Consider the following 46,726-nt stretch of genomic DNA (forward strand, 5'->3'; position numbering starts at 1 on the left):
GGTTACGACGTTCGTTTCGATGATTGAATGTGTCGATTTAAAGACGCTTACGATTGAAAGGCCAAATACGGCTTAGGAAAGAGTAACAACAGTACGCTAGAATAAAGGCCGAATCGTTAAATCGATTCGGCCTTTTTGCGTTTTATTCGTTCCATTTCTATTCTTTATCTTCTTTTCTATCCCTTCTGACGTAAATGATAAATTGATATTTTTCGATTAAATATTAGTACTTTATCGCTATTTTTATTTGCAGTAATAAGTTTGGATAAACTTGTGAGAGTTTTATGAGAATTCAATGAAGTTGCTGATAGATTTGATCGTCATTCTTAGAGTCAACAACACCACAGTTCGTTCTGGCAAAGGTAACGGTATATCGCTGTTATTCGTTTTGTTGGCAACGATAGGACTCGATAAAGGATGGAATCAAAATGAATAAACGTACTCAAATCAGCTTAGTGATCAGCTCGGCTATGTTGGCCTTCGGAGCGGCTCAAGTTCAGGCTGCTGAGCTTGAAGTCACTGTCACTAATGCAACGAAAGGGATCTACTTTACGCCTATCTTAGCGGCGGCTCATGACTCAAGCTTGTTCATGTTTAGAACGGGTGAAACGGCTTCTTCGGAACTAGAGTCCATGGCCGAAGGTGGCGATATTTCAGGTTTATCTGGTGTCATTGCCAACGCGGGAGGCGTGGTGGTTGAGAACCCAGCGGCCGGCATCCTCAACCCAGGCGTCGCAACTACGTTTGATATCAGTACTGGTGATTTAGAGTACCTATCATTGGGTGCAATGTTGCTGCCGACAAACGACGGCTTTGTTGGTCTAGATAGCTGGAAGATCCCAACTCAAGCGGGCACCTACAAAGCGACTCTAAATGGTTATGACGCAGGCACAGAAGCCAATGATGAGCTGGCGGGCAGTATGCCGAACCCTCCATTCATTACCTTTGGCGCTGGTGGCACAGGTGTAGAAACGGCAGTATCAAACGCTAAGGTTCATATTCATCCAGGTAACATTGGTGATGGTGATGCGGCGGGCGGCATCAGTGACCTCGATAGCAGTAGCCATCGATGGTTAAACCCTGTTGCAACTATCACCATTGTTGTGAAGTAAGGGGGATGTATGAAAGCTAGAATTCTATTTATCGCTGCATCAGTAGCTGTGTTAGCGGGTTGTCCGGACGATGACGACGATTACTATCGCTATGATGTGAGTGTTACTAACCTCACCCCCAATCAACCAATGTCACCACTCGCGGTGTTGACTCACAATACGAATTTTGATCTGTTTGAAGTTGGGCAAAGTGCCTCTGTCGATCTGGAATACTTGGCGGAAGGGGGTAGTAATGCACAATTGCTTGCGCTCAGTGACAGTGACGCCAATGTTTATCAAGGCATCTCAGGCAATGGACTGATTCTTTCAGGTGAGCAAGACACGGTGTCGATTCGTGTCGACCCAAATCAAGAAGGGTATATCTCAGTTGCTTCCATGTTGGTGAACACCAATGATGCGTTTGTCGGCGAATCCGGATTATCGCTCAAGTCATTAGCGGTGGGTGATACCTTTACCATGAACATGAATGTTTGGGATTCGGGAACTGAGCTGAACGATGAGCTTGCTGCAACCATTCCGGGACCAGCAGGCGGTGGTGAAGGTTTTAATACCACACGAGACGACACCGATATAGTGAGTTTTCACTCTGGCGTAATCAGCCAAGATGATGGCCTTACGACTTCTACTTTAAGTGCAAATCATCGTTTCCTTAACCCCGGTGCAAGAATCACCATTACTCGAACTCAGTAACAGGTTGAAAGCACGATGAAAGAATTCCTGCTCTGTTCCGGTCAATTGAAAGGTGGGCGGACTCAGAATAGAGCAGGGATCATGAATAGTGCTGCGGTAAATTTGATGGCAAACATATTGTTGGTTGAAGACGATGATGACTTGGCTGAACTGGTGCAGATGCATCTTCAGGTACAAGGCGATGAATCATTCTTAAACTAAATTCTTCTAGTTCATGGCGAGGCATGGTGATTAAGCAATTTAAGGTGTAGTCGCGTTGCATGGTGTTCTCTTGGATCTGCAAAAAGGTCGGACAGTTTAATGGAGAAGCGAGTTTAGAAAAAGCAGATTTTAGATAAGCCTGCGTTGGCAGGCTTATCTGTGTACTACAAGCCCTAAAATCGATGCTTAGGGGAACTGTATTTAGGTTTGAACGCAGTATCAGGCTTTGCTATGGCTTGGCGGTTGGTACTGCATCGACTGGTCGTTTCTCATGAATATGTTGCTCGCGACCAAACTGCCGATGCAAATAGAACCAAGGGCGAGCCAAGTCATCGCATCAGGAATCTCGTTGAATAGTGGGATCGCCAACAAGGTCGCCACTGCGGGTGTTGCACTGCCAAAAGCGGCAGAGCGTTCAGCCCCTAAGGAATTAACCGCATAAAGGTAAGTGAACGCAGCGATTAAACCCGCCCCAACGCCTTGCACTGTTGAATGAACGGCAAGCTCCGTGAAGGGCCAATTAGCGATTGGTGTGTCCATTAGGTGGCTTGGGAGGGTTCCAGTCAGGATTAGGACGAGTAAAAGCAAAGTAGAACAGAGAGAAATAAAACCGGCACTGACTAACGCATTAAGATTAGCGACACGGGCTGAGATGGTGAACATCGCCCACATTAAGCTTCCGCATAAAAACAACAAATGACCTTTGGTGTATTCGAAGTTGAAGCTGCTTAAGCTACTCCCTAAAAACAACAGTATGCCGAGCAAAACCAAACCTAAACCAACAACACGATGTCGGCTGAGTGGCTGCTTAAAAAAGAGTACCGCAATTCCTGTAACGAACAGAGGAAGCGTGCCCGGAACAAGAGCACTGCCATGAGATACCGGAACAAACTGCATGGCCGTTCCGGCAACAAGCAGATAAGGTAATCCGCTACCTACGAACATACCCGTTAGATACCGTTTAGGGACGACGGCAATTGCGCTGCGTGCTTTCCACATCAAAGGCAATAACACCAAAGCCGGTATGAGAAATCTTGTGAGAGCGATATCGGCAGGTGTTAAATCTGAATTTGCGCCGCCTTTAAGAGAAAGAAAAAAGCTCGCCCAAATGAGTAGGGTGACAGTAATAGATAAGTAGCCAAGATTCATAATATAGAAGGAGAGTGGGTGATGACTCATTATGGAACAGTTGGTGTGCCACAGGTTGGCAAGTTTTGGCTAAACTTGAACTATCGTTGATGATTTCTGCTAATATTCACCAAATAATTAACGGATTTAACTAATGTTTGGCATTTACTATGGATAGAATTGATAGGCATCTTCTCGAACTGCTACAAAAAGATGGCAGGTTAACCACGGCTGAACTTGCTGATGAAGTGGGTTTATCACCTTCGCCTTGTGCAAGACGAGTCAAAAGGCTAGAAGAAAAGGGCATTATTGACGGTTATCGTGTGAGCTTGTCACGAGAACAAGTCGGCATCGCAATGAGTGTGTTTGTTGAGGTGAGCCTAAACAACCACCAAGAAGTGTCGATAGATAAGTTTGAGGCGGCTGTTGTAGAGATGGAAGAGGTGATCAGTTGCCACGTTGTATCTGGGGCTTATGACTATTTGCTAGAAGTGGTTAGCCCGAACTTGATGGCCTACGAGGCATTTACAAGAAAACTTCAAAGGCTCTCTAACGTGAAAGATATTCATACCCACCTTGCGATAAGACAAGTAAAAGGCAATGCACCACTGCCAATTTATACCGATTAAGCCAAACTCTGAGCAGTAACACGAAGGCAGAATGAGCTGAAAACGAAATGGTTTACTCCTGAAGTAGAAGCGCGGTCAATATCAAAAATCATCCATTAAGTGTCAGGCTTCAGGCAATAAAAAACGGAGCACCTCGTGAAAGGTACTCCGTATATGATAGGTGCAAAACTTAGTGATACTTAAAGTTAGAGATTGAACAATCCCCAGTTTGTGCATTAATTCTGAATGAAAAAGCATGTGAATGATAATCCACGCCGTCATTCCAAATTGTCTCTCCAAATATCTTACATAGCTCTAGCTCACTTACTGAACCGAACTCTTCCATGTGTTTAGCTACAGATAAAAGTTTACCTCTTATCTCTGCAGTCCATTCCGTGTTACTCAAGCAGTTGAAAGCCATAGTCTTTTGCATATTACCTAGCCAAAATGTTTCTTGTTATTAAGTTATATGAAGATTCATGATAACAATTTTCTGGCGTTTGTAAATCTATTTTGTGATGAATATCTCACATACTCGCTTGCATTGGTCGGAAATTGAACTTCATTGTTGATAGATAGCACATTACTTTTACAACCTATTGATAAAGCTTTGATTAACGAGTTCTTAGAATATTATGAATGGGATTGAGCATATTTATCGGAAAAGTCCAGTCGAACGAGTGAGAGAATCTAATGGTGATTTCAGTTTGATGCATCGTTTGCTGGTTGGTTTATGTGGCGCGCTTCATCAATCATCGTCGCTTCTCTGCGGTATTTTGAAGACAGCTGACGGAATTTTTCACTGAGTGTATGGAGATCTCGGGAGAGTGATTGTGAGCTTTGGACGTGCACCTGCGCGCTTTCTGCCTGGCGTGGGAGTTTTGCTTTGGTGCAGTGTTTGGCGACGGCTTGCCATGAATACGCTAGAGAGTCAGCGCCTTCAAGTTCACTAGACACAAAATACGCCTGTTGTAGCAAAACCTCGGAGACGTCATACGCGGTATTCATATGACTATTGAGCTGCACATTAAACCTTTCTTCGTACTTTGCCCAAAGCTCAATGATCTGCTTTTCATTAAAGTGTTTAGATAACAATGTCTGTGACTCATAGGTTGAAAGAACTTGGTTGAACTCTTTGGTGTACTGACTATAGCGACCTTCAAAAGAGAGCTGACGATCCAACAGTGTTTGCCAGTTTTCACGGTCACAATGATTCGCTAGAGCGACATTGGCACTCAAAGTTACGCTTACAATGATAACTTTCCCCCAAAAACTCATGACTTTCCTCTACTTACCGTGCGCTCTATTGAGAGTATAGATGAGCAGCAGCATGAGTTGATGTACACTTGAGACATACCTATAACGGAAGAGCCGGCGTTAGAAGCTACCGAGCAATCTGAATCTGACCTTGTACCCATCATGGATCTTCAGCCTGAACCCGAGCAGACGGAATTTTACGTTTTGGAGAGAAAGCTTGAAGTGGTCGAGCAACCTGAAATTGATGGCTTGATAACAGATTACCTCTATAAAGGGGAAAAGGTGGTGGTACTCGAGAAACAAGGCGAATGGGCACGTATCTCAGACTATATAGTCCTTAAAGAAGGCGGCCCACAGACGGCGGAATGGGTCTCTATGTCAGGCTTATCGAATGATGAAGTCATTATTTCGGAAAAAGAAAGCAAAGAGATATTGGATTCCTATTTGGTTAAGTCTGATGACCTCAAGATCCATCAAGAAAAATTCCGTAATTCGGTGGCTAAACTGATCTCTGAGGGGGAGTGTGCCCCAAGTGATTTTGAAGAATTAGGCGGATGGGTGAAATCTGTTAAGTACAGTCACAGAGATGTCTATTTTATTTATTGTGGTGGGTTGTCCCTTGAAAACAAAATTTATCTTGATGTAAATACAAATGAAATATTTACGAAGTAAGATCCCACGCTCTATTTATTAATGCTATTTACTTAAGCCCACTCATAGATTGAGTGGGCTTTTTTTGTCTATTCATAATGCTCATCTTCCCCATTTAGAACGTTAATTATATTGAAGCTTATATAGAATTATTAGGAACCATTTAATAATAGCTAATAAGAATTTTGCTATTATTCTCGTGATCAATCATTTCAAACTCCCACATTGCATTATTCTTGAAACAAGCTGAGAGATATAGATTTATCTCGTATTTACAAAGGCTTACCTGCTTGGTGATAAAAGTAAAATTAAATAAACCTTATTAATATCAGAGCCTTGTGTTGGTTTACATATTCGTAACATTTCATTGGTTTTGGGATGCAAGTCTAGTTTTTAATCATAATACGAAAATATTTTATATTTGTAATAATAATTTTTGATTTTGAGTTGTAGGGTTTAATTAAAGAAAAACGTAAAGTTTAATTATCAACTAAGACATTATCTTATTAACATCATTGTTATTTAATTGCTTGTAAGGGATGGAACCATTAATGAAAAAGCTTGCTTTAATTACAGGGTCAAAAGGCGGTATCGGCTCAGCAATTTCCTCTAAATTAGTTGCAGACGGCTATCGTGTTATCGCGACTTATTTTACTGGAAATTACCAATGTGCCTTGGATTGGTTTAACGAAAAACAATTCACCGAAGATCAAGTGAGATTGTTTGAATTAGATGTTACCAATACTGCGGAATGTGCGCTGAGCTTAAGCAAGTTGTTAGAAGAAGAAGGCACGGTGGATGTACTAGTCAATAACGCAGGTATTACACGTGATAGCGTCTTTAAAAAGATGGATGCCGAAGCGTGGAAAGACGTGATTGAAACAAACCTAAACAGTCTGTTCAACGTGACTCAACCTTTGTTCGCTCCTATGTGTGAGAAAGGTAACTGCCGTGTCATCAACATCTCTTCCGTCAATGGTCTTAAAGGTCAATTTGGACAGACTAACTACTCAGCAGCGAAAGCTGGAATGATTGGTTTTTCTAAAGCTTTGGCTGCAGAAGGCGCTCGTAGCGGCGTAACCGTGAACGTGATTGCCCCTGGCTACACAGCAACTCCTATGGTTGAGCAAATGAAGCCTGAAGTACTGGATTCAATCAAGAACCAAATTCCGATGAAACGCTTAGCAACACCTGTTGAAATTGCAGACGCAGTGGGCTTTTTAGCGAGTGAATCTGGCGCGTACATTACAGGCGAAACATTGTCTGTGAATGGCGGCTTGTACATGCAGTAATTGGCGAAACTGAAGGGGTTGGAATGATGGAAAAAGTATTTATTGTTGCGGCTAAGCGCACTCCTATTGGTGCATTTACCGGGTCGCTAAAAAACGTATCTGCGGGTGAACTGGCTGGCGTTGCGATCAAAGGTGCACTTGAGTCTGTCGATCTTTCGTTAGATGCGATTGATGAAGTAATCGTCGGCAACGTGATTTCGGCAGGTCAAGGCATGGGGGTTGCTCGTCAGGCTTCCATCTATGCAGGGCTTCCTGAGGAAACACCAGCATACGGCGTGAACATGATTTGCGGCAGCGGAATGAAATCAGTGATGGACGCAGCGGCGCACATCAAAGCACAAGATGCTGAAGTGGTTATTGCTGCTGGCGTTGAAGTGATGTCACAAATTCCTTTTGTGGTACCAGCGAGCGTTCGTAATGGTCACAAAATGGGTGACATCTCAATGAAAGACTTACTGGTTGGTGATGGCTTAACCGATGCGTTTAATCACTACCACATGGGCATGACCGCTGAAAATATCGCGAACACGTTGAATATTTCGCGCCTAGCTCAAGATAACTATGCCTTAGAAAGCCAACAAAAAGCCGTTGCTGCGATTGAGGCGGGTAAGTTTAACGAGCAAATCGTGCCTGTAGAAGTTAAGCAGCGCAGACAAACCGTCACTTTTGATACCGATGAGTATCCGAAGTCAGACGCGACATTCGAAGGTCTGCAAAAGCTTCGTCCAGCTTTTGACCGTGAAGGGTCTGTTACGGCAGGTAACGCTTCGGGCATCAATGATGGCGCGAGTGCAATCATCTTAGCCTCAGAGAGTGCAGTAGCGAAATACGGACTGACACCACTGGTAGAGCTAACGAGCTACGCACAGTCTGGATTAGATCCAAAGATTATGGGTTTAGGCCCAGTAGAAGCCGTTTCTAAAACGCTTGATAAGGCGAATCTCACTCTAGAAGAAGTAGATTTGTTTGAATTGAATGAAGCGTTTGCAGCACAAGCTCTTGGCGTAATGTACCAATTGTCAGAGCAGCATGACTTACCGCTTGATGAGTTCAAGCCAAAGGTCAATGTGAATGGTGGTGCAATCGCGCTTGGCCATCCTTTAGGTGCTTCAGGCAATCGAATTATTGTTTCACTCATCCATGAAATGCTTGAACAGAAAACGACTTATGGCGTTGCTTCACTCTGTGTGGGTGGGGGAATGGGAACCGCTGTTTTGCTAAAAGGTATTGAAGGTTAGAGCCTGATATATCGGTAGCAAGCTTAAATATCGGATCAGCTTTTCAAAGCATCGCGAGTTAATCGATGAGCGTTGGCTGAAACGATAGTGACACAAATTTATTAAACTATGTATTCATCAGGAGTTACTTATGTACACGGATATTTTCAAAACAATTACTGACCAAACTGAAAAGCAATTTGAACCGTACTTAAAGTTCAACAAGTTGGTTGCAAAGAACGTCCAAACGATGACAGAACTGCAAATGAATGCAATGCAGACTTACACGAACATGGGTCTTGCGCAAATGAAAGCAGTGACTGAAATCAAAGACGTGACTAGCCTAACGGCGTTCAACAGCCAGCAACTAGCAGCGCTAACTCAATTGTCTCAACAGATGATGAGTGATAGCTCAAAAATGCAAGCTGCTGCAAAAGAGTTCAAAGAAGATGTTGAAACACTAACAACTGAAAACTTGAAAACAGTTACACCTGCATAAATAAAATCGCCATCGAGTCAGCACAGTGTTTACTGTGAGGCTCGGTGGCGATTTTCCGATTATTGGAGTCATGTTATGTTTCAACACTTCTTTTCGGACTACCTTGTTAAACTTCAACAAACAAACCAGCAATGGTGGGAAAACTTTGAACAAAACAAGGAAGCCGCGCAATCTCCCCTAAATCAAGCGATGCAAGAGTTGAATTTTGATGATGCGTCAAAAATCTTCGAGCAAGCCGCTAACCAACCCGCCGTTCTCCTTCAGTTACAATCCCAGTGGTGGGAACAGCAACTTAAGATTTGGCAAAATGCCGCACTGATGGGTAATACCGAAAGCGTCATTACTGAAGAGCGCAGTGATAAACGCTTTATTGATGAAGCGTGGAAAAATGACCCGTTTTACAGCTTTATCAAGCAGTCTTATTTGTTATTCAGCAAAAGCTATATAGACACCATTAATTCAATCGAAGGCATAGACGAGAAAACCAAGGAACGTGTGGCGTTCTTTTCACGTCAGGCTATCAATGCTCTTTCTCCTAATAACTTCATTGCGACTAACCCAGAGTTGATGAAGCTAACGCTTGAGCGCAATGGTGAGAACTTGCTAGATGGGCTAGAGCAGCTACAAGCTGACGTTGAAGCGAGCGCGGATATCCTCAAGATCCGTATGACCAACAATAATGCCTTCCGATTAGGTGTTGATGTTGCGAACACGGAAGGTGATGTCGTTTTTCAAAATGATCTGTTCGAGCTTATTCAATACTACCCAAAAACACCTCAGGTGAACGCCACGCCTTTGTTGATCGTTCCTCCATTCATCAATAAGTACTACATTCTCGACCTTCGTGAAAAGAACTCAATGGTTCGTTGGTTGCTTGAGCAAGGGCACAGCGTCTTCATGATGTCTTGGCGCAACCCAGGTGAAGCGCAAAAAGACTTAGAGTTCGGTGACTATGTCACGGAAGGCGTAGCGAAAGCCGTGACGGCAATTGAAGATATCACGGGTAAAGAGCAAATCAATGCTGCAGGTTACTGCATTGGTGGTACTGTTCTCGCTTCAACGGTCGCTTACTATGCTGCTAAAAGAATGAAGAAACGCATTAAAACTGCGACCTTTTTTACGACTCTATTAGACTTCTCTCAGCCGGGAGAGGTTGGCGCATATATCAATGAAACGATCATTAACGCCATTGAGAAACAGAACGATGCTAAAGGATTCATGGATGGTCGTTCATTAAGCGTGACATTCAGTTTGCTTCGTGAAAACAGCCTGTATTGGAACTACTACATTGATAACTACCTAAAAGGCAGCAGCCCAATGGAGTTTGATCTGTTGTACTGGAACAGTGACAGCACTAACGTTGCAGCTAAATGCCATAATTTCTTGCTGCGTGAGCTTTACCTTGAGAATAAACTTGTTCAAGACAAAGGCGTGAAAGTAGGCGGTGTCTGGATTGATCTCAATAAGATAAAAATACCAAGCTACTTCATTTCAGCGAAAGAAGATCATATCGCGCTTTGGCAGGGGACTTACCGTGGTGCCTTGAATACCGGTGGCAACAAGACGTTCGTGCTTGGTGAATCTGGTCATATCGCGGGTATTGTTAACCATCCAGATAAGAAGAAGTACGGGTTCTGGCTGAATGACAACCTAGACGACTCGGCGGATGAGTGGCTAACTAATGCGACTCATAATGAGGGGTCTTGGTGGACACACTGGAATCAGTGGCTACAAGGTTTTGAAACTGACGAAAAAATCGAACCTTTCAATCAAGGCTCAGAGCTTAATCCTGTGATTGGCAAAGCGCCAGGCAACTATGTAAAACAGGTGCTGCCGATTGTCGATCAAGAGCAGGTTGATAAAGAGACCGCAGAGAAAGAAGCGCCAGAAAACGAAGCTTAGGGCGTTAAGTCACATTCAATTATAAAGATACACAACGTCAGATAATAAAAAAGCCACTGAAATCAGTGGCTTTTTCGTATCAACTCATATCAGAATTATCTGGTAGAAGTTGATGGAATCTCGATTGTTAATCGATTTCTTTGTCTTTACCCATAGATAAAATCCAAAGAGATACGGCTGCAACACCTGCAAAGCCACCAAGAATGATAACTGGCATAGCGCTGTAACCTAGGATGTGCCAAATTACGCTTTCTAAAGTACTCATTCAAACGCTCCTTATTGCCAGCCTTCAACGCCGTGCATGTCTGGTAGTTTGTGTGCAATACCTTTGTGACAGTCTACACACGTTTTTTCACCAGAAGCTAGCGCAGTCGAGTGTTGTTTCGCACTACGGGGGCTCTGCTCTGAGAAGTCCATGTAATCGAACTGGTGACAGTTACGACACTCAAGTGAATCGTTCTTCTTCAATCGAGCCCATTCGCGTTCCGCTAGGTGAGCACGACGTGCTTTGAACTTTTCTTCAGTATTGATGGTTTTCGCAATAAAGTGTGCGTATAGCTCTTTAGATGCTTGAACCTTACGAACAATTTTATCTGTCCATTCATGAGGAACGTGACAGTCTGAACAGATAGCACGAACACCAGAACGGTTAGAGTAGTGAATTGTCTCTTGGATTTCAGCAACGATAGGTGCGTGACAGCCAGAACAGAATTCTTCCGTGTTGGTTGCCTCCATACCCGTGTTGAATGCACCCCAGAACAAAAGACCACCCGAGAAACCCAAGAACAAAACAACGCCTACGGCTGCTTTGCTTGGTGTCGCAAGTCTTTTCCAAAACGCTTTAAGTAATTTTATCATATATAGCCTCTCTTACAGTCCGGCTACGATTAACGCAGTGAATCTACAGGTTTGAACTCGTTCTCAACTAGTGGCTTAGCATTAGCTTGAGGTACGTGACACTGTAGACAGAAGTAACGACGAGGTGATACGTCTGCAAGTACCGCATCTTCACGGTTCATGTAGTGAGTTACACTCACTTTAGTAGCACCCATTTCTTTTGCGTTTTTCCAGCTGTGGCAAGAAAGACACTTGTTAGCGTTAAGAGAAACTTCATAGCTACGAATAGTATGAGGCACTAGAGGTGGTTGGTATACGTAGTCACTCTCAAGTACTTGGTCACGAGGGAACTTTTTGAAGTCATCTGCTGCGCGAGTTGCTTCAAGTTCACTTGCACCACGTAGAGATTCTACGCCACCAATGCCGCCTGGGTTATCCAGTTCAGCTTCAGCTTGAACTGCACCAGCTAGCAAAAGACCAGCTGATAGTAGGGCAGTAATCAGTTTTTTCATGGTTAATTTCTCCGCCTAAAGGCTAATTCTTTGAGTGGACTACTTCTTTCAAAAAGTAACGAAAAAAGCAGTCGCAATATTAAAAACGTCAGATCTACGAGCTAAGTGGTAAGAACATATTGTCCTTAAGCGACCTTAGTGATCTTAACTGGACACTTCTTGTAATCCGTCTGTTTAGACAGAGGATCCGTTGCATCCAAGATCAACTTGTTGATCAGAATTCTTGCATCAAAGAATGGTACGAATACCAAGCCTTGTGGTGGACGGTTACGACCACGAGTTTCAACACGAACGCGTACTTCACCACGTTTGTTTTCGATAAGAACTTCATCACCACGGCGAAGACCACGAGCTTTAGCATCAGCAGGGTGGATGTAACAAAGTGCATCCGGTACTGCTTTGTAAAGTTCTGGTACACGACGAGTCATAGTACCTGTGTGCCAGTGCTCAAGAACACGACCTGTACATAGCCACATATCGTATTCATCGTTTGGTACTTCAGGTGGCGCTTCGTATGGTGCATTGATGATCAGTGCTTTACCATCTGGTTTGCCGTAGAAGTCCCAATCAGAACCTTTCTTAGCATATGGATCTGAACCTTCTTTAAAGCGCCATAGTGTCTCTTTACCGTCAACAACAGGCCAACGTAGACCACGAACTTGGTGGTAGCGATCGTATGGTGCTAAATCGTGACCGTGGCCGCGACCAAAGGCTGCGTATTCTTCGAATAGACCTTTTTGAACGTAGAAACCTTGAGCTTGTGCATCGTCGTTAAGCTCTTGAGCTTCAGACAGTGGGAATGCATCAACGTTGCCGTTTTTGTAAAGCACGTCGTACATGGTTTTGCCACGGTACTCAGGCATTTTCGCAACCAGTTCTTCACCCCAAACTTCTTCAATAGTGAAGCGCTTAGAGAATTCCATGATTTGCCATAGGTCAGACTTAGCTTCACCTACAGTTTTCACTTGTTGGTACCATGCTTGTGTACGACGCTCTGCGTTACCGTAAGCGCCTTCTTTCTCAATCCACATTGCTGTTGGAAGGATGAGGTCAGCCGCTTGAGCTGTTGCCGTTGGGTACGGGTCAGAACATACAATGAAGTTATCTGGGTTACGGTAACCTGGCAGACGTTCAGTGTTGATGTTTGGACCCGCTTGCATGTTGTTGTTACACATTACCCAGTAAGCGTTGATTTTACCGTCTTTCAACATACGGTCTTGAAGAACAGCGTGAGCGCCGGGTACCGGTGGAATGGTGCCTTCTGGAAGTTTCCAGATATCTTCTGCAATTTTACGGTGTTTAGGGTTAGCAACCACCATATCGGCAGGTAAACGGTGAGCGAATGTACCAACTTCACGCGCTGTACCACACGCTGACGGTTGGCCAGTTAGTGAGAATGGGCTGTTACCTGGAGTAGAAATCTTACCTGTAAGAAGGTGGATGTTGTACACAAGGCTGTTCATCCATACGCCACGAGTATGTTGGTTCATACCCATAGTCCAAAGTGACATTACTTTGATGTTTGGATCGGCATATTGCTTAGCCAGCTTGATAAGGTCTTCTTGAGATACACCTGACATTTCAGACGCTTTCTCAACTGTGTATTCAGCAACAGACGCTTTGTAGTCTTCGAAAGAGATAGCAGTCATTTCGCCTGAGTTAGGGTTTGCGGCTGCTTTCTGTAGTGGATCATCGTCACGCAGACCGTAACCGATGTCTGTCGTTGCTTGCTTGAAGTTCGTGTGCTTGTTCACGAAGTCCCAGTTAACGGCATCGTTTTGAATGATGTAGTTAGCAATGAAGTTAGCAATTGCTAGATCTGATTGAGGTTCGAAGATGTAACCCGTGTCTGCAAGCTCGAAAGAACGGTGGTAGTAAGTAGACAGTACGTTTACTTTAACGTGTGGGTGGCTTAGACGACGGTCTGTAATACGAGTCCATAGTACTGGGTGCATTTCTGCCATGTTTGAACCCCACAGTACGAATGCGTCTGCGTGTTCAAAGTCATCGTAACAACCCATTGGCTCATCAATACCGAAAGTGCGCATGAAGCCTACTACAGCAGAAGCCATACAGTGACGAGCGTTTGGATCTATGTTGTTTGAACGGAAACCCGCTTTCATCATCTTAACGGCTGCGTAGCCTTCCATTACTGTCCATTGACCTGAACCGAACATACCAACACCTGTTGGACCGTTCTTCTTCAGTGAAGCTTTCCATTTCTCAGCCATCACGTCGAACGCTTTGTCCCAAGATACGGGTGCGAAATCACCATCTTTATGGAACTCACCATCTTTCATACGAAGAAGAGGTTGTTCTAGACGGTCTTTGCCGTACATGATTTTTGAAAGGAAGTAGCCTTTGATACAGTTAAGGCCTTTGTTTACAGGAGCTTCTGGATCGCCTTGAGTCGCAACCACTTTACCGTTTTGAGTACCTACTAGTACTGAACAGCCCGTACCACAAAAACGACAAGGCGCTTTATCCCACGTGATTTTTGTTTGATCAGAGCTAGCAATCAAGTTGGTTGCTGTTGCCGGTAGAGTTACACCTGCAACGGCTGCCGCTGATGCAGCTGCGTTTGCTTTCACAAACGCACGTCTTGTCATTTTCATACTTCACCCTCAAGTTGAGAATTGTTACTTCCAGTTTCTAAATCCGTTTCGTCGAGTCCAGTTTCGATTTGGTGATAAACCAAAGCTGTCCCCAAAACGTTCTTAATGTTGTTTATTGCTTCGATGGTGTCCGTTACAAAACCTTGGTTTTCAGTTTCTAGGACCACGATGATTTTGCCTTCAGGGCTATCTCCGTAGATTTCAGCGTTATCGAATTGATCGATCTCCGCTTTGATCTCATTTAGATGCTCAGGGCTCACATGCACGACTAAACTTGATATATGCACTTCATTTAGTGCCATAAATTGCTCTCGTTATTTTTGTTTTATGCATTACTCACAAGAATAGCCGAAGTAGGGCAAATTGCTACGCAGGCCCCACAACCGCTACACTCATCTAACTCGATTTTTGGTAGAGCAACACTGCCTGCTCTAAGTTCAAATTGAATGGCCATAGGTTCACACATGTCACCACAGCTTCGGCATTCAACATTTTGTTGCGCTAAACACTTATCAGAGATTTGTGCTTTTGCTTGCCAAGGCTCTCCTTGCTTTGGCTTAAAAATGGGTTCGGGACAAACATCTGCACATTGATAGCAGAACGTACACTCATCAATAGAGAAATCTACAGTGGGAAAACCACCATCGCCTACAATGATTATCTTAGTCTCACAACTCTCGATGCATTTACCGCAGCGAGTACAGTCATCTGTAAAGCTTTCTAGGCTGTCAATCCAAGGCAAACGAATCTGGCTTGAGTCAACTTTTCGTCTTGAAAAAAGACGGCGTTTTGATAGATCTACCACTAGATACCTATAGATGTTACTAAGATGTTGTAATCGTAGGTCATTATTCTATTAATATCTTGTAATGAGTCCTCACAAGTAGTGTAGTTTTAGAAACAATTGTATAAATACCCCCTAAGGGCTAATTGGGGGCATATATTGTCTTAGATCAATAAATTACGGAGCGAGTGATCACATATTGAATGGAGCTATGATTTTTGATGTGTGACAATACGATATCGCTGGCAAGTCATTTATCAATAGGAAGGCACTTTTGCTTATAAAACCGGTTTCATCTGTAACAAGTACGATAGCAAAATCTTTGCTCTCTATACTGCTGTTGTCGGTTGCTACGACTGGCTTTGCCATCTTTACTTTGGCTTCAAGTTTGAATGATGCGGAAGCGGTTAACGTGGCCGGTTCAATGCGAATGCAAAGCTACCGTTTAGCCCATGATATTCAAATAGAATCTGTCGATTATGAATCTCATATTCGTGAATTCGAAAGTTCTCTTTACTCGCCATCCATGACTAATTTGGTCAGTTGGAATGTTCCGACAGACATCACAGAAGATTACTATTTAATTATCGGCCGTTGGCATGAGCTAAAACAGGTCTTGAATAGCGAAGAGCGCGATCACTATCTCGTGTTGGTTAAAAACTTCGTGGCTGAAATCGATGGCTTCGTTTATAAGCTGCAAGAGTTCTCTGAAGACAAGTTAATAAAGTTATCGTGGGCTGGTGGTATCGGCCTTGGTGGGATTCTGGTCATATCTCTTTTTGTTGTTCACTTTGTACGTAAACAGGTTGTTAAACCGCTACATGCTCTTGTCGGTGCGAGCCAAAGAATCAAAAACAGCGACTTCGAGGTAGAACTCAAGGTGACCAGTAACAACGAAATGGGCATTTTGACCAAAACCTTCAACTCGATGGCCAAAGATTTAGGCGTGCTTTATCGAAACCTTGAAGATGTGGTGGATGCAAAGACGATTGAGCTGCAAAATGCGAACCAGTCGCTGCAGGCACTTTATAACTCGTCACAAGAGCTCACGGTGACGCGTATTGCTCCTGAAAACTTCCGAGCTATCTTGCAGCATCTCGTGAGCTTGGAAGGGATTGGATCACTGAGGCTCGAGATTGTCGATAACTCAGGCCGTTCATTGATTATGGATGAAGGTTACGATTCGAATTTAGACTACGAAAAGTTTGAGATGAAACTCGACGATAACGAACTTATTCTCGGCTATTTATACTGTTCATATCACCACGGGCACTCAACTAAAGCTCTGATCGAAAGCTTCATTCAACTGCTATCGAGAGCGATCTACTACAATCGTGCTCAAAAGAAAGCTGAACAGCTTATTATCATGGAAGAGCGTGCCACGATTGCACGTGAACTCCACGATTCATTGGCTCAATCACTGTCGTACTTGAAAATTCAAGTTACACTATTAAAGCGTGTGATTGGCAAACTGCCAGAGCAACAGCACCGAGAGCAATCTGAACAAATCGCGTCTGAGATCGGAAACGGCTTAGCCGACGCTTATACCCAGTTAAGAGAGCTACTCACCACATTTAGGTTGACCATTAAAGAGGGCAACTTTGGAGACGCCTTAAGTACCATGCTTGAGGCGCTCAGCGAGAGAACCGATGCGAAGATTAACCTCACTAATAATCTCTCATCGATCGAGCTTGATGCGCATAGTCAGGTTCACTTGCTTCAATTGATTCGTGAAGCAACAATAAATGCAATAAAACACGCCAATGCCGACTTGATAGATGTATGCTGTATCGATGAGGACGGTGAAGTATTAGTCGTGATAAAAGATAATGGAGATGGCTTTGACTCAAGTAGTTCCAAGGTGAACCACTACGGGATGAGCATTATGCAGGAGCGTGCGGCAAGACTGAATGGCGACTTGACGATTGAAGCGGCGCAAGGTGAAGGCTGTACAGTCATATTGAAATATAAAAGTTTGAAGGAAGTTAAAGTTGACGATTTGTAAAGTAATGCTGGTTGATGATCATCCATTGATGCGCAGAGGTATAAGCCAATTACTGAGCTTTGAAGACGAATTCGAAGTGATTGCAGAAGCAAGTAACGGCACTGAAGCGGTTGCTCTTGCTCATGAAGAAGAACCTGATTTGATCCTTTTGGATCTCAATATGAAGGGCATGTCTGGTTTAGATACCTTGAAAGCACTTCGCACTGACGGTTCTAGCGCAAACATTGTTATTCTAACGGTTTCTGATAGCCCTGCAGACATTGAAGCGATTGTAAAAGCAGGCGCTGATGGCTACTTGTTGAAAGACACTGAACCCGATGAGTTAATTGAACTGCTTAAGCAAGCACACAGCGGTGACAAGGCTTACAGCAGTGTGGTTGCTCGTTACCTAAATGATGCTGGAAGCCGCAATGATATCTTCGAACAACTGACTGAACGTGAAATGCAGATCCTTCAAGAAGTCGCGAAAGGTTACCGTAATAAGCAGATCGCCGATCACCTGTTTATTTCTGAATCGACAGTTAAGGTACATATGAAAAGCTTGTTGAAAAAGCTGCAAGTGCCTTCCCGTACCGCTGCAACGGTTCTGTATCTAGAACGCTATGGTGAAATGAAGTAGGGCTTGGTCCTTTGAGATAACACTATTTCAAGCCTGACTGTTTATACATTTTGTACATGTCTCGATAGTTTTAACGATGTTGAGAAAGTGACATTAAAAAAGGCGCTGAACTTATTAAGTTCAGCGCCTTTTTGTTTACGCATTTTATATTCAGTATTGGTGTTCGTTTGTTCTTCGTTCTTTGAGATTAGAAACTTAAGGCTTACGCCGACATTGGAACCAATACAAGCGTACCGAAGATAACCGTAATAAGACCACAGATTACGGGTACAGACGTACGTTTTACGACTTCAAATGGGCTGATTTTACCCATACCAGAAGTCGCTACGATTACGCCAGATACTGGTGAAATTGTACGACCTAGGTTCGATGCTTGAAGCATTGGGATGATTAGGAACGCTGGGTTCAAGCCCATTTTCGCCGCTAATGATGGAGCCAGTTCTACGAATGCATAGAAAGGTGCATTACCTGAACCTGTCGCAATTGCCGCAGCAACCGTTAGACCTGTGAGGATAAGCATCAATGCGATGCCGCCTGCGCCTGCAGATTCGGCAAGACCGATTAGGTTATCAATTGCACCGATAGACATTAGACCTTGAGCAAATACGCCCGCCGCAACCAACAGCATTACCACGCCTTTGAACGCGTCAGCCATGCCTTGGTAGCAAGAGTCTAGATCTTCTAGTGTTTTCTCGCCGTCAAACTTCTTAACAACGTAATCGATAACTGCGCCTACGAAGATAGAACCTACCACAATAGTGTAGATATCAAGTGAAAGCCCTGGAATCGTACGACCGTTGAATAGGAAAACGCCGATGATAGGTAGGAATGGAAGTGCAGCGTAGAAAGCCGGCGCCGTTGTTTCGATTTCAGAAACGTCTACTTTTTCCATTGGTGTGTTTTCTTTCTTATCTAGGTATTTGTTCCAGAAGAAAGCCGCACCCGCCATCACGATGATCGCACAGATAGAAACAGGCAGTACCGTTTGAACAGCAAACACATCAAGAGACATACCTGATTTTTCTGCTGCGATAACCACATCACCCGACGTTGGTGAAAGAATGATGGCTGCAGGTGATGCACAAACCGCCACCGCTGCTGGACGAGAAATACCCATTGCCGTCATCATTGGGAATAGGGTCGCCATCAATAGCACGCCAAGGCCTGTTGCAGAACTTACTGCTAGAGACATTAGACACGCTACGATGTAAGCCGCAACAAGAAGTACGTATGGAGATTTGATAGCAGCAAGCGGTTTAGAGAATTGTTTTACGACCACATTGTTTGCGCCGATATGCGTCATGTAAGAAGCAAAGCCACAAAGAAGCATGATTTGCATGCCTAGGCCGCCTCCACGGTACTGAAGCATGTACTTAACGAATTCTAGTGAGTCGGTAACCATGTTACCTGTTGAAGCGACCTTAGCGGGTAAGACTGTGTGACCTATAAGGCCAGTAATAAGAAGTAGGGCAAGGCCAGCTGTCAGTAATACACCTGCCGCTTTATAGCCTTTCACAATAAAGTAACCAACAGCGATAGTAATCACTAATCCGATCAAGAGCTCTAACATAGAAATCTCCACAAAGTTTAAAAAATATAAGAAAGTGTTTCAGAATATGACAATGAATGTACAGAAAACTGCACTGTGGCACGAGGCATAGTTGAGGTTGATATGATCTAAGACAAACATTTTTTCGATGTTAATTGTGGTTGTAAATCGTGATTAACTACTGTTGTTTAGATGTTAATAAACAAATTTTGCGGCTCGTTAGAATATAACTTGGATCACCTTTGGTTGTTCTAGTTGCATATGGAGGTTTCGTTTATAAATCGTGAGTGTTTTTTGTACTTTGGAAGGAAACGTGTAACGAAGTGGGTATTTATCGGGGTAAAGAGGTGAGAATCTTAGCTTTGAAGCCTACTTATGTTTAAAGATTACTTATGTTTAACGCCTACTTACTTCCCATAAGTAAGCGCTAAAACACAAGTTATAATAAGGCGATTCTTCAGCTTCTTCGTTTAACTCAGAACCTTCATTTAATACGACTTCGTCCTCGAGTACCACTTCTTCAACTTCTTCTGCGAATAGGGGCATAGAGAAAGCGATTAGAACTAAAGGTAGCTTTGGTAGGAATCGTGTGTATGAAATTGTATTTGCTAATGGGTGCGATGTTCGTGAGATAGTGTGTTTCGACATAATGGTTTTGTATATAAAGTGATTTAACACGACGAACTAAGTGTTAGTCTGATGAGTAGACAGTGATCGAATCGAACCGTTGGCATTGTCGGCGCAGGTTCCATCGCAATCGACTCCCAATTCATTTTTGGGGTCGGAATGGTATGCACGGATTGGATTAAGTGGAGGTGCTGATTGAATAAGCTCACTTCACTTACAGCGTCCTCAAGTTGTTTGGTATTCATCTACATTCCTGTCGACTGTTGTTCTTGTAATTTGGCGCTTAGTTTATGGTCAAAGCGCGCGAACAGTATTTAAATGAAGGTGAATGATCTTTCGTGAGGTTATTTGATATCGGTTTAGGAATATTTGGAGTGGTTGAAAGCAGTGTGATGAGTAGGGAATGCGCACCAATACAGAGAACAGGCGTCCTCTGTGTTGGCTATATGCGGTGCTAGATTCAGCCTGATCTTTGGCGTCTGGCGACCAAAGTGAATCGGTAATCGTTAGATGTGAAGTAGTTGCGGCTGTATTCAAATACTGTGTTGTTAGCTAGGTAACCACGAGTACGTTTTTCAATAATCGGTTGAGCAGGGTCAATACCTAACTGTTTAGCAACGTCTTCAGGCGGAAGAATCGGTACCAATTCCTGCTCACTTCGATCAATCACCATGCCTTTGGTGTTCTCAATAAAGTCGTATTTTGATGTCTGCATCACTTGATAGGTGAGATCTGGGAATAGAGCAACAGGTAACCAAGTTTCTTCAACCGTGATTGGATTGTTGTCTATGAAACGAACACGTTTTACGTAGAAAACCAATTCGCCTTCTTTGATATCTAAATGTTCAGACATCGCCAAAGAACACGGCTTCATTTCGAAGGCCAGAACTTCACTGTGTGTAACCACATCCAAATGCGCCCACTTTTCTTGAAAGCTCGACTGTTTGTAGATGTCGTAATTGATCTTGTTCTCTTTTACGTAAGTGCCGCTGCCTTGAACGCTTTCAAGCTCATCGTTTTCGATCAGTAGTTTCAGTGCTTGCCTAACCGTTACGCGGCTTACCGAGAATACTTCACGCAATTGCGCTTCCGTTGGGAGTGCTTCTCCAACTTTATATTCTCCAGAACTGATCTTTTCTCTTATTGCATCGGCGATTTGGCGATACATAGGGAGTCTTGCCATTTTTGCCTCATTTGTGCGCTAGGACAACTAGACTTTGATTAACAACCTGTACCTTAAATACGTAAATTTGCTCTATATAAGCTTTGCTTTAAAGGTTAGTGTGAGCATCGTATCGGCGTTTTGTAGTACATATAATACAAATTAAACGATACATAACAAGCTTTCTTAAAGGATTTACCAATATATTTTAAATACAAATTAAATGCAAATATGTATTGATGGATCGTGATCACGGATTAAATGTCTTGAGGTTGTATTATTCATCTCGTCGACAGGGACGACTGTCGTACTAATCCGTGACTATGGGACAAAGGTTATGAAACTTACTACTCTAACGAATAAGTCGCTCGTAAATCTGCAAACTACGTTTAGCAGTCGAGAAGAAGCGATTTACGCACTTGCTGACCAACTGAATCAGCAAGGCAAACTGCACAACAAACAAGAATATCTTGATGCAGTATTTGCTCGTGAAGAGCAAGGCCCGACAGCGCTTGGCGAAGGCCTAGCAGTACCGCACGGCAAGACTGACGCGGTTAAAGAAGCTGGTTTCGCTGTTGCAACATTGAAAGAAGACATGAAATGGAAAGGCCTAGATGAAGACGAAGATGTGAATCTTATCTTCCTAATTGCCATTCCAAATGCAGAAGCGGGTTCTACCCACATGCACCTGCTGACCGAACTGACAACCACATTGGTTGATGACGATGTTCGTGAAGCAGTATTAAAAGCAACAACCGCTGATGAAATCTTCGCGCTTCTTGATGGCGATAATCAGCAAGAAGAAAAACAAGACAACTTAGATATAAATGCGCCGACAATTGTATGTGTTACTGCTTGCCCTGCAGGCATTGCTCACACCTATATGGCTGCAGAATACCTTGAAAAAGCGGGCAAAAAGCTTGGCTACAAGGTTCATGTTGAAAAGCAGGGCGCAAATGGCATTGAAGATCGTTTGACGGCTGAGCAATTAAACAATGCTGTGGCGTGTGTTTTTGCTGCTGAAGTCGCGATTAAAGAAGTGGATCGTTTTAACGGAATCCCTCGTGTTGAAACGCCAGTTGCAGAACCGATTTAACACGGTGAACGCATTCTAAATGAAGCGATTGAAGAGTCGAAAAAAGGTAACGGTGCAGAGCGTACAGTGGCTACTGATGACAAACCGAAAAAACTGCCACTGAAAACTGAGCTTAAACAAGCGCTGCTTTCTGGTATTTCTTACGCAGTTCCTCTTATCGTTGCTGGTGGTACTGTTCTTGCGGTTGCTGTTCTTATTGCGCAAATTTTTGACCTGCAAGAGCTTTACGCAACAAAAGATTCTTGGCTGTGGATGTATCGTAAATTAGGTGGCGGCCTATTAGGTACATTAGTGGTGCCAGTACTGGCAGCTTACACTGCTTACTCATTAGCCGACAAACCGGCACTTGGTCCTGGTTTTGCTGCGGGTATTGCTGCAAACATCATTGGTTCAGGTTTCCTAGGCGGTGTTGTTGGTGGTTTGATTGCGGGTTACGTGATGCGCTGGGTGAAAGAGCATGTTCGCTTAGGCCCTGCATTTAACGGCTTCCTTACTTTCTACCTTTACCCGGTGATTGGTACTTTGGTAGCGGGTAGCTTGATGCTGTTTGTTATCGGTAAACCTGTTGCGTTCTTAAACCAAGGTTTAACGGACTGGTTGAACGGTATGTCAGGCACCAATGCGTTGTTATTGGGTGCAATTTTAGGTCTGTTTGTATCATTCGACCTAGGTGGTCCGGTAAACAAAGCTGCTTACGCATTCTGTTTAGGTGCAATGGCAAACGGTGTTTATGGTCCTTACGCAATCTTTGGCTCAGTAAAAATGGTATCGGCGTTCACGGTAACGGCTTCTACCATGATTGCTCCACGCTTATTCAAAGACTTTGAGATTGAAACCGGTAAATCTACATGGCTACTTGGTCTTGCGGGTATTACTGAAGGTGCAATCCCAATGGCGATTGAAGATCCAATCCGTGTAATCGGCTCATTCTTACTAGGCTCTGTAGTAACAGGTGCAATGGTGGGTGCGGCAGGTATTGGTCTATCCACTCCGGGCGCAGGTATCTTCTCTATTTTCTTGTTACACGATTCTGGTTTAGGCGCATTCTCTGCTGCTGCAATCTGGTTCGGTGCTGCGATTGTCGGCACAGTGATTTCAACCATTACTCTTCTGATGTGGCGTGGTCACGCGGTAAAAAAGGGTAAATTTGAAGCAAGTACTGCAACACAGAACTAACTGAATTTTGAGTTAGCTCCTAACTCACTGCGAAATCAATATATAAAAAATAACAAACAACTGGCTGCCCTAAATACCTGTGCTCCTAACGGTTTTATTCACACAGATTCTGGGCGTGGTTTTCTGCACCCTAAATTTAGTGGCAGCCAATTTTAACCCCTTGAAAAAATTTAATTTAGTCGTATTTGGGTTCGAACTTTAGTTTTACTCGAAGCGACACATTTAGGTAAATGATTATGACTACATCACGCGTACACATTACTCCTCACATGCACTGGGATCGTGAATGGTATTTCACAACAGAAGAGTCTCGTATTCTTCTTGTGAACAACATGGAAGAAATCATGAACCGTCTGGAGAGCGATCCAGAATACAAATACTACGTTCTAGATGGTCAAACCGCCGTTTTAGAAGACTACTTCGCAATCAAACCAGAAAACACAGAGCGCGTAAAAGCATTGGTTGAAGCGGGCAAGTTAATTATTGGCCCTTGGTATTCTCAAGCCGACACAATGCAAGTTTCTGGTGAGTCAATTGTACGCAACATGATGTATGGTATTCGTGACTGTATGAAGTTTGGCGATGCAATGAAGATTGGTTACCTACCAGATTCATTCAGCATGAGCTCACAGCTGCCAATGATCTACAACGGCTTCGACATCACGCGTGCAATGTTCTGGCGTGGTTGTTCAGAGCGTCATGGCACCAACAAAACAGAATTCTTATGGCAGTCTAATGACGGCAGTGAAGTAACGGCACAAGTGCTTCCGCTGGGTTACGCGATTGGTAAATACCTTCCACAAGACGAAGAAGGCTTGCGTGCTCGTTTAGATAAGTACTTCCCAGTGCTAGAAAAGCCATCGGTGACTAAAGATATCTTGCTACCGAACGGCCACGACCAAATGCCGATTCAAAAAGACATCTTTGAAGTAATGGACAAGCTTCGCGAAATCTACCCAGATCGTGAATTCTCAATGAGCCGTTACGAAGAAGTGTTCGAGAAAGTAGAAGCGGCGCGCGACCAACTCGACACAATCAAAGGCGAGTTCAACGACGGTAAATACATGCGTGTTCACCGTACGATCTCTTCTACGCGTATGGACATCAAACTGATCCACGCAGAAATCGAAAACAAGATTGTAAACATCTTAGAACCGCTAGCGTCTATCGCTTGGACATTAGGTTTTGAATACCACCACGGTTTGATTGAGAAAATGTGGAAAGAGAGCATGAAGAACCACGCTCATGACTCTATTGGTTGCTGTTGTTCAGACAAGGTACACGCTGAAATCTTAAACCGTTACATCCTTGCTGACGACCAACCTGATTCACTTCTACAAGCGTAAGATTGTTGACCACATGCCAGATCGCGAAGGTTGCGACAAACTGGCGATGTTCAACCTTTCTCCATACGAGCGTGAAGAAGTGGTTAACACCACTATCACTATCCGTGCTCAACAGTTCTCTATCTTTGATGAAAACGAAAACCTAGTTGAGTACTTCATCCAAGACAAGCGCCAAATTGACCCGGGTAAAGTAGACCGTCAAATCGTTCACTACGGTAACTACGACCCGTTCATGGAGTTTGATATTCAAATCAAACGCATTGTGCCAGCGATGGGCTTCACCACGTTACACATCCAAGGTAACGAGAAGGGTGCAGTAAAAGTTGCAGAACAAAAAGACTACTTACTAGAGAACGAGTACTACCGAATCAATGTAAACGACAACGGTACTCTGATTATTTTCGATAAAGAGACAGAGCAAGTATTCGACCAAGTACTTCGTTTGGAAGACGGTTCTGATGACGGTGATGAGTACGATTACTCTCCATCTCGTCAAGAATGGTTACTGTATTCAGACGAGTTCCCAGTCGAAACATCGATTGACCACCAAGGCTTCCAATCGGTAGCGAACATCGCTTTCCGAATGAACGTACCTGCAAACCTTGCAGAGCGTGAAGAACGCACGGGTCAAAACGGATTCGTTGAAGCGCAATGCCAAGTGGTATTGAAGCAAGGTTCTCGCCGCATTGAAGTACGTATGGAACTAGACAACCAAGCCGACGACCACCGTGTACGTGTCTTAGTACCAACGCCATTCGTTTCTGAAACTGTGGTTGCAGACAACCAGTTCGGTTGTATTACTCGACCAACCAATGACCCTGCTATGGCGGTTTGGGAAGAAGAGAAGTGGAAAGAAGCACCGGTTCCGGTTTACCAACTGATGAACTTCGCTGCATTAGAAAACGGCAAAGCGGGCATGGCGATTATGTCGAATGGTCTACGTGAATTTGAGGTGATTGCATCTCAAGGTGACGAAAACCGAGATACCTTCGCACTGACACTGTTCCGTGGTATCGGCGTGTTGGGTAAAGAAGAGCTATTGCTTCGCCCAGGCCGTCCATCAGGCATCAAGATTCCGACACCAGATTCGCAAGTGCGCGGTAAGTTAGTGTGTGAATTCACGTTGTGCGGTTTCTCTGGTAACCATATTGACGCGAACATCATGGCGCAAGCACGTGACAATGTCACTCAAATCGAATGCTACAACAAGATCCCTTACAACGCGATGAAGCTCAACGTGGGTGAGCAGAACCTACCTATGAGTTTTAGCCTTCTGTCTAAGCAACAATCAGGCGCGGTGTTGAGTGTGCTGAAGAAAGCGGAAGACGAAGATGGACTGATCATGCGTGTCTACAACCCGGCAGAATCGGGTTCAGTATCGGATTCAATCTCTTTTACTCAAGCGGTTTCAAGCTGGAAAGAGACAAGCATGGACGAGCGCGTACGCGAAGGTGATGTAGCATCTGAAGAGTTCGGCCAGATAGCACCTTGCCAAGCAAAAACATTCCAAATCAAATTCTAATTTCGATAACCCGCTCACCTTGGTGGGCGGGAATGGTGAACGACAATGAAAATTGTAATTGCCCCTGATTCATTTAAAGAATCACTCGACGCTCATCAAGTTGCGTCTTGCATTGAGCGTGGATTTGCCGATGTTTTCCCTTACGCAGAGTTTGTGAAAATGCCACTCGCCGATGGCGGAGAAGGCACGGTAGACGTGTTGCTAGAGGCGCTCAATGGTAAGAAGCAACTGCTGCACACGACGGATCCAATCGGGCGTGAATGTACGGCTTATTGGGCTTCGTTGGAACAGACTGTTGATGGCGCCAACGTAAAAACTGCCTTGGTGGAATTTGCTCAAGCATCGGGTTTAGACCTATTAACCGTAGAAGAAAGAGCACCGTTAACCGCATCTTCGTTTGGTACTGGGCTATTGATCAAAGATGCACTAGATCAAGGTGTTGAACAAATCATTATTGGTTTGGGCGGCAGCGCAACCAATGATGCAGGTGCTGGCATCTTACAAGCGTTGGGAGGCAAGTTATTAGACAAGCAAGGCAACGAGCTATCTGGTGGCGGCGCCGAATTAAGCCGGTTAGCAAGCATCGATCTTGAAGGACTGCACCCTAGATGCAAAGAAGTGACGTTCGTGGTCGCGTGTGATGTGAATAATCCATTATGTGGCGAAAGCGGAGCCAGTACTGTGTTTGGTCCGCAAAAAGGCGCATCAAAAGCTCAAGTTGAACAACTTGATACTGCGATCGGGCACTTTGCCGATATCGCTCAAGCACATACGGGTACTAATCATCGCGACACAGCTGGATTTGGTGCTGCTGGTGGTACACCTCTGGGGTTAAGTCTTGCATTCAATATCCAAATTAAAGCGGGTATTGAGATGGTATTAGATGCCTTGGATGCAGATAAGGTTCTTGAAGGTGCTTCACTGGTCGTGACCGGAGAGGGGTAGATGGACAACCAAACCCTGCAAGGTAAAACACCTTTCGGCATCGCTCAGCGAGCTCAAAAGTTGAGTATTCCAACCATTGGAATTGCGGGCTCTTTGGGGCAAGACGTTGAAAAACTTTACGGCTCAATGTCTAGCTTATTTGGAACCGTACGTTCACCTCAGTCTTTAGACCAAGTTTTATCAGAAGCGAATCAAAACCTGACTCGCACTGCCCGTAATATCGCCGCCACGCTCAAGCTTGGTAGCCAGATTTTTAATGAGAAGTAATTATGTCTCTATTTAAACTCGACAACGTTATTCAAAACTACGCATGGGGAAGCAAAGACTCCATTAACCAATTGTTTGGTATTGTGAACCCAAACCAGGAACCTCAAGCAGAAATTTGGATGGGTGCTCATCCAAATGGTTGTTCAAAGGTAGGCGATACCGGTGAATCGCTTTCTCACATGATTGATGAAAACAAAATCGATGTCTTAGGCGGATACACGGCGGCTCGTTTCGGTGAATTGCCTTTCTTGTTTAAGGTGTTGGCCGCTGAAACACCGTTATCGATTCAGGTTCACCCGAACAAGCGAAAATCAGAATTAGGTTTTGAGCGTGAGAATGCACTTGGTATCCCCTTGAATGCGTCTAATCGCAACTACAAAGATCCAAACCATAAACCTGAGTTGGTTTATGCGTTGACCTTCTACAAAGCGATGAATGGCTTTCGTCCAATCGACGACATTATTGCCTTGTTCGAAGAAGCGGATATTCCTTCGTTAGCGATTGAGCTTAATGTACTAAAAGCCAATGCCGACAGTGATTCTTTGAAGTCGTTCTTTAGCGCCATTATGTCTCTTGAAGGTGACCGCAAAGCGTCTGCGCTTAATGAGCTTTATGCTGCACATGCGCGACCAGCCAAAACGGTCATGGGGCGTGAAGCTCTTCAATACAGCATCGAATTCAAACAGCATTATCCAGGTGATATTGGCTTATTTGCGCCATTAATGCTTAACACGGTTGAGCTGGCGCCCGGTGAAGCGATGTTCCTGTTCGCAGAAACCCCACATGCTTATGTTCAAGGTACGGGTTTAGAGATTATGGCAAACTCAGACAATGTGCTGCGTGCCGGTCTCACTCCCAAATATATCGATGTCCCTGAGCTTATCGACAACACAATCTTTGAGCCGATTAAGCCAGAAGATATCCGCCTTAAGCCTGTATTGAAAGAGGGCAAGATGAGTTATCCGATTCCAGTGGATGACTTTGGCTTTGATATCTTGTCTGCGACTGATGAGAGCAAGTCACAGTATCTACGTAGCGCGGAGATCTTGTTCTGTGTGGAAGGAGAGGCGACCGTCACTTCAGAAGGGCGGTCAGTTTCTCTTAAGCCCGGAGAATCGGTCTTTGTAAGTAGTAATTCAAGTGTTTACCAATATCAAGGGAATGGCATTTTGGCTCGTGCTTTTAACTAGTGCCCCCGTGCTAGCGATCAGCAAAAGAAATGTCAGAGTGCCACTGTAAAGTGGTACTCAATATTGGATTGATGGTTGTTACCTATCTGTCTTTGACAGTCATGATTATTGACCATACCCGCTACTCTGGCGGTTTTTTTCATTATTAGAATGAGCAGATATAAGCTTGTAGAAAAGACAAACCCTGCGATCAGAGCAGGGCTTTTTATTGAATTAGTACTGAGTGACTGGTTAGGCAATGTGCGTCATTTTATTAAGCACAAAGGTTTCAATACAACCTTCAGTCGCAGCCATGTAGTCAGCGATGTGTTGGCTCGCTAAGTGTTTCTCTAGATGAACTTCAGACTCCCAGTTCTCATGAAAAACGAAGTGAGCAGGGTTACTGTTATCTTGGTGCAGATCGTAGTTAATACAGCCGTGTTCAACACGGGTTTTATCGATCAATTTAATCATCTCAGCTTTTACAAGCTCAGTTTTGTCTTCTTTAGAGACGATCGTTGCAATAATAGTCAGTTTGCTCATTTTCAATTCCTTCCTTTAAACTCGGTAAGTTTAAGTAATATAAGTATAAATTCAGAATGAAGAAAGAGTTCTGAAATCCAATAACTATGGTTCTTACCATCCACAATTCAAACTCGAGAGCATAGGGCCAGAGCCGAGTAGGTTATGCTTATTAAAAAAAGCCCTCATAGCAATATGAGGGCTTTTGAATAAGAATCAAACTGTGTTGTTACTGGGGTGTTAAGCGTACTGTTTTACCTTAAGCGTATTGCTCAACCGTCATTGCCCAATTTTTCTTCTGTTGTTCGAAATTCATTTTGATTTGCTGATAACGAACCTTAAGAACAGAGTGTTCGTACTTCTTCACAACGTCTTCGCGCTTGCTTTCAAGTAGCTGTTTTTTAACTTCGTAATATTCGTTCATGTTTGATACTAGAGCATCAAACTCTTGTTGAAGCTTCTCTGCGATTTGTTGCTTGTCGGCACGATGCATGATTTTTTGCTGGGTGCGTTTAAGTAACATTGACGCTTCAGCTTTCTCAATACGAGCTTGAGGGGTTTTCTTAAGCTTACTTGCCAGTCCCATCAACGAAGCACTCTTAATCAACCATTTTGTTGGATCGTATTGCCACCAGTAGATGCCGTTACGGTAGTCGTTCTCAAAGATGTGGTGGAAGTTGTGGTAGCCTTCGCCGAAAGTGAGTACTGCTAACACACCGTTATCACGCGCTGTGTTTTTGTCAGTAAAAGGTTGGCTACCCCAGATGTGAGCAAGAGAGTTAATAAAGAATGTTGTGTGGTGGTTAAGTACCAAACGAACTGCACCTACGATTAACAACATGCCAATCACGTCACCGTAAATCACGCCTAAAGCGATAGGAACACCGAAATTCATTAGTAATGCTAACAGAACATAGTGCTTGTGCTGCCACATAACAATCTTATCTTTTTTAAGGTCACGGCAGTTTTCGTAGTTTTCGTACATTGAGGTGCTGTAATTACGAATCATCCAGCCAATGTGTGAGTACCAAAATCCACGTTTTGCAGAGTATGGGTCTTTGTCGTTGTTATCGACATGCTTGTGGTGAACACGGTGATCAGAAGACCAGTGTAGCGCGCTGTTCTGCAGGGCAAATGCACCACCTAATGCAAACAGGAATCTTAGGCTTGAATGCGCTTCAAACGCTTTATGTGACCATAAGCGGTGATAACCTGTCGTGATTGAAAGGTTACAGAACGTAAAGCAGATTGCTAGCCATATCCAGTGCTCCATGCCATAGCCAAAAAAGTAGCCATAAACGGGAGCCGCTACAACAGCAAGCAGCATACTAAAAGAGAACACAAAAATATTGAGCCAGATTAATGGCGGCTTTTTTGTAGATTGTTTGTCGGCACTATTCATTAGCAAATTTCCATTGGGCTTACATCTGTGCGCTAGAATATCAGCGTACACGTGTAAGTCAATATTGAAAGTGTAAACGTGTATTAGTATGTTTTGCTTAAATATTGTATAAAGGTAGTGTGAAATGTAGTAGCAAGTCATAAATGGAAGTACTAAGGGCTAATAAATGGAAATTAAGGTAGCTGAATATAAAGATTATGAGCGGATTGCCCAATTACACGCGGATAGCTGGAAGCTATATTACCGTGGCATTCTTGCTGATGATTACCTAGAACATGATGTTTTGGAGGACAGATCTGTTATTTGGCAGACTCGTTTGATTAATCCTCCTTTCAACCAACATGTTTTATTGCTTGAGGAAGGCGGTTTACTGGTTGGTTTTGTCTGCGCGTTCGGTAATCACAACTTTGAGCGTGGTACGTTCATCGATGCGTTACATGTAGATAATAATTATCGTGGACGAGGTGTAGGCAAGCGTCTGTTGTCTGAATTGTCGAAGTGGTTGCAGCAATACTATTCGGACTCAGGGCTTTACCTAGAGGTGATGTCTGAGAACCACCAAGCGATTGCTTTTTATCAGGCGATTGGTGGCAAAGAAGAACTAGAGCAAGTTTGGAACGCACCATGTGGCAGCCAAGTGAATGAAAAAGTGATTTCTTGGAGCTCTCCCGTTGAACTTGAACAGAAAACAGCGAGCGTTGTGTATTCTTAGTCGATTCTTGTTGAATACTGTTTTTTTTGCTGAGTAGCAGGTTCTTAACGAAGCTATTTTAAAGCAGAAGAACAAAGACAAAAGCCCCGAGTATTAAGTTGCTCGGGGCTTTTTTGATTGAATTAGTGGTCGTTTTAATGATTCGCAAAGATGCGTGAAATATTGGGCGATTAATCACACCATGTGATCTTATTCCTACCGCCTTTTTTCGAAATGTAGAGTGCTTGGTCAGCGTCGTCGATAAGCTGCTCGACAGAACCAAGGGCTTGAGGGGCATGTTTCACACCGATTGAAATTGTTACTTCTAATCTAAGGCGAGTAGGGGATTCTAAAAGGGCATTAACCAGCGATTCAATTGAAGCCTCGGTTTCTCCTTGGACCAGCACCAAAAACTCTTCACCGCCGTATCGAAAGCAGTTACTGCTAGTCGGTAGTCGTTTTTGAATCTCATCGGCCAGTTCTTTAATCACCATGTCACCCATTTGATGGCCGTAGGTGTCGTTAATCGATTTGAAATGATCAATATCTATCATGAGCGATGTAATGGATCGCTGACGGTCTATGCTCGGTTCTATCACCTGATGAAGATAAAGGCGGTTGTAGCAGCCCGTTAGTGCGTCTTGATAGGAAAGGGCCTCGAACATATTAGATTGCTTGCGAAGCTGAATCGCTTGTTTGCGGAGTTGCTCGGATTGAGCGAAACGTTTGTGTACTTCCAGGTCACGTCTAACACAGGCCGCTGAGATTAGGATGTAAGCCGAGATATAAACGGAAATTGTTTCTATTTCATGCTCTGGCTCCGCTTCATAAAGCAGTGGCGCAAGGCCGATGAGATAAGCCAAAAAGATAAACGACAGCGTAGATATACTGTATCTGGCTGACAATCTTGAAAACGTACCAATGTAGATCATCACTAAAATGATGCCACCTTGGTAATCGAAGTTGTTCAGCTCGATGGCTAGTCGACCGACATAGACCAAGAAAAGTGAGCTAATTACAAGGAAGGCACTTTCTACGAGTTCCAAAACGTTGGGTTTGTTTGTAATACAGTATCTGGCGGCGGCCATCATCAATAAAAAAAGTATGACTCGGAAAATGATAGGCGTAATGCACTCGCTACCAAAGTGGATGTAGTCGGTGACGATAAAAGCACAGAATATTGAGATAGGGATGTAGATGAAATTTATGTACGGCAAATAAATTTCATTATCGAAATAGGTTTTAAATCTTTGATTCTTGAACCCAGAATAAGAGCGCATTGAGAAATTAGCCGAGATTGATACACAATAATTTGCGTAGTATGTCACAGTCTTTGGGATTGTAAACGACCATTTCTATAGATTTGTCAGTATGTTAGCTAGATCAACAAACGGTAGCGGGCAATATTCACGCTCTATTATCGATAGAGCGTGAATATCTAGAGGCTGGTGTAAGAGTGGTAAACAGAAATTAAAGCAGATTATAAAAACTAATCGCGATTAACGCTTGTTCTTCAGGTAACGCTTACGACGCTCTTCTTTTTTCTTAATCTGTTGTTCCGCTTTCAGCGCAGCCGCTTCTTCAACTTCGATCAGCTCTTGTGTGATCATTTCTGGCAACTCAAGCGTTACCTTACCTAAAGTGCCATTACGCAATTCGTGAAGCAGGATTTCTGAACATTTGTGAATGTCGATATGACCACCGGCACGAAGTGCACCACGCTTACGGCCAATCGCTTCCATCAGTTCGATGTCAGACTCAGGCAGCTCTTCAATTTGGTAGCGCTCTTGCAAAAGGTTAGGGTACTGTTTTGCTAGGTACTCTACTGTGTAAAATGCCACTTCATCGTATTCCATTGCCGTATCTTTTACAGCACCTGTTGCAGCCAAGCGGAAGCCACTGTGTGGGTTTTCTACTTTAGGCCAAAGGATTCCTGGAGTATCTGAAAGGATCACGCCATTTTGCAGATTGATACGTTGTTGGCGACGAGTTACCGCAGGTTGGTTACCAGTAACCGCAATCGTACGTCCAGCCAAGCAGTTGATGATGGTCGATTTACCCACGTTCGGGATGCCCATGATCATTGTACGAATGTTTTTGCCCATCTGTTCACGGTGCGGTGCCAGTTTACGTACCAGCTCCATAACGTGGTTAACTTCTTCTTTTACGCTAGTCGTAATCGCAATCGCTTTAACGCCTTGCTCCTTCTCGAAGTGCTCAATCCAACGTTGAGTCAGTTCAGGATCTGCAAGGTCACGCTTGTTCAGCACTTTTACACAAGGCTTATCGCCGCGCAGTGAAGAGATCATTGGGTTTTCACTACTGAACGGGATACGAGCGTCCAGTACTTCGATGATCACATCAACTTGTGGGATAACTTCTTCGATTTCTTTGCGGGCTTTATGCATGTGACCCGGAAACCATTGAATAGACATAGAGATAAACCTTGATAAATATATTTGCTGCACATTGTAAGGGTTCGTTAGGGCGTGTAAAGCGCTATGTTGCCCTAGATTAATCAGAGTGAAAGTCCTTACAGGCAATATTATTGCAGTGAGCGATTGTAAGGGGCGCATACGTAGAGATTTCAAATGCTGTAATCCATCTAGCAGGCATTTGATTTAACAGTTGATGATTTGAAATGGATTCGGCGAAAAGTCAGTTTTTGTGTGTCGCCAATTGTTGAAAGATAAAATACTATTGCATTGAGTGTTTTATCTCGAAGATCCGACTGGAGACATAATCCTATGGGGTTATGTCTGTGGTTGATTTGATTGAACGAGATTTTTCATCAACTGTTTACGTTCTGCTTGAGCGATATAAATGAATTGGTTGTTATAACTTCTGTCTGTATTGATATATTGTTCGAAATCCACAGGCACTCCCGCAACCGATAGTTCTATATGTAAGTGAGGACCAGTAGTTCGACCTGAATTTCCAGTGAGTCCAATGATTTGACCTTTAGTGATGAACTCTCCGGCCGAAACGTGTTTTTCTGAAAGGTGTAGGTAGCGAGCGTAGTTTCCATCAGCGTGTTTTATGGTTAGATAGTTACCAGCAAAACGGTTATACCGGGACTTCAAAACGATGCCATCTGACAATGAATGAACCTTTGTACCTATTGGTGTTGCGTAATCTGTTCCAAAGTGGGGGGCAATGCGGTTCGTTATTGGGTGTTTTCTGCTTAAATCGAACGGTGAACTTACGCGAAAATGCTGAGGAAGAGGGAATACATAGTCATTATTTAACTTATATCCATTCTCATTGTAAATATTATCATCAGCCCCTCTCATGGCAAAAAACTCTACGTCACTACCTAAATAGTAAAAAGCACTAACATATTCTGTATTAGAACCGTCATATTGTGTCCTTATTGAAAATTTATCACCATTATTAACCGATTTTATAATGTCAAAATTATCACCTAATAAATTCAACAAAGATTTTAATTCATCGTTTGTTAGACCTGAAGACAATATGGAACTGATAAAAGAGTATTTAACAACCCCTGAAACCATTTCAGATGTCGGAGCTGGGGTTGGAATATGAATGCTTTTGGGCTTGGCTATTTTAGGTGCCTGTTTTTTATCAGTATTTGAATGATTGTAGCTTAGCGATATGGCTGTTGAAACGATCAAAAAAACCATCAAAAGGCCAAAGGAAAGGGTACGGCGACTTAAATGGCTATTTATTTTCAAATACATAAATTATCAATAAAATTCGGTTAATGGATAAAAATAAAAATTAGATCATAATATTTATTTGTTTTTTTTGCATGTTATTTTAGTTCATTCCTTCGTAATGACTAGCTAAAGGTATAGGGTGTGTTTTTAGAGAGATAAAAAACAAACATTTCACCTTTTGATTTAGCTAAACTGTGCTTTATAAGTAGTTATTATGTCATGTTGAGAAAATCTTAGACGATAATATAATCGCGGAAAAATATACTCTGCCAGAAAACTATGTTCACTAAAAATACGTTGAAATCAACATTAGGTCTTATTGTTACGTCGCTTATCTTAAGCGCATGTGGCGGTGGGGAAGGCGGAGGTGATAACACCCCGCCAGCAAGGAATACCGGAAGCATCTCAGGTAACGTTTTTGACGCTCCTGTGAGCGGTGCGAAAATTGAGGTGTTTGAATACAAGGATGGAAACCTAGGTAGGAAGTTAGCAAGTACGACTTCCGATGCTTTTGGTGACTACAAGGTTGAATTTGAATCTTCATCGATGCCACTTTTCATCGTAGCTAAAGAAGGCAGTTATACCGATCCCTTAACGAAAAATACAGTGTCTGTCAGTAACGGCAAAACACTGCGTTTAGAAGCCATGCTCAATTACAAAGAAGGGCGTGATCAAAACTTAATGCTGACCCCTTTGACGAACATCGTTTCAGGCTTAACTCAATACAAAGTAGGCAGGGGAGTGTCAGACTCTACTGCTATATCGGAATCACTAAATAGCATTAACGATATGTATGGTTTCGATGTCAATGAAACTACTCCGATAGACATAACCAAAGGTGGTCAAAGTAGTTTTGCTACATCCGGTCACCAATATGGTGCTTTGTTAACCGCTTATTCTTCTTATTCGTACGACCTAATTCAAAAATACGGTGATACTCAGAGTAATATTTACACATCGATGCATTTGGCTGATATCCAATATCGAGATGTCATTGCCGATGGTCTTCTTGATGGGCTGGAAATAAGTACTGTGTCGGGAGGGGTAACCCCTTTAACCTTCGGTCAACAAAAAGTCTCTAGTGATATTTACACTCACGATTTGGCACAGCATGTTCTAATTGTCGTCAATGATCCTAACTTAAATATTTCAGGAACAGACGCAGACGACTATGTTGAGTTTAGCCGTAAGATTAATGACCAAGGCACCAATAGCGGTACTGGCGGTGTGATCCCACCTCGCGACGAAACCGAAATTGATACCGAAGCGCCTACAGTGTCTAGAACAGACAGTGATGTATTGGTAAGCCTCGATAAAGTGGATATTAAGCTCAATGATGAAATTGGTGTTCAAGGTGTCTCAGCGTACCTTGAATACCAACTGGACGGTGTCTGGTCTCTCGAGAGTCAGTGTGACGATGAACAAACTGCGGGTAGTGAGTTTTGTTTCTTGGAATTCGACGGCTTTGAATCTGGTCTTAGAGAAACAAGTATTAAAGTAAGTGTAGACACAAAAGCCATTGACGAGGTAGAAGTTGATTCGGATACGGGACTCTCAAATGTAACTGCGGCACGTTTGGTTTTTTATACGACTGACGTCTTAGGTAACGAATTAGTTCAAGGGCGAGATGTTGGCCATTATGTAAACTTTGAATGGGACAACAATGCGCCGGTAATTGAAGTAACCTCGGCTAGTTCTATAAACAACAGTGCAAAAGAGTATGTGCTTAAAGGCACTGTAAAAGAAGACTCGCAAGAGATTGATTCGGTAACGGTTTCATTTAAAGGCGGTTTAGATGATAGCGTTTCTTGTGGTCATATAACTTTAGAGTCAGGCAGTGCCTGTGAATTCAGTAAGGGATATTCAACCGATGAATTCGTATCGATAACAACATTTGAAATTAAAGCCACCGATAGCAACGGGAATATTGGTAAGGAAGTTCACGAAGTCGTTCGTGATGATCAAGCGCCGGCGCAAGTGATTAGCTACCCAGAGAATGCTCCAATGAATTATGTCAACGTTAGTGTTGATGGGGAACGCGTAACTAAAGAAGATGTTTATACGCAAGACACCTACACATCAGAAACGGTTCAATCCACTCGTGATTATTTGAAGATTGATTACATTTACGCGAGCAAGGGGATTTTAAACTCAATTCCCGATGTCGATTTTAGTGACTTTAATGTCAACGACCTCAAAGATAACAAAATTCCATATGTTCGTGTCAGAGTCTCAGATGGCAACGGGGATATGGGGTTAGGATCTAGTGCCGACAAACTTAAGCTAGTTGTTAAGTATTTAGTAAGCGCAAACAATGATAATAACTACGTGCTTCAGAAGGTAACCGATACCGTAGCCTCTGCCGCTAACATACCCCACGAAACTATCTCTGATACTGAAGGACACGTAAATGAGGTGATCTATTATGTTCCTTTTGTAAAAGAAATACTTGGTGACAACTTCGATTCGACGTCCGAGAACAGCAGTCAAAAACTAGTGATTCAAACTATTGACGAGTCTGAAAATGAAAGTGCTGAGCAAGAAGTTTATTTTCGTAGTAGCTTCGACTTGCCGACAATGACGATCGTTACTCCATTTATCGGGGCTAGTGTGCAATTGGAGGGATTAAACTCGAAGGGAGAGTTTACCTCGCTAGGAAGATGTACCACGATTCAGCACTTAGAAAGTGATGGAACAAATAAAGCACTCGATGTTGCTGGATGTGAAACAACAACTGATGTAGTTAACTACGACTTTATGCGAGTGCGGTTAATCGGTATTGATGGTAATACGCAACCGTATTACTACAAGTGGGAGAGTGATCCAGGTACACAATCAGAACAAGTGAACCTAAATAGCGCGAATATAGGTGCCTACTTTAAACTTAATGGTTCTAAGACTTTTTATATTACCGAGCTAGCAACATACCAAACCGGACTGTTTGACTCTCAATGGAATCAAGTTGAAGCTGGAAACAAGACTCCAGAGAATGCCGTACGAATTTTAGACGACGTACAATATGCTCTCGCTGGTGGAAGCGATTCATTCTTTGGTTTCGACCCAACGATCGTTTCGTATGCAACGAATGAAATATTGAAAGGTGCTATTCCGGAAAAACTGCCTAATAATTATATTCATCGGTTTTTAGTAGAAGCGATTTATGACATTACCCAAATAAACAATATGCTACTAAGTAACTCTGTTGATTTTGCTTCCGCTATCTATGATGACTTGCAGTACGATGGCCAAGCTAACGGTATTGGTAGTGGGGGTGAAAAAATAGTTCTAGATTCATATGAATTTAGCTCAAAGTCTTACCGTAATGACTTAGCGCAATCATACTATAACATTATGACTGAAAAGTATGGTGTAGCAGCTAACCTAGCTCAGCGATACGCCGATCAGATATCAATGGCGAACCCAAGCCTCGATGGCGAACAGATTATAGACGGTGATGGCGAAAGTATTGATAAATCACCGCCTCAACCTTCGCTAAGTATCGAAAATGGCCGAGAAACATGGGTTGGAAATAAACGGTACGTTGCTGGTGTTTTAGATTCACGGATTATTTTGGAAGATCCGTCTGGCATTGTTGTGGAAGAAGGCAACCAGCCATCTTTTGTTACTATGTGGTATGAGAAAACTGAACCGAATACGGGAACCCCACTTGACCTAAATATTCGAGAGTCAGATGGTGATAGTTATAAAAAGGAGTATTTATTTACCCTTAATACCGAGTCTTCAAATCTCACAGATATTGCCAAGTTTGAGCTTATAACGAGTGCAATGGATGAGCATGGAAATAGCTATGGTTACAATGGGGAGGATCCACATATAGAAACCTTATATGTGGATAATGATTATCCTTTAGCGACTTATATCCCCCCGAGAGATGGTAATGGTGACCCAATTGACGAAAATGTCTATTTGAATACTAATTATGTCCAAGAACTCACTTTCAAAATTGACGATATTGTAGGAGATAAATTGGACGAGCGAGGGTTAACTTTTTATAACCCGGCAACAGGTGCTACCAATGAATATGACGCTAACTCGCATTTTTCGAGCAATACAGAGGATGATTTTAAGGTAAAACTGTGCTCTGGAGACAAGTGTAGCAGCCAAGGTAATATAATTAGTCCAGAAGATGGTAATTGGGTGGTGTATGTTAATGCTGAAGACAATCTGTCTAATATAGTTAACCGCCAGACGACCAATGCCCCTCAATTTAGTGTATTACTTGATTCAAAAGGTCCGGTAGTAAACGGATCTAAAATTATTAACCACTTAGGTGGTAATACTAGCTGGGTACCTGATATTACTTGGAGCTTGAGTCCAGGGAGTTTGGTTGAAGTCGATATGAAGTCAGAGTCTGGCAGGCGTTTCACTTTGCAACATTACGAAACAGAACCTGAAGAGAGTACTGAGCCGTATCTATTAGGCATGCAGCCTAACGTAGAGGTGAGACTAGTTGCGGAGGCATTTAAATATAATGAGAAAAACTTCTTCTACGTAACAGCAACAGACAGTTCTTTTCCATCGGGAACACACAGTGGTGAATTTGAATTCTTGGTCGACAACAAGGGACCAGTAATTGAATTAGCTGACCCTTGGGTTTTAGACACTAATTCAGGTGAAAGCTATGTTCTTGGTACCGCATTTACTGTAAAGCTTACATCAGTATCTGACGACTCTGATGTATCTAAGGTTGAACTTTGGCAACAAGGTCAAAACGCTGCAATACGTTCAATTGACCCCAAAGATCCAACGCAGCCCTTTGATATCGAAATTACAGAAACACAAAGTGACGCTATCGTAATTGGCGAAGACAAAAAGGCGAACCTGTACCTTAAAGCTGTAGACGAATATGGATTTGAATCTAAAACAGAAATTAGAACTGTTCTGCTAGATCGTGAAGGGCCATCACTAAAGTTAAATGGGTTTGATCCGGAAAGTTTCTATCTTGGTAATTATGTATTCAACCTTTCTGCTCAAGACTTAAATGACAGGGGAACACCATCGTCAGAGGGTGTTAACAAAGAAACATTAGAGTATTGGACTTTCAAAGAAAACCCCTCTGATGCAAGCACCTTAGTTGGTGAAGATATGAAGATTCCTTTAGGAGGCGAAAGCGATGGCGATAGTGCGACTCGCACAATCAGATTAGGTGGTTCCGACATTAGAGGAAATACGACAACCGTAGATTATGCGGTTAAAGTTCAAAACTCAAAGCCCACTATTAACTCGGTTACTTTCACATATGAAGATGGCACGCCAGTTTCTTCTGGTGGCCAGATACAAATTACTCGTGTTGAACCTGTAATTATAAGTATTGATGCTGAAGATGAGAGCGGGATCCCGCTAGTTGAAGGTACTTATAAATATGGGGAACAAACCAACAATATCTCATTTTCTCAGAAAGGTGGCCTTTGGGAAGCTAGGTTGACAGAGGCAGATCTAACGGAAGATGGTGCCTATCAGTTGGAATTCAAAGTATATAATAACGTTCGCTATAGCTCTGAACAAGAAAGGCCTGTTTCCGAACGGTCAGAAAGTATCAATGTGCAACGTCAAGGTGTTGCTCTGTCAATCGTAAAACCGACTGACTTCCAAAGTCATATATCGGGAAGTACCCTTAATGTTGAATTTGGCCCTGCGGGTGAGGTAAAAGCAAAAACATTAGAATGTTGGGTTAGAGAGAATTACACCTCAGACGGTGTGCCGGAAGATGGTTCGAACAATGCTTATTCAGGTGTTATAACTAATCCTCAAGAAAATTATAAGTGTAGCATTACAACTGATGTGAATATGTCTGTTTCACCTGTGGTTTTGATAACGAAAACAGTAGGAACGAATGATACTGAAACAGTCAATAAATTCAGCTTTAATATGATGGATATCGATGCCCCTACGGTTGAACAAGACACATATCAATTTACTGGCAATGACGTTGGTTTGAACGCCGAAGGTAAGAAAGTTCTGAGCTTAACATTGAGCTTCAAAGACAATCTTTCTGGTGTGGATATTAGTGATGGTAACGAACCGTTATTGGTAAGAAACCGATTAAATGTGTCTTTTGAACCAAATAGTTGTAGCTCTAAATTGGGTATAACGACATGTACGTATAGAGAGTTGTATGCCGATATCCTCTCTCCGGGGGCGTTACAGCACTTATACACGATTAAGAACTTGTCTGATGTCGCCGGAAACTTAGGTTCGGATCATGCGTTAGAATTATTGCTTCCAGCCCAAGGCGATTTAGAAATCGCTATTACCAGCCCTGCTGAAGATACTATTATTCGAGGTGAGACCCTTGAAATGAAATTCAAGGTGAAGGTTGGACAAAATTCTGATCTTGAAAATGTCGTCGCAACTCTAGATGGTGCGTCATATAATTTGAATGATAACCCAGAGAATTTTGGCCCTTTCACTAAGTGTGAGGATGACTATTCTTGCTCGACGTTTACCGCGCCATTAGATGACAAACTAGATGGTCAATTTATCAAGCCTAAAATTCAAATTATTGATGTATGGGGAGAGTCTATAAGCGATGAAGTCAGCGTAATGGTCGATAATAGCCTACCAAATGTTGACGACACTGTATCCCTCAATGAATCTCCGGATGATTCTAGCTTAGTTAGATTTCAGTTTTCTGTGTGGGATGAAGGTAGCGGTATAGCAAAGGTTAAGTACACAATAGTTAATCCTAAATATGTATTTGATAAAGATGAAATTGGCGACAATTCACACCTTTATTTTGATCTTCCAAAAACTGAGTTAGAAGAGTTGAATTCGATACGAGTCAATGTCGAAGCAACTGACAATGTAGGTTGGACTCAAAATAAGACGATTGATATTGACATTAGGATACCAACTATTGATTTGGCTTTTGATGGAATAACGAGTTTACAAGGGGGTAAGCTTGCTTTTACTAATGATAGCCAAGCGTTCACCATTACCTCTGAAGAGGGAGAGGATGTAAAGGCTGCTTCCTATGCTATAGATTTGGTTCCAGTTTCAGGTAACACGATTAAGTTTTCTGGGAAAATAGCCTCTTCAACAGCTTCAGATACGATGACTTTTGATATCGATGCTCAAGCTGAGTATATGCAAAAAGTAACCGTAACCGATTCTATCGGGCGAGTTATTATTGACTTTAATGTGCTCAACAAGACTTACGATGCTGAAGGCATCGCATCCATTGTTGATTACCAAGCACCGGTCATTTCAAGTATCACCAGTACTCAGGATTCGATGATTCCAGAGGAAGGGCTATATTATTTGGATGTAAGAGCAGACGTCTTCGATAAAAATCTAAGCAGTGTTGGTTCTACTGCGGAAAACGGTACCGATGCCCCGGTAAACCCACAATCAATTGAAGAACCGACCAAAGACGGTGACCCTTACTTGATACGTTATCTTTTATCTCCTGGCGATTATCTAATAAATGTAACGGCAGACGATTTAGTTGAACACCAGACCGAGAAGTCACTAAATACAAAAGTTGAAGCAGCAAGTATTCCAGAGCTAACAATATCAACGGCAGCATCAATGCCTTTGGCTGGTGGCGTTGAAATTCCACTTTTGTTTACCTTCACTGAAGAGGTTAATCAATTTGAATTTTCAGATGTAGAGATTTAAGCAAGTGATGGCAATGATACAGGCGAGTTGAAGCAAGCATCATGGAGTACAACAGACAATATAACTTGGTCGGTCAATTACATAACGCCTGAAAAACAGAACAAAAACATAACCATACGAGTCGGTGATAATAGTTACGAAAGCGTAAATACTATCCCCGGTACAGGGGGTAGTTTGGTTTTGGGGATTGAGGGTGTGTTACCAACCCTGTCTAGCGTGACATTTGATCCAATGCATCAGCAAGTAGGCAAAGATGTACAAGTAGCCCTTGAATTTGATAAGGAATTACAAGAAGTAACGGCCATGCTTGGTGGTAATCAAATCAAATCAACTCACTAACTGCTACGGCTGATAAGAAAGTTTGGAAGGGTAACGTTCGAGTGCCTGATACTAATGAATTAACAGTGGCTTTGATTACAGAGCAATACAAAGACCTAGTGGGTAATGTGGGCACGCAAGACAGCACACACTCGCTGCCTATCACGCCAACGTTGGACATCACACCGGTGGGCAGTGTGGACGGCAGCAATGCCGCGAACTTGGCCTTCTCAGGCACCTCGACCCGTTTTGATGGTCAAGAGCTTCGCCTGGCAGTGAAAGCGCAAGACAATGAGACGGTATTGAAAAATGGCGTTACGACCGTAGCAAGCGGTGGGGCTTGGAGCAGTACGGTGGACATCAGCGATCAACCGAACGGCAGCTACACCGTTATTGTGACGGGCACCAACGCTGCAGGCGTGCAAGTAAGCGAAAGCGCAAGCTTTACGCTCGCGCAAGCGGTACCGACGTTAACGAGCGTGACGTTTAACCCAAAACACCAAGCGATAGGTCAGAGCGTATCGGTCAGTCTTAAGTTCGATAAAGCGCTGCAAGCGGCCAGTGCCGAGTTAGGTGGTACGGTCATCTCGCTGACGCAGAGTGCGGACGCCAGCGTGTGGACGGGCAATGTCGATGTATTAGTCGCGACGTCGTCTGATTTGACGGTGGATTTGGTGGTGAAAGATTACCAAGACTTATTGGGTAACGTGGGGGCGCAAGACAGCACACATTCGCTGCCGATTACGCCAACTATTAGCATCTCTGCGATCAACAGCGGTAACGATGTTAACGAATCAGAGTCACCCACATTGATTCTCGATGGTACTACGGTTCGTTTTTCTGAAGGTGATAAGTTGAGCCTAAGTGTTACAGACAGTGGGGGAGTTAAAGTTTCAGATGCTGATGTGCTGGTTAGTGAAAACGGAGTTTGGCAATATGAACTGACTCTTGATCCAATCGAAGGTGGGTCTGTGACGGTGTCACTACATGGTGCCAATGCACTTGGAGCCGATGCTACTTTGGTTGAATCTACATTTACATTAAATAAGGATGTGAACGCTGCAGTGGTCGTAGTGCCAAGTTTATTACGACAACTGCTTATTTACGACAAGGGCACAAAACTAGCAGCGTAACGCTAATCGTTATATGGAAGATTAGACAAAGGTCTGCCTATTCGGCAGACCTTTTTTGCAAATGTATCTCAGGTTGTTGGAATTTGAGTATGTATCCAGGGCTTAATCATTTTTATTACCCTCAACTTTATTAAGAAAATTATTGTACACCAGTGCCCAATATTGATTAGTTTAGTGATGCTGAGTCATTGAAATGAAAATTATTTTGTTTTTCCTGTCTCATTATTTAGTCATATTTTCAGTCAGATAACTAATATAACTGGTGATGCAATCAGAATGGCAATTGCATAGATATTTTGCATAGTAGTTTTTGGTGTTATCTCTATAAAAGTGCCATCTTGATATTAAATGCATAATATATATAGTGTTTATATCACATCGTTATTTGATGTGGTGTTCTGCATTTTGGTACTTTAGTACCACCCTTTTAAGCCAATTTAGTGTTCCAAAATAAATCCTATTTATATTGGCTAAGTTTATGTGGGAATTTATTCCCACTTTTTTTCTCTTTTACAGATGAGAAAATGCTTAATATAACTTTCTAAATCGATGAAATGCTTCCACCAGATATGTGTGTTTGGTCTAGTTAGTATTTACTTAAGTACGCAATGAAATGATTATTATGTGACATCCGTTCAAATTAATTTGCCTTTTTAGTTGGTCAGACGAAATGACTATTTATCCTGTTTAATTAGCTTTATTGCTAGTGTTATGGTTTTTGACGATACTCCTTCTAATCTATTGAAATTTATAACCATTACGCGTAGAATTTATTTAACCAAATCGTTTTTTAAGCCTTATCAGCTTAGTTATCACCGCAACTATATATACCTGTAGGTTGTGGAGAATCCAAATGCACTTAGTTTGCAAATTTATATCTAGTTCGTCTCTCAGTACGAACGACCTTCAATATGTCTTAACACCGGATGAGTGTATCGGGCTATTTTGGCGTGTGCGCACCCCTAAAGACATCTTGGCTCAATTACCAAGCACCTTGCTTCAGCAGATTACTGCGTCGGCTAAAAAAAATGTCCACAGCCTGCTCAACGCTATTCGAGTAGAACTTGTAAAAGCGAACTGGGTTTGTCTTTCTTCCAATGTGAGGCGCAGTTCATTAACGAGTAAGCAACTAGCAAGCTTTCCCCGACTGAAGTTACATGTCGACAAGCTGAGTAATAGCAATTCAGACCGCACTCACAAAGCCAACTACCAGCAAGTTGTCGATGATGTACCTTTGGCACGCCACTACAGCTTCTCGCCGGTTGAACCTTCCCCAGAACATAAAATCGTTGTCGAGTTTGCAGGGCAGTGGTCGAGTAATGCTGGCTGTCTGATGTTAGGAACTACCGATACTCAAAAAGAAAAAGTGACGGTAGGTAAGCAAGATCGAGAAAATAAACACCGAAGCCTCGCGACATTTAAAGATCTTGAAGTAGAGGGGAAAACGCTCTATATCAAAATTCCTTGTTCTGACCAGCCTCAGCCGATTTTGCTTAAATTAACCGAAGACCTGCAACCCGTTGATAAAGTGACTCAGATGGATGAGTGGGATAACGTGTTGGTGCCGGTGGTTCCTGTTCATAAAGGTGATTCAGGGTATGTATCGATTGATCGTGGTTACGTTTATGTCGTTTGGCAATTAGAAGTTTGGAGAGAAATCCAAATTCAAAACGACGGACGCTTTTCTGATATCGATCTATCGCTCTATCAAAGCACTAAGTCCTCGCCTCAAAGATCGGTCGATATCAGCTTATATGATGAAGACTCCGAAGCATTTCTGTCAGGGGAAGCGTTTCAGTTGTACCAAGACGGTAAAAAAGTCTACGAGGGTGTGTTGAACGAATATGCTTGTGCCCGTGTTTTTGGTCTTACTGCAGAAGAAGTTGAGGTAGTGGTTGCTGATTGGCCTAACGAAGGCGAAACATATACAGAATTACTTCAAACCGAATTGAGTCCATTTAAGGCTGGAAGTAAAACAAAGAGAGAGCCACTTGGTGTTCCTTTGCCTCATATTTGGCTTCCATACAAAATAAACGGTAGCGTACAAAGTGATGTTGCTCTTTATTATTCTCGGGCTCAGCTCAATTTTCAGCAACTCAATGAGTTAAAGAGCGGGAATAATGAAAAAGCGGTTAAAGTAGACCTCAGCGATTATTCTTCTGCTCATAACTTTGATGCGAGCTCCGAACCTGTGATTTCGCTGCCGAATCTAGATACTCAAGCGCCAAGCAAATCAGATTACAATGTCGTTAGTCAAAAAGAGCAAGGTGTTGCTGCCGCTGTTGTTAACTCCCCAACTGAAGGCATCGTAATTACCTATAAAAGTAACCCCCAATGCGATCAACCAGATGATTATTTCCAATTGACGTGTGTTGATGAAACATGGAGCCAAAAGATTTTTTTGCGTGAGGCCGAGTTTGTGGATCAGTCTTGTAAAGAAATTGTGTTTAGTGGTTGGCTACCAGAAGTCAAACGGGTCAATCTAACCCGTCATCATAGACAGGATCTTAAGAGCTAACTTGTTTATTTAGATAGAAAAAAGGCTTCA

General features: G+C 42.9%; 34 protein-coding genes and 6 pseudogenes. 21 read left to right on the plus strand and 19 right to left on the minus strand.

Annotated elements, in window-relative coordinates:
• Positions 1-295 precede the first annotated feature (295 nt).
• From ACED46_RS14335 to ACED46_RS14350, 4 genes and pseudogenes are all read left to right on the plus strand, one after another.
• A complete protein-coding gene (locus ACED46_RS14335; RefSeq protein WP_017067451.1) occupies positions 296-436 on the plus strand; it encodes a hypothetical protein in 141 nt (46 codons plus the stop codon).
• Positions 429-1,112 carry a spondin domain-containing protein gene (locus ACED46_RS14340; RefSeq protein WP_065583911.1) on the plus strand — a complete coding sequence of 228 codons (684 nt, stop codon included), beginning with the start codon at positions 429-431 and terminating at the stop codon, positions 1,110-1,112. The genes ACED46_RS14335 and ACED46_RS14340 overlap by 8 nt, the downstream gene beginning before the upstream one ends.
• A gap of 9 nt (positions 1,113-1,121) precedes the next feature.
• Positions 1,122-1,802, plus strand: a complete 681-nt coding sequence (locus ACED46_RS14345) for a spondin domain-containing protein (protein WP_017072230.1) — start codon at positions 1,122-1,124, stop codon at positions 1,800-1,802.
• An 81-nt stretch (positions 1,803-1,883) separates the two neighbouring features.
• A pseudogene (locus tag ACED46_RS14350) lies at positions 1,884-1,988 on the plus strand (DNA-binding response regulator); the annotation flags it as partial.
• On the opposite strand, the pseudogene ACED46_RS14355 reads toward ACED46_RS14350, so the two are convergent.
• Positions 1,963-2,064 (minus strand): annotated as a pseudogene (locus tag ACED46_RS14355) (exoribonuclease R); the annotation flags it as partial. The pseudogenes ACED46_RS14350 and ACED46_RS14355 sit on opposite strands and share 26 nt — an antisense overlap.
• Before the next feature lie 158 nt (positions 2,065-2,222).
• Entirely contained in the window at positions 2,223-3,152 is a 930-nt protein-coding gene (locus ACED46_RS14360) for a DMT family transporter (RefSeq protein WP_371721755.1), read from the minus strand.
• Positions 3,153-3,301: 149 nt separating this feature from the next.
• On the opposite strand from ACED46_RS14360, the gene ACED46_RS14365 reads away from it, so the two are divergent.
• Complete coding sequence (locus ACED46_RS14365; protein WP_017062622.1) at positions 3,302-3,760, plus strand: Lrp/AsnC family transcriptional regulator; 459 nt, start codon at positions 3,302-3,304, stop codon at positions 3,758-3,760.
• A gap of 169 nt (positions 3,761-3,929) precedes the next feature.
• Here ACED46_RS14365 and ACED46_RS14370 read toward each other — a convergent pair whose 3' ends face one another.
• Both ACED46_RS14370 and ACED46_RS14375 read right to left on the minus strand, forming a co-directional pair.
• Complete coding sequence (locus tag ACED46_RS14370) at positions 3,930-4,172, minus strand: hypothetical protein (protein WP_017062621.1); 243 nt, start codon at positions 4,170-4,172, stop codon at positions 3,930-3,932.
• Positions 4,173-4,441: 269 nt separating this feature from the next.
• The gene (locus tag ACED46_RS14375; RefSeq protein ID WP_371721746.1) at positions 4,442-5,017 is read right to left on the minus strand and encodes a hypothetical protein; all 576 of its coding nucleotides are present in this window, start codon (positions 5,015-5,017) and stop codon (positions 4,442-4,444) included.
• A gap of 108 nt (positions 5,018-5,125) precedes the next feature.
• On the opposite strand from ACED46_RS14375, the pseudogene ACED46_RS14380 reads away from it, so the two are divergent.
• From ACED46_RS14380 to phaC, 5 genes and pseudogenes are all read left to right on the plus strand, one after another.
• Positions 5,126-5,668 (plus strand): annotated as a pseudogene (locus tag ACED46_RS14380) (hypothetical protein); the annotation flags it as partial.
• A 530-nt stretch (positions 5,669-6,198) separates the two neighbouring features.
• Positions 6,199-6,939, plus strand: coding sequence for an SDR family oxidoreductase (locus ACED46_RS14385; protein WP_017062618.1), 741 nt, complete (start codon positions 6,199-6,201; stop codon positions 6,937-6,939).
• 26 nt (positions 6,940-6,965) lie between these two features.
• Positions 6,966-8,177: an acetyl-CoA C-acetyltransferase gene (locus tag ACED46_RS14390; RefSeq protein WP_029236542.1), complete on the plus strand. Its 1,212-nt coding sequence runs from the start codon at positions 6,966-6,968 to the stop codon at positions 8,175-8,177.
• A 130-nt stretch (positions 8,178-8,307) separates the two neighbouring features.
• Positions 8,308-8,655, plus strand: a complete 348-nt coding sequence (locus ACED46_RS14395; RefSeq protein ID WP_017062616.1) for a phasin family protein — start codon at positions 8,308-8,310, stop codon at positions 8,653-8,655.
• Between the two features lie 75 nt (positions 8,656-8,730).
• Positions 8,731-10,557 (plus strand): class I poly(R)-hydroxyalkanoic acid synthase, encoded by a 1,827-nt coding sequence (gene phaC / locus ACED46_RS14400; protein WP_371721747.1) that lies wholly within the window; start codon positions 8,731-8,733, stop codon positions 10,555-10,557.
• Positions 10,558-10,684: 127 nt separating this feature from the next.
• On the opposite strand, the gene ACED46_RS14405 is transcribed toward phaC, so the two are convergent.
• The 6 genes from ACED46_RS14405 to napF all read right to left on the minus strand — a co-directional run bounded on the left by ACED46_RS14405 (position 10,685) and on the right by napF (position 15,326).
• Positions 10,685-10,822: a TIGR02808 family protein gene (locus ACED46_RS14405; RefSeq protein WP_010430103.1), complete on the minus strand. Its 138-nt coding sequence runs from the start codon at positions 10,820-10,822 to the stop codon at positions 10,685-10,687.
• An 11-nt stretch (positions 10,823-10,833) separates the two neighbouring features.
• Positions 10,834-11,415 (minus strand): NapC/NirT family cytochrome c, encoded by a 582-nt coding sequence (locus ACED46_RS14410; RefSeq protein ID WP_009845456.1) that lies wholly within the window; start codon positions 11,413-11,415, stop codon positions 10,834-10,836.
• A 29-nt stretch (positions 11,416-11,444) separates the two neighbouring features.
• Entirely contained in the window at positions 11,445-11,906 is a 462-nt protein-coding gene (locus tag ACED46_RS14415; protein WP_017062614.1) for a nitrate reductase cytochrome c-type subunit, read from the minus strand.
• A gap of 125 nt (positions 11,907-12,031) precedes the next feature.
• Positions 12,032-14,521 carry a periplasmic nitrate reductase subunit alpha gene (gene napA, locus ACED46_RS14420; RefSeq protein WP_102320774.1) on the minus strand — a complete coding sequence of 830 codons (2,490 nt, stop codon included), beginning with the start codon at positions 14,519-14,521 and terminating at the stop codon, positions 12,032-12,034.
• Positions 14,518-14,823, minus strand: a complete 306-nt coding sequence (locus ACED46_RS14425) for a chaperone NapD (RefSeq protein WP_017062612.1) — start codon at positions 14,821-14,823, stop codon at positions 14,518-14,520. Before ACED46_RS14425 ends, napA begins: the two co-directional genes overlap by 4 nt.
• A 23-nt stretch (positions 14,824-14,846) precedes the next feature.
• Positions 14,847-15,326: a ferredoxin-type protein NapF gene (napF, locus tag ACED46_RS14430; RefSeq protein ID WP_017062611.1), complete on the minus strand. Its 480-nt coding sequence runs from the start codon at positions 15,324-15,326 to the stop codon at positions 14,847-14,849.
• 253 nt (positions 15,327-15,579) lie between these two features.
• On the opposite strand from napF, the gene narQ reads away from it, so the two are divergent.
• Both narQ and ACED46_RS14440 read left to right on the plus strand, forming a co-directional pair.
• A complete protein-coding gene (narQ, locus tag ACED46_RS14435) occupies positions 15,580-17,310 on the plus strand; it encodes a nitrate/nitrite two-component system sensor histidine kinase NarQ (RefSeq protein ID WP_371721748.1) in 1,731 nt (576 codons plus the stop codon).
• On the plus strand, positions 17,297-17,929 hold the full coding sequence (locus ACED46_RS14440; protein ID WP_017062609.1) for a response regulator: 633 nt from the start codon (positions 17,297-17,299) through the stop codon (positions 17,927-17,929). Before narQ ends, ACED46_RS14440 begins: the two co-directional genes overlap by 14 nt.
• 202 nt (positions 17,930-18,131) lie before the next feature.
• On the opposite strand, the gene dcuC is transcribed toward ACED46_RS14440, so the two are convergent.
• From dcuC to ACED46_RS14460, 4 genes are all read right to left on the minus strand, one after another.
• Entirely contained in the window at positions 18,132-19,499 is a 1,368-nt protein-coding gene (gene dcuC, locus ACED46_RS14445) for an anaerobic C4-dicarboxylate transporter DcuC (RefSeq protein ID WP_017062608.1), read from the minus strand.
• A 375-nt stretch (positions 19,500-19,874) separates the two neighbouring features.
• Complete coding sequence (locus tag ACED46_RS14450; RefSeq protein ID WP_133151380.1) at positions 19,875-20,126, minus strand: hypothetical protein; 252 nt, start codon at positions 20,124-20,126, stop codon at positions 19,875-19,877.
• 23 nt (positions 20,127-20,149) lie between these two features.
• Complete coding sequence (locus tag ACED46_RS14455; RefSeq protein WP_080582262.1) at positions 20,150-20,350, minus strand: hypothetical protein; 201 nt, start codon at positions 20,348-20,350, stop codon at positions 20,150-20,152.
• A 215-nt stretch (positions 20,351-20,565) separates the two neighbouring features.
• Entirely contained in the window at positions 20,566-21,288 is a 723-nt protein-coding gene (locus tag ACED46_RS14460) for a GntR family transcriptional regulator (RefSeq protein WP_017070592.1), read from the minus strand.
• Positions 21,289-21,604: 316 nt separating this feature from the next.
• Here ACED46_RS14460 and mngA point away from each other — a divergent pair.
• From mngA to manA, 4 genes and pseudogenes are all read left to right on the plus strand, one after another.
• Positions 21,605-23,539: pseudogene (gene mngA, locus ACED46_RS14465) on the plus strand (PTS 2-O-a-mannosyl-D-glycerate transporter subunit IIABC).
• 236 nt (positions 23,540-23,775) lie between these two features.
• Positions 23,776-26,407: pseudogene (gene mngB, locus ACED46_RS14470) on the plus strand (mannosylglycerate hydrolase).
• A 45-nt stretch (positions 26,408-26,452) separates the two neighbouring features.
• Positions 26,453-27,619 (plus strand): annotated as a pseudogene (locus ACED46_RS14475) (glycerate kinase).
• 2 nt (positions 27,620-27,621) lie between these two features.
• Complete coding sequence (gene manA / locus ACED46_RS14480; protein ID WP_017070588.1) at positions 27,622-28,809, plus strand: mannose-6-phosphate isomerase, class I; 1,188 nt, start codon at positions 27,622-27,624, stop codon at positions 28,807-28,809.
• Between the two features lie 231 nt (positions 28,810-29,040).
• On the opposite strand, the gene ACED46_RS14485 is transcribed toward manA, so the two are convergent.
• Together ACED46_RS14485 and ACED46_RS14490 are read right to left on the minus strand one after the other, a co-directional pair.
• Positions 29,041-29,331 carry a putative quinol monooxygenase gene (locus ACED46_RS14485; RefSeq protein WP_371721749.1) on the minus strand — a complete coding sequence of 97 codons (291 nt, stop codon included), beginning with the start codon at positions 29,329-29,331 and terminating at the stop codon, positions 29,041-29,043.
• A 238-nt stretch (positions 29,332-29,569) separates the two neighbouring features.
• Positions 29,570-30,712 (minus strand): fatty acid desaturase, encoded by a 1,143-nt coding sequence (locus ACED46_RS14490; protein WP_017062601.1) that lies wholly within the window; start codon positions 30,710-30,712, stop codon positions 29,570-29,572.
• Positions 30,713-30,878: 166 nt separating this feature from the next.
• Here ACED46_RS14490 and ACED46_RS14495 point away from each other — a divergent pair, with 166 nt between their 5' ends.
• Complete coding sequence (locus ACED46_RS14495; protein ID WP_017062600.1) at positions 30,879-31,424, plus strand: N-acetyltransferase; 546 nt, start codon at positions 30,879-30,881, stop codon at positions 31,422-31,424.
• Between the two features lie 170 nt (positions 31,425-31,594).
• Here ACED46_RS14495 and ACED46_RS14500 read toward each other — a convergent pair whose 3' ends face one another.
• The 3 genes from ACED46_RS14500 to ACED46_RS14510 form a co-directional block, all read right to left on the minus strand.
• On the minus strand, positions 31,595-32,620 hold the full coding sequence (locus tag ACED46_RS14500; RefSeq protein ID WP_017070587.1) for a GGDEF domain-containing protein: 1,026 nt from the start codon (positions 32,618-32,620) through the stop codon (positions 31,595-31,597).
• 282 nt (positions 32,621-32,902) lie between these two features.
• On the minus strand, positions 32,903-33,838 hold the full coding sequence (gene ylqF / locus ACED46_RS14505) for a ribosome biogenesis GTPase YlqF (RefSeq protein ID WP_029405588.1): 936 nt from the start codon (positions 33,836-33,838) through the stop codon (positions 32,903-32,905).
• 318 nt (positions 33,839-34,156) lie between these two features.
• Positions 34,157-35,107 carry a peptidoglycan DD-metalloendopeptidase family protein gene (locus ACED46_RS14510; protein ID WP_102333903.1) on the minus strand — a complete coding sequence of 317 codons (951 nt, stop codon included), beginning with the start codon at positions 35,105-35,107 and terminating at the stop codon, positions 34,157-34,159.
• 258 nt (positions 35,108-35,365) lie between these two features.
• Between ACED46_RS14510 and ACED46_RS14515 the strand changes: the two genes are divergently transcribed.
• The 4 genes from ACED46_RS14515 (at position 35,366) to ACED46_RS14530 (ending at position 46,696) form a co-directional block, all read left to right on the plus strand.
• Positions 35,366-42,727, plus strand: coding sequence for a hypothetical protein (locus tag ACED46_RS14515; protein WP_371721750.1), 7,362 nt, complete (start codon positions 35,366-35,368; stop codon positions 42,725-42,727).
• 27 nt (positions 42,728-42,754) lie between these two features.
• Positions 42,755-43,066 (plus strand): hypothetical protein, encoded by a 312-nt coding sequence (locus ACED46_RS14520; protein ID WP_371721751.1) that lies wholly within the window; start codon positions 42,755-42,757, stop codon positions 43,064-43,066.
• A 41-nt stretch (positions 43,067-43,107) separates the two neighbouring features.
• A complete protein-coding gene (locus ACED46_RS14525) occupies positions 43,108-44,178 on the plus strand; it encodes a hypothetical protein (protein WP_371721753.1) in 1,071 nt (356 codons plus the stop codon).
• An 853-nt stretch (positions 44,179-45,031) separates the two neighbouring features.
• The gene (locus ACED46_RS14530) at positions 45,032-46,696 is read left to right on the plus strand and encodes a hypothetical protein (protein ID WP_371721754.1); all 1,665 of its coding nucleotides are present in this window, start codon (positions 45,032-45,034) and stop codon (positions 46,694-46,696) included.
• The last annotated feature ends 30 nt before the right edge of the window (positions 46,697-46,726 follow it).

The sequence above is a fragment of the Vibrio sp. 1S139 genome, from assembly GCF_041439475.1.
Lineage (GTDB): Bacteria > Pseudomonadota > Gammaproteobacteria > Enterobacterales > Vibrionaceae > Vibrio > Vibrio crassostreae_C.

What these genes read in the sequence shown, in the direction of transcription:
- ACED46_RS14410 (WP_009845456.1), bottom strand. Translation starts at nt 11,415, where the DNA reads ATGATAAAATTACTTAAAGCGTTTTGGAAAAGACTTGCGACACCAAGC.
- ACED46_RS14395 (WP_017062616.1), top strand. Translation starts at nt 8,308, where the DNA reads ATGTACACGGATATTTTCAAAACAATTACTGACCAAACTGAAAAGCAA.
- ACED46_RS14405 (WP_010430103.1), bottom strand. Translation starts at nt 10,822, where the DNA reads ATGAGTACTTTAGAAAGCGTAATTTGGCACATCCTAGGTTACAGCGCT.
- ACED46_RS14485 (WP_371721749.1), bottom strand. Translation starts at nt 29,331, where the DNA reads ATGAGCAAACTGACTATTATTGCAACGATCGTCTCTAAAGAAGACAAA.
- ACED46_RS14515 (WP_371721750.1), top strand. Translation starts at nt 35,366, where the DNA reads ATGTTCACTAAAAATACGTTGAAATCAACATTAGGTCTTATTGTTACG.
- ACED46_RS14455 (WP_080582262.1), bottom strand. Translation starts at nt 20,350, where the DNA reads ATGAATACCAAACAACTTGAGGACGCTGTAAGTGAAGTGAGCTTATTC.
- ACED46_RS14450 (WP_133151380.1), bottom strand. Translation starts at nt 20,126, where the DNA reads ATGTCGAAACACACTATCTCACGAACATCGCACCCATTAGCAAATACA.
- ACED46_RS14340 (WP_065583911.1), top strand. Translation starts at nt 429, where the DNA reads ATGAATAAACGTACTCAAATCAGCTTAGTGATCAGCTCGGCTATGTTG.
- ACED46_RS14510 (WP_102333903.1), bottom strand. Translation starts at nt 35,107, where the DNA reads ATGTATTTGAAAATAAATAGCCATTTAAGTCGCCGTACCCTTTCCTTT.
- ACED46_RS14375 (WP_371721746.1), bottom strand. Translation starts at nt 5,017, where the DNA reads ATGAGTTTTTGGGGGAAAGTTATCATTGTAAGCGTAACTTTGAGTGCC.
- ACED46_RS14365 (WP_017062622.1), top strand. Translation starts at nt 3,302, where the DNA reads ATGGATAGAATTGATAGGCATCTTCTCGAACTGCTACAAAAAGATGGC.
- ACED46_RS14425 (WP_017062612.1), bottom strand. Translation starts at nt 14,823, where the DNA reads ATGGCACTAAATGAAGTGCATATATCAAGTTTAGTCGTGCATGTGAGC.
- manA (WP_017070588.1), top strand. Translation starts at nt 27,622, where the DNA reads ATGTCTCTATTTAAACTCGACAACGTTATTCAAAACTACGCATGGGGA.
- ACED46_RS14490 (WP_017062601.1), bottom strand. Translation starts at nt 30,712, where the DNA reads ATGAATAGTGCCGACAAACAATCTACAAAAAAGCCGCCATTAATCTGG.
- ACED46_RS14345 (WP_017072230.1), top strand. Translation starts at nt 1,122, where the DNA reads ATGAAAGCTAGAATTCTATTTATCGCTGCATCAGTAGCTGTGTTAGCG.
- dcuC (WP_017062608.1), bottom strand. Translation starts at nt 19,499, where the DNA reads ATGTTAGAGCTCTTGATCGGATTAGTGATTACTATCGCTGTTGGTTAC.
- ACED46_RS14530 (WP_371721754.1), top strand. Translation starts at nt 45,032, where the DNA reads ATGCACTTAGTTTGCAAATTTATATCTAGTTCGTCTCTCAGTACGAAC.
- ACED46_RS14335 (WP_017067451.1), top strand. Translation starts at nt 296, where the DNA reads ATGAAGTTGCTGATAGATTTGATCGTCATTCTTAGAGTCAACAACACC.
- ACED46_RS14390 (WP_029236542.1), top strand. Translation starts at nt 6,966, where the DNA reads ATGGAAAAAGTATTTATTGTTGCGGCTAAGCGCACTCCTATTGGTGCA.
- ylqF (WP_029405588.1), bottom strand. Translation starts at nt 33,838, where the DNA reads ATGTCTATTCAATGGTTTCCGGGTCACATGCATAAAGCCCGCAAAGAA.
- ACED46_RS14460 (WP_017070592.1), bottom strand. Translation starts at nt 21,288, where the DNA reads ATGGCAAGACTCCCTATGTATCGCCAAATCGCCGATGCAATAAGAGAA.
- napA (WP_102320774.1), bottom strand. Translation starts at nt 14,521, where the DNA reads ATGAAAATGACAAGACGTGCGTTTGTGAAAGCAAACGCAGCTGCATCA.
- ACED46_RS14370 (WP_017062621.1), bottom strand. Translation starts at nt 4,172, where the DNA reads ATGCAAAAGACTATGGCTTTCAACTGCTTGAGTAACACGGAATGGACT.
- phaC (WP_371721747.1), top strand. Translation starts at nt 8,731, where the DNA reads ATGTTTCAACACTTCTTTTCGGACTACCTTGTTAAACTTCAACAAACA.
- ACED46_RS14495 (WP_017062600.1), top strand. Translation starts at nt 30,879, where the DNA reads ATGGAAATTAAGGTAGCTGAATATAAAGATTATGAGCGGATTGCCCAA.
- ACED46_RS14385 (WP_017062618.1), top strand. Translation starts at nt 6,199, where the DNA reads ATGAAAAAGCTTGCTTTAATTACAGGGTCAAAAGGCGGTATCGGCTCA.
- ACED46_RS14360 (WP_371721755.1), bottom strand. Translation starts at nt 3,152, where the DNA reads ATGAATCTTGGCTACTTATCTATTACTGTCACCCTACTCATTTGGGCG.
- ACED46_RS14415 (WP_017062614.1), bottom strand. Translation starts at nt 11,906, where the DNA reads ATGAAAAAACTGATTACTGCCCTACTATCAGCTGGTCTTTTGCTAGCT.